Genomic DNA, 54,643 nt, shown 5'->3' on the forward strand with positions numbered 1-54,643 from the left:
AGTTGCCGGTGCGCTCGGCGATCGTGTCGAAGTCGAACTCCCGGCTCGAGCGGACCGACATCAGGAAGCAGACCAGGGTCGAGACCGCGTACGCGACGAGGGAACCGCTGAGCACCGTGTACTCGTGCAGGGTCCCGAAGGCGAACGGCGCCGCGACGACGGCCGCCGCCGTGCCGGCGATCTTCGCCACCCGGCCGCCGAAGAACCCGAACGCCATCAGCCCGATGACCACGCCGATTCCGACGATGGAGACGACGTCGACCAGGTACCCGGTCGCGCCTCCCATCGGAACCAGTTCGAAGCGCACCGGCAGGAACGCGGCCAGGGCCGCGAGGGTGCCGACCGTGAACGCCGCGTTGGTGACCTTCTTCCAGTAGAAGGACGCGATGACGGGGAACACGAGGCAGCCCCAGAGCGCGCCGACGAACACGAGCAGGTCGAGGATGTCGAACTGCCCCGTCGCGAAGAAGAGTGCGGACCCGGTGGCGAGCACCATGGTGATGCGGCCGATGAGCAGCATCTTCCTGGGGTCGGCCTTCCCCTTGCCCTTGGACTGCCCGTAGATGTCGGCCATGACGATCGACGACAGCGCCGACAGGTCCGAGTCGGCCGTGGAGGCCAGCGCGCCGACGATCATGACGACGAACAGGCCGAGCAGGACCGGGCCCAGGTAGGTGCCCGCCATCTGCGGGATCAGGTTGTTGGTGTCCCCGTTCAGCGGATCCATGCCCAGGTAGAGGGCCATGACGCCGAGCATGCCGATCCCGATCACGGTGGCCCCGTAGCCGATGGTGGCGGTGATGAACGTCGGCTTGATCAGGTCCTCGCGCACGGCGAAGAGTCGCTGGGCGATGGTCTGGTTGCCGATCGCGTAGGCCAGCACGGCCGCGATGTAGGGGGCGCCCTGGTTCATGAACGCGTCGGAGGAGAAGAAGTCGCCCTGCTGCGGGGTCAGGTTCGCGGCGCCCTGGGAGAACATGTCGGGGCCGCCTGCAGCGAAGAACACCACGGGGATGATGACGACGACGGCGCCGAGCATGGCCAGCACCTGGGCGAAGTCGGTCATCACGGAGGCCCGGAATCCGGACCACAGGGTGTACAGGAGCACGCCCGCGGCCATCACGAGGGTCCCCTGCTGGAACGTGAACGGCGAGAGCAGGGATACCAGGGCGCCGCCGGCGATCAGGTTGGAGGTCAGGCTGATCAGGCTGCCGAGCACGTTGGAGCCGGCCAGCATGAGCTGCGACGAGCGGCCGTGGCGGACGTACATGACCTCGGCGAGCGTGTGCGCTCTGGGCGCGACCTTGCGGATGCGGCGCCCGAACGGGTAGATGAAGAGGATCATCAGGGCGCCCCACAGCCCGTAGTGCACGGGGCCGGAGATGCCGTAGTTGTAGCCCGAGGTCGCCGACGCGTACATCGACGAGGCCCAGATCCAGGTCGCGGTCATGGACGCGGCGGAGATGCCGAACCCGACCTTGTTGCCGGCGGTCATGTACCCGTCGGCGTTCTCCTTCTTCTTGCCGATCACGACGGACATCGCGAACGTTCCGCCGAAGAACAGGACGAGCAGTCCGATCATCAGCCAGCCGCTCATCAGCGCTGGCCCGTCACCTAGCACAGGTGGCATGCGTTTCCTCCTCGGTCTGAGGCGCGCCATCGGCAGTGCACCTCGATACCTGGCGCGCCGGCCCGCGGAGGGCTCTACTGCGTGGGGCCCGGTGGGGCCGCCGTGTCCGATGAGGACGAATTCGAAGGCGCGCGTTCCACGCGTCCGGGTGCCGGCGCTCGCGCTCGGCCACCTCGGGGACCTCCGCTTTCGTGCGGACCCGTCCCGTGCTCAGTCGGCCCCTGCGGGCCTGTCGTGGAACCGGTGTCCACCCTGCACGATCCGGAACAGTGCTCGACGAATCATTGCCTGGGGCAACACCACCTCCCCACCATAGCAAGAACAGGGCGCCGGGCTCGCAGCGGCGCCCCCACTGTGACCTCCGGCCGGCCGGACCGGTCAGACGGCGCGGATGCCGACCGGGTCGGCCCCGGTGCCCGCCGCGAGGATCCGGGCCAGGTTCTCCCGCGTCGTCGTGTTCTCCCCGAGCCGGTTGGGCTTGCCGGTGCCGTGGTAGTCGCTCGAGCCGGTGGTGATCAGGCCGTGCTCGGCGGCCATCCGGCGCAGCTCGTCGCGGCCGTGCCCGGGGTTGTCGCGGTGCTCGATCTCGAGCCCCATCAGCCCGGCCGCGATCATCTCGTCGAACACCTCGTCGCCGACCACCCGGCCGCGCGCGGCGGCCACGGGGTGCGCGAAGACGGGCACTCCCCCGGCCGCGCGGACGAGCCGCACCGCGTGCGCCGGTTCCAGCGCGTAGTGCCCCACGTAGTAGCGCGAGCGCGGGGTCAGAACCGATTCGAACGCCTCGGTCCGCGTCGACACCACCCCTGCGGCCACGAGCGCGTCGGCGATGTGCGGCCGCCCGATCGTCGCGCCGTGCGCGGTGTGCTCCTGGACGAGGTCCCACGAGATCGGGAAGTCCTCGCCGAGCAGCTCGACCATGCGCTGGGCGCGCAGCACCCGCGAGTCGCGCGCCCGGTCGACCTCGGCCAGCAGGCCGGGGTCGTCGGCGTCGTGCAGGTAGCTGAGCAGGTGCACACTGATCCCCGTCGAGGTCTTGCAGGAGATCTCCATCCCCGGCACGAAGCCGACGCCGTAGTCGTCTGCCGCCTCGGCCGCCTCGGCCCACCCCGCCGTCTGGTCGTGGTCGGTCAGCGCGACGACGTCGAGCCCGGCCTGCGCTGCCGAGCGCACCAGTGCGCGGGGCGACTCGGTGCCGTCGGAGACTCTCGAGTGGGTGTGCAGGTCGATCAGCATGTCACCACCTTAGTCCGACCGGCGGCGGTCCGGCCGGTGGACCGCCGGCGGTCGGTCGCGCCGCCGGTATTGGTGCCTCGGCGAACTGTTTGAGACACTGGGTCGGTGATGACTGAAGAGAACAACACCTCGTCGAACCAGACGCCGAACACGGCGACCGACCAGCCGCTCGAGGACCGCGTGAACAACCGTTCGCAGCGGCCGTCGTCGGACGCATTCAAAGAATTCATGGCCAGCCAGTGGGCGCCGGCGGACACGTCGCTTCCGCCCGAGGACGCCGTCGCGCCATACGCGGCGAAGCGCCGCCTCGGCCTGTCGCGGCGGTTCGCGGGCGAGCGCCTGGTGGTCCCGGCCGGGCCGCTGAAGGTCCGATCCAACGACACCGACTACCGCTTCCGCCCGCACTCGGGCTTCGCCCACATGACGGGCCTGGGCCTGGACCACGAGCCCGACGCGGTGCTCGTGTTCGATCCGGTCGAGGAAGGCTCCGGCGATGACGGCGGAAACCACCGGGCGACCCTGTACTTCCGCCCGATGGCCGGCCGCGACACCGAGGAGTTCTACTCCAGCTCGCGCAGCGGCGAGTTCTGGATCGGCAAGCGCCCGACCCTGCCGGAGCTGCAGGCCCGCCTGGGCATCCCGACCGCGCACATGGACGAGGCGCTCGAGGACGCGATCACCGAGAACGCCGGCAACGCCGCCCTCGGCGGCCTGCGCATCCGCCTGCTGCGCGACGTCGACCTGAACTGCGACGCCCTCGTCGACACGTCCCGCATCAACACCGGCGTGGACCTGGAGGAGTCGGACAAGCTCGACGCCGAGCTCGCCGAGGCCCTCTCCGAGCTCCGCCTCGTCAAGGACGCGTGGGAGGTCGAGCAGATGCGTGCCGCGGTCGACGCCACCATGAACGGCTTCCACCAGGTGGCCGCGGCCCTGCCGCGCGCGGTCGAGCACAAGCGCGGCGAGCGCGTCGTCGAGGGGGCGTTCTTCGCCCGCGCCCGCGAGGAGGGCAACGACCTCGGCTACGACACCATCGCCGCCTCCGGCAACAACGCCACGGTGCTGCACTGGATGCGCAACTCCGGCCAGGTGAACTCCGGCGACCTGATCCTGGTCGACGCCGGCGTGGAGGCGGATTCGCTCTACACCGCCGACATCACCCGCACCATGCCCGTCAACGGCAAGTACACGGAGATCCAGCGCAAGATCTACCAGGCGATCGTCGACGCCCAGGACGCCGCGTTCGCCGTCGCCAAGCCGGGCACCCGGTTCCGCGACCTGCACACGGCCGCGATCACGGTCCTGGCCGAGCGCCTCGACGCCTGGGGTCTGCTGCCGGTCTCGCTGGAGGAGGCGCTGTCCGACGCCGGCCAGCAGCACCGCCGCTGGATGCCGCACGGCACCAGCCACCACCTGGGCCTGGACGTGCACGACTGCGCGCAGGCCAGGCGCGACATGTACCTCGACGGGATCCTGGAGCCGGGCATGGTCTTCACGATCGAGCCGGGCCTCTACTTCAAGGACGAGGACCTGGCCGTGCCCGAGGAGTACCGCGGCATCGGCGTGCGCCTCGAGGACGACGTGCTCGTCACCGAGGACGGCTGCGTGAACCTCTCGGCCGACCTGCCGCGCACCCCGGACCAGATCGAGGCCTGGATGGCCAAGGTCCAGGCCGGCTAGCCACGGTCCCGCCGGGTACGACGACGCCCGGCACCTGGCGCGGTTTCCGCGTCGGGTGCCGGGCGTCGTCGTCTCTGGTGGTTCAGTCGCGCTTGTCGCCGTCGGCGTCCTGGGCCGGCTCGGTCCGCTCGGAGTCCTGGGCGCCCTCCGAGGGAGCGGCCTCAGATTCCGCGCCGTCCTGCACGGGCGCCGCGACGCGCACGCCGAACTGCGGGCGCCCGTCCGGCAGGTCGCCGTAGCCGGGACGACCGCCAGTGTCCTCGGCCGGCTTCTCCGGCTTCTCCGGGTCCTGCTGCTTCGGCGCCGGCGCGGCTGCGGGGGCCGCGGAACCGGCCGATCCCGCGGACGGGCCCTGCCCCTGGCGTGGCGGCGCCCACGCCGGGGTGACGTTGCCGGCCTGCACCTGGCTCATCGGCAGGCTCGAGGCGAGCCGGCGGGCCTCGGGCGCCTGCTCGAAGGCGACGACGACGTCGTAGTAGCCGGCCAGGAACTGGTTCGAGGAGGAGAAGTCCCGCTTGCCGCGGCGGAACGAGTAGCCGACGACGCCCACGATCATCCAGATGGCCATGCCGAGGGCGACGGAGGACAGGATCTGCCCGAGCGGGTTGCCCTCGTTGAAGAGGCTCAGCAGCAGGCCGACGAAGATGCCGAACATGGCGCCCTGCGCCGCGCCGGACATCGCCACGCGCGGGTAGGAGAGCTTGGCGGTCACGCGCTCGACGCTCTTGAGGTCGCAGCCGATGATGCTGACGTTGGAGACCGGGAAGTCGTGGTCCGCGAGATAGTCCACGACCTTCTGCGCGTCGAGGTAGGACTCGTAGCGGCCGAGGACCTCGCCGCGGGGAAGCGAGAGCAGGTCGTTGTTGGACTTGGGAGCACCGAACGGAGTGGACATGACTCCATTCTGCCGTGTTTTCCTGACCATGACATGAAAAGGCTCCCGGTATCGCTGCCGGTGAACCGGAAGCACCGTTTCGCGCGTGACGCCACGCTTCCCGGGCCCCCTTCCGGAGGCCTCCGAGGCAGTAGCCTTGGGGGATGAGCAGCAACCTCGCCACCAAGGCCTTCGTCGCCCGACTGCTCGGTCTCGACGTCTTCGACCCGCTGGGAGACCGCCTCGGGCGCCTGCGCGACGTCGTCGTGATCAACCGCGGCGTCTCGAGACCCGCGCAGGCCGTGGGCCTGCTCGTCGAGGTCCCGGGGAAGCGCCGCGTCTTCGTCCCCATGACGCGCGTGCAGGCCATCGAGGCCGGGCAGATCATCTGCTCCGGGCTCGTCAACCTGCGCCGCTTCCAGCAGCGCGGCGCCGAGCACCTGGCGGTCGGCGAGCTCTTCGACCAGAAGGTCACGTTCAAGGACGGCTCGGGCGCCGGGATCATCGAGGACATCGGGCTGGACCAGCAGCGCAACGGCGACTGGCACGTCTCCGCGTACTACGTGCGCCGCGGCGGCCGCGACACGGGCTTCCGCCCCTTCCGGCGGCTGGCGCGCGGCGAGCGGATCGTCGTCGACTGGAACGAGATCCTGCACATCAACGACTCCGAGCCGCAGGCGGCCACCCAGTTCGTCGCGGCCCACGACGAGCTCAAGCCCGCCGACTTCGCCGAGGCGCTGCACGAGATGCCGGACAAGCGCCGCCTCGAGGTCGCGGCCGAGCTCCAGGACGACCGCCTGGCGGTCGTCCTGCAGGAGCTGCCCAACGAGGAGCAGGTGCAGATCCTCTCCGCCCTCGACATGGAGCGCGCCGCCGACGTCCTCGAGGAGATGGACCCGGACGACGCCGCCGACCTCCTCAACGAGCTGACGGACGAGGCGCAGGAGGCCCTCCTGCAGCTCATGGAACCGGACGACGCCGAGGACGTGCGCCGGCTTCTCGAGTACGAGGAGGACACGGCCGGCTCGCTCATGACCCCCGTGCCGGTCATCCTTCCGCCGGAGGCGACCGTGGCCGAGGCCCTCGCCTACGTCCGCCAGGAGGAGCTCAGCCCGGCGACGGCCAGCGCCGTCTACGTGTGCCGCCCGCCGCTGGAGACGCCCACGGGCCGCTATCTCGGCGTCGTGCACCTGCAGGCGCTGTTGCGCACTCCCCCGCCGGAGTCGCTCGGCAGCATCATCGACACGGACCTCGAGCCGCTCAACGACATGTCGCCGGTCGCCGAGGTCGCCCGGACGCTGGCCACGTACAATCTCACGAGTGCGGCGGTCGTCAACGAGCAGGGCCGGCTCGTCGGCTCGGTCACGGTCGACGACGTCCTCGACCACCTGCTCCCCGACGACTGGCGCACGCACGACGACGACCCGAAGGCGGTGTGACCATGCCCGAAAACCCCAGGCTCCGGCGAGCCCTCGACACCCCGATGGCCGCCCGGGCGCGCATGTTCCCCCGCATGCGGCCCGACCCGGACGCGTTCGGCCGCGCCACGGAGGGCTTCGCCCGCTTCATGGGCACCCCGCAGTTCCTCGTCTACATGACCGTCTTCTGCGCCATCTGGCTGGTCTGGAACACGGTGGCCCCGCAGGCCTGGCGGTTCGATTCGGCGGCGCTCGGCTTCACCGCCCTGACCCTCATGCTCTCGCTGCAGGCCTCCTACGCTGCGCCGCTGCTCCTGCTGGCGCAGAACCGCCAGGACGACCGCGACAAGGTCTCGCTCACCGAGGACCGGAAGCGGAGCGAACGGAACCTGCACGACACCGAGTACCTCACCCGCGAACTCGCCGCCCTGCGCATCGCCCTGCGCGACGTCGCCACCCGCGACTTCGTCCGCTCGGAGCTGCGCAGCGTCCTCGAGGAGCTGGCCGAGTCCCAGGACGGCGAGGAGATCCGGCTGCGCCGCGGCACCAGGAAGCGGAAGAAGAAGGAGACCCTCTCCGAGGCGACCACCCAGTTGCCCGCCGTCTCGCCCGGCCGCAACGACACCGACAACGGAGAACCCCACCAGACGTGACTTCCCCCGCGAACCCCGATCTGACCCGGCGGCTGAACGCCGCACTCGCGCACGTGCAGGACCCCGAGCTGCGACGGCCGATCACTGATCTCGGCATGGTGGCGGATGCCACCGCGTACGACGACGGCACGGCCGCCGTCGACGTGCTGCTCACGATCGCCGGCTGCCCGCTGCGCAACACGATCGTCGACGATGTGACGCGCGCGGCCACCGCCGTCGACGGCATCGACTCCGTGGACGTGACGCTCGACGTGATGACGCCGGAGCAGCGCAAAGCGCTCAAGGACCAGTTGACGTCGCGCACGGTCCCGTTCACCCAGCCGAATTCGCTCACGCGGATCATCGGCGTCGCCAGCGGCAAGGGCGGCGTCGGCAAGTCGAGCCTGACCGTGAACCTGGCCTGCTCGATGGCAGCCGAGGGGCTCCGCGTCGGGATCGTCGATGCCGACGTCCACGGGTTCTCGGTCCCCTCCCTGATGGGCATCACGCAGGCGCCGACCCGCGTCGACGAGATGATCCTGCCCCCGGTGGCCCACGGGGTGAAGGTCATCTCGATCGGCATGTTCGTCGAGGGCAACCAGCCGGTCGTCTGGCGCGGCCCGATGCTCCACCGGGCGCTCGAGCAGTTCCTGACGGACGTGCACTTCGGGGACCTGGACGTCCTGCTGCTGGACCTGCCGCCCGGAACGGGCGACATCGCCATCTCGGTCTCCCAGCTCCTGCCGGAGTCGGGCCTGCTGGTCGTGACGACCCCGCAGTCCGCGGCCGCCGAGGTCGCCGAGCGCGCCGGAGCAGTCGCCTCGACCACGGGTCAGAAGGTCGTCGGCGTCGTGGAGAACATGTCGTGGCTCGAGCTGCCGGACGGATCCCGGATGGAGCCGTTCGGCTCCGGGGGCGGCGCGCTGCTGGCCGGCCGTCTCTCCGAGGGCCTCGATGCCGACGTCCCGCTCCTGGGCTCGGTCCCGATGGAGCCGCGCCTGCGCGAGGGCGGGGACGCCGGCACACCGCTGGTGGTCTCGGACCCGGAGTCGGCGGCGGCGCAGGAGATCGCCGCCATCGCCCGCCGGCTCACGCACACCCCGCGGGGCCTGGCGGGGATGCCGCTGAACGTCACGCCGTCCTGAACCGTCGCCGGTGCGGCGACGGGAGGTCCTGCGGGGCCATGCATCGCCGGCTGCCGGTCAGGTGGCCTCGAGGTCGAAAGGCGCCTGTTCGCCGTCGGCCAGGCGCGGCAGGGCCGCTGCCGTCCCGGCGATTCCCGCGGCCGCGACGCCGGCGGCGCCGGTTGCCGCCGCGGAGCCGCCCAGGGCCGGGCTCGGCGCCACGGCCGGCGTGGAGGCGGGGATGGACTTGCGGGTGGAGGGTGCCTGCGGGGTCTCCCGGGCGGCGCGGGCCGCGTCCTCGAAGTCGTCGAGGAGGGCCTCTTTGATGATCCGGCGCGGGTCGTACTGGCGCGGGTCGAGCTTGCGCCACTCGATCTCGGTGATCTCCTCGCCGACCTCGTCACGCAGCTGGTCTTTGGCGCCCTGGGCCATCCTGCGCACGTTCTTGACGAGCTCCGCCAGCTGCTGGGCATAGCCCGGGAGCTTGTCTGGCCCGAGGATGAGGACAGCCAGAACCGCAAGGATGACGAACTCGCTGCCGTTGATACCGAACACGTACTAGAGACTACCTGTTCCGGGCCAGGGATTCGTAGTCGAACACGTCAGTCGACCACTTCGAGGACGCCCATGCGCGCCAGCCCCTTGCCCAGACGCGCGAGGGCGCTGTCCGGCTGGGCGGGCGCGTGCTCGAGCTGGGAGTTCTCGGTGAGCATGATCCGGTTGACGACGACGTCGCGGCCCGCCTCGTCCGCGGGGAAGGTCACCTCGTAGACGGCGTTCGCGGTGTCGACCAGCGACGTGTTCGACGAGTCTGCGCCGACGCTCGCCGACAGGGCGCCCGCCGGGGCCGGGCCGCCCGGGGAACCCGGTGTCGTGGCGGCGCCGTCCTCCCCGGCTGCGCCGTTCGGCACCTGTGCCGACGCGCTGCCGAGGACCGGCGCCAGCTTGCGCTGCTCGCTGACCACCACGTCGCCAGCGGGGCCGGCGTAGGTGAGGGTGACGCGCGGGACGCCGTCCACGGTGGATCCGACGGCGGAACCGAGCTGGTAGCCGACCATGTTCAGGCTCGGCAGGTTCCATCCGGCGCGACGCAGGTCCGTGACGGTCTGGGTGGAGAGCTCGCGCCCGGTCTCGTCCCACTCCGCGGTGACCGGGGCCGCGGAGCGGCTGCTCGCGTTCCCGCCGCCGAGAGCCCACGCGGTGGACAGGAAAACGGCCAGGAGGCCGCACACTGCCAGGACGGCGATCACGGGAACCGCCTCCCGCCAGAAGCTCCTGCCCTCGGGCGTCCACGCGGCGCGCGGAGTCCCGCTGACGGTGTCGTTCGGCCCCGTATCGGCACCGACGGCGACGGCGTAGGCGGATCCGGGCTGGCCGGCCCGGCGCTCACCCGGGCGGGCGGAGACCACCGGCAGGGCCGAGGTGTACCGGGCCGCGCGGGTGGCGCGGCGTCGATGCTGCTCGAGCTCCACACGGCAGTCGGCGCACCGCGCCACGTGGGATTCGAACCGCTCGGCCTGCCTCTCGCTCAGTTCCCCGAGCACGTAGGCATCAAGCCATCGACGCATTGTGTGCATAGACCGACCGCTACGACACCGCGCGCGTCACGCGTGGCAGAGACATCGTCGGGGTCTTCGGGCGCGCCGGGTTCCGGTGTGCCAGGCGCACCCGCAGCATCGCGCGGCCGCGGTGGATGCGGGACCTGACCGTGCCGAGCTTGATGCCCAGCGACGCGGAGACCTCTTCGTAGGAGAGCCCCTCGAGGTCGCAGAGGACGACGGCGGCGCGGAAGTCGGCCGGGAGCGTGTCCAGCGCCTGCTGCACGTCGATGTCCAGGTTGTTGTGCTCGAAGACCCGCTCCGGGCCCGGCTCGCGGCCGGCCAGGCGGGACTCGGCGTCGTCCGCGAGGGCGTCGAACCTGATGCGGGATTTGCGGCGGGCCTGGTCCAGGAAGAGATTGGTGGTGATGCGGTGGAGCCACCCGCCGAGCGTCCCGGGGGTGAAGGTGTCCAGCGAGCGGAAGACGCGGACGAAGGTCTCCTGGGTGAGGTCCTCGGCGTCGTAGGCGTTTCCGGTCAGGCGGTAGGCCAGCCGGTAGACCTTCGACGAGTGATCCTCAACGATGGACTCCCAGCTGGGGACAGATTCCGAGGACTCGGCGGCCTGCTGGGCCGCGGGTTCGGACGGGGCTGGTGATCGTTTCACGACTTCAATGGTGGCAGAACTGCCTGTGAAATCGCTGTACAGCACACCGCAAGCCCCTGAAGATCCGGCGCTAGACTGGGTGGGTTCGCACCACCCGCCCACCGAAGGAAAATCGCCACCAGATGAGCACCGACAAGCACAGCAGCTGGTCCTACGCCGAGGCCCTGCCACTGGAGGACGACGTGCTCGCACGCGCCCGCGAGCGCGGACACGAGCTCGGCGTCACCCCGGTCGGCACGGGGGCGGCCGCCCTGCTGACGGTCCTCGCAGCGAACTCAGGCGCGCGCACCGCCGTCGAGATCGGCGCCGGTGTGGGCGTCTCCGGGGTCAGCCTGCTGCGCGGCTTCTCGGCCCAGACCGTCTTCACGACGATCGACGTCGACGTGGACCACCTCTCCGCGGCGCGTCAGGCCTACGTGGAGCTCGGCGTCCCCGCCAGCCGCACGCGCACCATCTCCGGGCGCGCCCGCGACGTGCTGCCGCGCCTGACGACGTCCGCGTACGACTTCGTGTTCATCGACGCCGACAAGCCGTCCGTCGTGGACTACGTGGAGCACGGCCTGCGTCTGCTGCGCCCGGGCGGGATGCTCGTGCTGCACGACGCGCTCGACGCGGACAAGGTCCCGCTGCCGGCCGTGCGCCAGTCCTCCACCGTCGCGGCCCGCCAGGCCGGCCGCCTGCTCCGCGAGAACGACGACGTCGTCAGCGCCCTGGTGCCCACCGGCACGGGGCTGTTCCTCGCCGTCAAACGCTAGCCGCACCGGCGTCGCCGAAAGCGGCGGCCGGGCCGGGAATCCCGACCCGGCCGCCGCCGTCGTTAAGAGAAAATGTGGTGTGGATCAGTCGGTGACGCCGACGAGGCAGGCCTTCAACTCCGCCGCTTCCGCGGCGTTCAGCTCCACCACGAGGCGTCCGCCCCCATCGATCGGGACCCGCATGATCAGGCTCCGGCCCTCTTTGGTCACTTCCATGGGTCCGTCGCCCGTACGCGGTTTCATCGCAGCCATTGGTGCTGTCATCCTTCCTCGACAAACGGAACCCCTGCGGCCCCGCCAAGCGGTGCGGCCGGCAGCACCGGCCCCGAGGGCGTCCGATGCTTTCAACCTGCGTTTCATATTATTCCCAAGATCGCCCCGTGGCGCTAATCACAGCGCGACACGACACGCCCGGAAGCCCTGCTCAGAGCCCCGGACCGCGTTCGCCGATCCCCGGATCCCGCACCCGGTCAAGTTCTCCGCGCAGCCTCTCGATCTCGCCGGCGAGCGAATCCACCACCTCGTCGACCTGGTCGCAGCGGTACCCGCGCAGTCCCAGGGAGAAACGGACATCGCGCACGTCGGCCGCGCGCGGCTGCTCCGGGAGCAGCACGGGCGGCAGCGACGTCGTCGCCTCCCCCAGGCCCTGGGTCGGCAGCCGCGCGCCGCCGCGGCCCACGACCAGGAACACCGTCGCCCCCAGGACGGCGATCGCGAGGAACAGCAGGACGTACTCCACGGCGGTCCTACGCCTCCCCGGGCCCGGTCGGGACCTCGGGGCGGTAGGCGGTCGCCCACTTCACCGCCTCCTCGGGGTCGTCGGTGAGGTGGAAGAGGTCGATGTCGCTGCTGGACACGGTGCCCTGGGCGATCAGGGTGTTCCTGATCCAGTCCACCAGGGGACCCCAGAACGTCGTGCCGAAGAGGACGATCGGGAAGTTGGTGACCTTCTGGGTCTGGACCAGCGTGAGCGCCTCGAACAGCTCGTCCAGCGTCCCGAATCCGCCGGGCAGGACGATGAAGCCCTGCGAGTACTTGAGGAACATGGTCTTGCGGGCGAAGAAGTACCGGAAGTTGATGCCCAGGTCGACCCATTCGTTCAGGCCGGTCTCGAAGGGCAGCTCGATGCCCAGGCCCACGGACGTGCCGCCGGCTTCCACCGCTCCCTTGTTGGCCGCCTCCATGGCGCCCGGCCCGCCGCCGGTCATCACCGCGTAGCCCTGCTCGACGAGGAGCCGGGCGATGTACTCCGCCTGCCCGTACTCCTCGCTGCCGCGGTGGGTGCGCGCGGAGCCGAAGACGCAGATGGTGGGGCCCAGCTCGGCCAGCGTCCCGAAGCCCTCGATGAACTCGCTCTGGATCCGCAGCACGCGCCACGGGTCCGAATGCACGAACTTCGTATCGCGCGGCGCCTCGAAGAGGAACTCGTCGGCCTGCCGGATCTTCGCCTGCTCGCGGCGCAGAACCACGGAGCCCTTGCGCCTCGCGGGGTCCGGCAGCGCATCGAAGCTGGTCGAAGAAATGTGGTCGCTTCCCATGCCTCCAGCCTATGCCCCTTCGTTCCTACGGGGTCGTATTGCGTTGCGAACCGATTAAATTTTCCCCATTTATAGCCGATCGCCCCTTGTGACGCGGGCAACATCAAGTAATGTCGTTTGCATGAAAGAAACCCAGTCCGGTTCCGGGTCCGGCGAGACGCCAGTTGTCCGCATGGACAAGGTCAACAAGCACTACGGTGCGCTGCACGTGCTCCAGGACATCGAGCTCGAAGTCACGCGCGGGGAGGTCGTCGTGGTCCTGGGGCCCTCCGGCTCCGGCAAGTCGACGCTGTGCCGCACGATCAACCGGCTCGAGACGATCGACGACGGCGACATCTACATCGACGGCACCCGGCTCCCCGCGGAGGGCAAGCCGCTCGCGCAGCTGCGCGCCGACGTCGGAATGGTGTTCCAGTCCTTCAACCTCTTCGCCCACAAATCGATCCTCGAGAACGTCACGCTCGGCCCGATCAAGGTCAAGGGGATGAAGAAGGCCGAGGCCGACAAACTGGCGATGAAGCTGCTCACGCGCGTGGGCGTCGCCAACCAGAAGGACAAGCTGCCGGCGCAGCTCTCGGGCGGCCAGCAGCAGCGCGTCGCCATCGCACGGGCCCTGGCGATGAAGCCGAAGGTCATGCTGTTCGACGAGCCGACGTCGGCCCTCGATCCGGAGATGATCCAGGAGGTCCTCGACACCATGGTGGAGCTCGCCGAGGAGGGCATGACGATGATCGTCGTGACCCACGAGATGGGCTTCGCCCGCAAGGCCGCCCACCGGGTGGTCTTCATGTCCGATGGCGCGATCGTCGAGGAGGCCAAGCCCGAGGACTTCTTCACGAACCCGCAGTCGGACCGCGCCAAGGACTTCCTCGGCAAGCTGATCACCAACTGACCACCCCATCATCGACATCTCAGCCAGCTACTGGCACCCGAATCAAGGAGAAGAACATGCGTAAGAGAAGCGTCGCGATGGCCGGCATGGCCGCCGTCGCAGCACTGGCACTGTCCGCCTGCGGTGGTTCCACCGAGGAGGGTGGCGGCGGCTCCGAGGGCGAAGGCGGAGGCGAGGGTGTGAAGATCGGCATCAAGTTCGATCAGCCCGGTCTCGGTTTCAAGGAGGGCGACTCCTACACGGGCTTCGACGTCGACGTCGCAAAGTACGTGGCCGGCGAGCTCGGCTACTCCGAAGACCAGATCGAATGGGTCTCCGCTCCGTCCGCCAACCGCGAGACGCTGCTCGAGACCAACGGCGTGGACATGATCTTCGCGACCTACTCGATCACCGACGAGCGCGCCGAGCGCGTCGCCTTCGCGGGCCCGTACTTCATCGCCGGCCAGGATCTGCTCGTCCGCGAGGACGAGAGCGAGATCTCCGGCCCCGAGGATCTCGAGGGCAAGAACCTCTGTTCCGTCACCGGGTCCACCTCGGCCACCAAGCTCAAGGAGCTGCACCCCGGCATCAACCTCGTCGAGCAGGGCGGCTACGCCGACTGCCTCGGCCTGATGGAGACCGGGAACATCGACGCGGTGACCACGGATGACATCATTCTGGCCGGCCTGGCCGCCACGGAGGCCAACCAGGGCAAGTTCAAGGTCGTCGGCAACACGTTCTCCGAGGAGCGCTACGGCGTCGGCCTCAACAAGGAGAGCGAGAACTGCGAGGCCATCAACGAGGCCATCACCAAGATGATCGACGATGGCGCTTGGGAAGAGGCGCTGAAGTCCAACACCGACGGCACCGGCTACGAGCCGAACTCCGAGGTCAACCCGCCGGAACCGGACGCCTGCGCATAGTCTTCGGCAGGTGATCGCGAACCGGCGGCCGGGCGACAGCCGGGCCGCCGGTTCGCGTCACACCACCACCGCAAAGGAGCTAGGCCGTGGATGCCTACCTTTCCCTCTGGGAAACCTACGGCGGACAGATGTTGTCCACCTTCTGGACCAACATGCAGTTGACCTTCTGGGCGGCCATCGCAGCTTTCGCCCTCGGCACGCTGCTGGCCGTCATGCGGATCTCCCCGGTCCCCAGCCTCCGCTGGGTCGGGACCGCCTACGTCAACATCTTCCGCAACACCCCGCTGACCATCATCCTGACCTTCGGCGTCCTGGTCCTCTTCGGCGTCTTCCAGGTCAGCCTGGCCTCGGACTTCAACCTGAACTTCTTCCGGATCGCGATCGTCGGCCTGACGATCTACCACGCGGCGTTCTTCTGCGAGGCGATCCGCTCCGGAGTCAACACGGTCCCCCTGGGGCAGGCGGAGGCGGCACGCGCCATCGGCCTCAGCTTCCTGCCCGCGGCGAAGATCGTCATCCTGCCTCAGGCGTTCCGTGGCTCTATCGCCCCCATCGGCAACGTGCTGATCGCGCTGATCAAGAACTCGACCGTTGCAACGGCCGGTTCCGTGGCTGAGATCTCCGGCCTGATGAAGACGATGATCGAGTTCCGACCCGACGTCGGCATCCTGGTCTTCCTGACCGTCGCCGTCTTCTTCGTGATCGTCGTCATCCCCGTCGGCCTCCTCACGACCTGGGCTTCCAAGAAACTGGCGGTGTCACGATGAGCGGATCAGTACTGTTCGACGCGCCCGGCCCCAAGGCCCGGCGGCGCATCACCATCCTCAACATCGTGGCGGCCCTGGCCTTCATCGGTTTCTTGGTCTGGGTGGTCAAGGTCCTCGGGGACTACGGCCAGCTGGACGCGGCCAAGTGGGTCTCCTTCACACAGTCTGGAACGTGGGCGAACTACATCCTGCCCGGCCTGCTCAACACCCTGAAGGCGGCCGCGATCGCGATTGCCACGTCCATGGTGTTCGGCTTCGTCTTCGGCATGGGGCGACTGGCCCACAACAAGGTCGTCAATGTGCTCAGTTCCATCGTGGTGGAGTTCTTCCGCTCCGTCCCGGTGCTGCTGATGATGATCTTCTTCTGGATCTTCTTCGGTCGCATGGGCATCGTCCCGTCGGGCGACGCCCCCTTCGTGGCCGTCGTCCTGGCCCTGACCCTCTACAACGGCTCGGTCGTCGCGGAGCTCATCCGCTCCGGCGTGCACGGGCTGCCCAAGGGCCAGCGCGAGGCCGGCATCGCGATCGGCCTGACCCGCGGCCAGTCGTTGCGCTTCATCGAAGTGCCCCAGGCCCTCGTGGCGATGATGCCGGCCCTGCTCGGCCAGTTCGTGGTCATCCTCAAGGACTCGGCGCTGGGCTACATCATCAACTACAACGAGCTGCTCTTCAACGGCAGGCTCCTGGGCACGGGCAACGCCAACGTGTTCCAGGCGCTCCTCGTCGTCGCCGTGATCTTCATCGTGATCAACTTCGCGCTGACATCGCTGGCGCAGTGGGTCTCGACGCGGGTCGCCCGCCGACGGGCCAAAGCCGACGCGACCGAGGACGAGGACGCCGGCGATACCGGGCTGATGATGCCCGAGGCACCTGGAATCACAGGGCCGAACAAGTAGTCCCTTACTGCCCCCTAGGGCGATGCCCGCGCGATCGGACGGCAGACCGCGCGGGCATCGCCCTCTCGTGCATGCGCAGCCAGGTCACTGCTGAGCAGTCAACCATTCGTAGAGGGAGCCGTAGCAGGCCCGGATCGCGTTGGCGGAGACGTGCTCGTCGTCCGAGTGGGCCAGCAAGGCGTCGCCCGGACCGAAGTTGACGGCGGGCACGCCGGCAGCCGAGAAGCGCGCGACGTCGGTCCACCCGTACTTCGGCTTCGGCACCTGGCCGACCGTCTCCACGAAGGCCGCGGCGGCCGGGTGGTTCAGTCCGGGACGTGCGCCGGCGGCGGCGTCGGTGCGCTCCAGCTCGTAGCCCGGCAGCAGGGCGCGGATGTACTCTTCGGCGCCGTCCGGGTCCTTGTCGGGGGCGAAGCGGTAGTTGATCTCCGCCTCGCAGTGGTCCGGGATGACGTTGCCGGCGATGCCGCCGCTGACCTTCACCGCGTTGAGCGACTCCCGGAAAGCCAGCCCGTCGACATTCACCGTCACCGGCCGGTACACGGCCAGGCGGGTCAGGACGTCGGCCATGCCGTGGATCGCGTTCTCCCCCATCCACGCGCGGGCCGAGTGCGCGGCTTTGCCCCGGGTGGTCACGCGGAAACGGATGGTGCCGTTGCAGCCTCCCTCGACCGTCCCGTCGGTCGGTTCCAGCAGGATCGCGAAGTCGCCGCCGAGCAGCTCGGGGTTGTTGCGGTACAGCCGACCCAGGCCGGACTTGTGCCCCTCGACCTCCTCGTGGTCGTAGAACACGTAGGTCACATCGCGGTTCGGCTCCGTCAGCGCGGCGGCCAGCGCGAGCTGCACGGCCACGCCGCCCTTCATGTCGGTCGTCCCGCGGCCGTAGAGCACGTCCTCGCCGTCCTCGCCCTTCTCCCAGGTCGCCGGGACGGTGCCACGGGAGCCGGGCGTCGTCGGCAACGGCACCGTGTCGAGGTGCCCGGCGAGGATGATCCGCTCGCTGCGCCCGAGCCCGGTCCGCGCGATGATCGAGTCGCCGTCCCGGTGCACGCTCAGGTGCGGCAGACGCGTCAGCGCCGCCTCGACGGCGTCCGCGATCGGGGTCTCGAAATCGGAGACCGATTCGATGTTGATCAGCTGTTCGGTCAGTGCCACCACGTCGTGCCCCAGGTCCAGGGCCGCGGGCAGCGCTGCGACGTCGTCGGTTGCCTCTTTATCGTTAGTCACCTGACCAGCCTATCGCCGGTCGTCGCCGCTACGATGGTCAAATGACTTCTGCTACCACTCAGCCCTCCTCTGCCCGAAAGACCGACGTACGCGTGGCCGCCGGCTACGGTCTGGCCACGCTCGCGGCCGACGGCTCCGTTCTCGACGCCTGGTTCCCCGCCCCCGCGCTGGGCGCCCTCGACGACGCACAGGACATCAGCGCCGACCTGACCGCCGCCGCGGCCGAAGACGCCGACCGGGGAACCCGCCAGGAGGTCGTCGCCGTCGAGGCCGATCTCGATTCGGCGCCGACGTCCACGGCCGACGCCTGGCTGCGCCTGCACCTGCTCTCCTCCCGCCTGGCCGCTCCGAACACGATCAACCTCGACGGCGTGTTCGGTCTGCTGACCAACGTCGTCTGGACGAACTTCGGCCCCTGCCAGGTCGAGGGCTTCGAGCTGACCCGGCTCAAGCTGCGCCGCCGCGGAACCGTCACGGTGTTCGGCATCGACAAGTTCCCGCGCATGGTCGACTACGTCGTGCCCTCCGGCGTGCGCATCGGCGACGCCGGCCGCGTCCGCCTCGGCGCCCACCTCGCCGAGGGCACCACGGTCATGCACGAGGGCTTCGTGAACTTCAACGCCGGCACGCTCGGCAACTCCATGGTCGAGGGCCGCATCTCCGCATCCGTCGTCGTGGGCAACGGGTCCGACGTCGGCGGCGGCGCCTCCATCATGGGCACCCTCTCCGGCGGCGGCAAGGAGAAGATCGTCATCGGCGAGCGGGTCCTCCTCGGTGCCAACGCCGGCGTCGGCATCTCGGTCGGCGACGACTGCGTGGTCGAGGCCGGCCTCTACGTCACCGCGGGCACGCGCGTCACCCTCGGCGACAAGGTCGTCAAGGCCCTCGACCTCTCGGGGGTCCCGAACCTGCTCTTCCGCCGCAACTCCACGTCCGGCGCCGTCGAAGCCCTGCCGCGCGAGGGCCAGACGGTCGAGCTCAACTCCGCGCTGCACGCCAACTAGTCCATGGCAGCACGACGACAGCGGCGGCGTTTCAGGACCTTCGCCACCTTGGCCCTGAGCGTCGCCGTCGTCGCGGCCGGCATCTACGGCGTCTCCCGCGTGGTCGACGACTCCCAGTTCCTGGTCCGCGAGCAGTGCACCGCCTTCATCGATTCCGAGCGGCAGACGCTCGCGCCCGATCAGGCGGCGAATGCGGCGCTGATCGCCGCCGTCTCCGTCGAGCGCGGCCTCCGCGCCCGGGCAGCCACGATCGGCATCGCCACCTCGATGCAGGAGTCCAAGCTGCGCAACATCGACTACGGAGACGACGCCGGCCCGGATTCCCGCGGCCTGTTCCAGCAGCGCCCCTCGCAGGGCTGGGGCACCGAGGAACAGGTCATGGATCCCCTCTACGCGGCCAACCGGTTCTACGCCGAGCTCGAGACGTTCGACTACGCGTCGATGCGCATCACCGAGGCGGCGCAGAAGGTCCAGCGCAGTGCCTTCCCCGAGGCGTACGGCAAGCACGAGCCGACGGCGCGCGCCTTCGCCTCGGCGCTGACGGGCTACTCGCCGGCCTCGCTCAACTGCACTCTGCGCCGCGCCGAGGAGGCCGGCGACCCCGAGACCGTCCGCTCCCAGCTGGCCGAGCAGCACAGCCCGCTGCTCGCCGCCCAGGCGAGCGTGGAGGGGCGTCGGATCAGCATCCCGACGCACGCGTCGTCCGGCCTCGTCGAGTCGAACGAGCTCACGCAGCGCACCGGCTGGTCCATCGCCCAGTGGGCGGTGGCCCGGGCGGGAAGCGAGAACATCGAGTCCGTGGCCTTCGCAGGCTTGATCTGGAACCGTGCCGAGAACAGCTGGGTCCAGGGCAGCACCACCGACGGCCATGTCGTGGTCACCGTCGCCTCCGCCCCGCAGTCCTAGCCGATGAAGCGGATCATCGGCTCGAGGTAGCTGCGCAGCAGGCGCTCGTCGTGCACGAGCTCCTGGCTGAGGATCACGGTCCGCTCCCCCACGAGCCACGCCCGCCGCTCGGCCAGCGGCAGTTCGATCATGTTCAGGGTGATCTCGCTCGTCGGCCCGGTCTCCATCGAGCGTTCCTCCACCAGCGACTCCACGACCTGGCGGCGGCCCGCCGCGACGTGTTCGCGGCTCAACGAGTTGTACTCGCGCCGCCTCTCATGCGCCCAGTCCGTCGCCGCGCCGTAGTGGGCGCGGATCAACCGCTGCAGCGAGGGCGAGGAACTGTAGGCGCTGAAGTGCGGCTGCCCGAGCAGCCCCGGCTCGGGCGACTCCGACTCGGCGGGCGACCCGTCGAGGTCGTACCTGGTGACGATGCGCCGCCACCACTGGTGCCACTCCTGGCACAGCTCCGCGAACTCGGCGCGGGAGATCTCGTCGGCCGCACGCGGCTTCACGGGCGGGTTCAGCGGGCTGAGCAACGGGGTCTGCGGCGTGTCGTAGAGCGCGGGCGTGGCATTGCGGATCCCGGCGAGATCGCGGATGTACAGGGCGATCAGCATGCTCATGTGACTGCGGGCGGATACCTGCCAGCCCGGACCGGAGCGTTCGAACACTGCAACCGCCCATCACTCGTGCGCATCGGCTATCTGTGAGACCAACCGTAGCGCTGACGTGGGCCCCACACCACCAGTTTAAACCCTGAACGGCGACGGCGGGTACTCATGTACCCTCCGTCGCCGTTCGTGCCGGTGGCCTCCGCCGGCCTCTACAGGCCCGGGTAGGTCCGTTCCGCGTGGCCCACGTAGAGCTGGCGCGGGCGGCCGATCTTCAGTTTGGGGTCCGTCATCATCTCGCGCCACTGGGCGATCCAGCCCGGCAGGCGGCCGATGGCGAACAGGACCGTGAACATCTGCTCCGGGAAGCCCATCGCCTTGTAGATGAGGCCGGTGTAGAAGTCGACGTTCGGGTAGAGCTTGCGCTCGATGAAGTAGTCGTCGGCCAGGGCCTTCTCTTCGAGGCGCATCGCGATGTCGAGCAGTTCGTCGTTGCCCCCGAGCTTGCCGAGGATCTCGTGGGCGGTCTCCTTGATCAGCTTCGCGCGCGGGTCGTAGTTCTTGTACACGCGGTGGCCGAAGCCCATCAGGCGGACGCCGTCCTCCTTGCGCTTGACCTTCTCCATGTACTCCTCGGGCGAGATGCCCTCGGACTGGATGTGGCGCAGCATCTTGAGCACGGCCTCGTTGGCACCGCCGTGCGCCGGGCCGAAGAGGGCGTTGATGCCCGCGGAGACGGATGCGAACATGTTGGCGTTCGAGGAGCCCACGAGTCGCACAGTCGCCGTGGAGCAGTTCTGCTCGTGGTCGGCGTGCAGGATGAGCAGCAGGTCCAGCGCCTTGACCAGGTCCGGATCCATGTCGTACGGCTCGGCGGCGATGCCGAAGGTGAGCCGCATGAAGTTCTCGACCAGGTTGTGCGAGTTGTCCGGGTAGAGCAGCGCCTGGCCCACGGACTTCTTGTGCGCGTAGGCGGCGATGACCGGCATCTTGGCGAGGAGGCGGATGGTCGACAGCTCGACCTGCTCCTCGTCGAACGGATCCAGCGAGTCCTGGTACCAGGTGGACAGCGCGGACACGGCCGAGGACAGCACCGGCATCGGGTGGGCCTCGCGCGGGAAGCCGCCGAAGAAGCCCTTGAGCTCCTCGTGCAGCAGCGTGTGGCGGCGGATCTTCTCGTCGAACGCCTCCAGCTCTGCAGTCGTCGGCAGCTCGCCGTAGATGAGCAGGTAGCTGGTCTCGAGGAAGCTCGACTTCTGCGCCAGCTGCTCGATCGGATAGCCGCGGTAGCGCAGGATGCCCGCGTCGCCGTCGATGTACGTGATCTCGGACTTGGTGGCCGCGGTGTTCATGAAGCCGGGGTCGTAGGTGACGTTGCCCGTGGTCTTGAGCATCGGTGCGATGTCGAAGCCCGCGTTGCCCTCGACGGCCGGTACGACCGGCAGCTCCAGGTCGGCGCCGTCGAATGACAGGCGCGCAGAATTCTGTTCCGTCATAACCTCTCCTTGGTTCGGAGTGAAGGTGGATCGAGCGTCAACGCGATTGCGCCTCAGCGATAATCAGGCAACACGGTACCGGCACGGCCCACAACATATCTAATCGAGGCTCGGCTTTATGACCCCTTGACAGCTTCGACGAGCCGTGCAGTGGCGGCGTCGACGCGCTCGTCCGGGGCCGTCAAGGCGACCCGCACGTAGCCCTCGCCGGCCTCGCCGTAGAAGCTCCCGGGGCCGACGACGATACCGAGCTCCGCGAGCCGCCCGACCGTCGCCCACGTGTCCTCGCCCGCCGTGCACCAGAGGTAGAGACCCGCCTGCGAGTGGTCGATGCGCAGACCGAAGGCCTCGAGCGCGGGGATCAGGCGTTCGCGGCGTCCGCGGTACAGGTCCTTCTGGACCTGCACGTGCGCCTCGTCGGCGAGCCCGACGCGCATGGCCTCCTGGACCGGGTAGGGGACGATCATGCCCGCGTGCTTGCGGTTGTTGACCAGGCTCGGCAGCAGGTTGGGCGCGCCGGCGACGAAGGCGGCGCGGTAGCCGGCCACGTTCGACTGCTTGGACATCGAGTACACGGCCAACAGGTCCGTGTGGTCGCCGCCGCTGACCGCGTCCTCCAGCAGACCGGGCACGCCGTCCTCCCACTGCCCCCACCCGAGTTCCGAGTAGCACTCGTCGGACGCCACGACGGCGCCGATCGCGCGGGCGTCGGCGACGGTCTCCGCCAGCGACTCGGCGGAGCGGACGATGCCGGTCGGGTTGCCCGGCGAGTTCACCCAGACGAGCTTCACGCGCGCGCGGACGTCGTCGTCCAGATCCCGCAGGGAGTCGGCAGCGACCGACGTCGCGCCGGTGAGCTGCGCGCCGATGTCGTAGGTCGGGTAGGCGACCACGGGGCGCACTACGACGTCGCCCTCCCCCAGGCCGAGCAGGAGCGGCAGCCACGCGACGAGCTCCTTGGAGCCGACCGTGGGCATGACGAACGCGGGGTCCAGGTCCGGCACCCGGCGGCGTCGCGCGAACCAGTCCACGACGGCCTCGCGCAGCGCCTCCGTGCCGTGCGTCGTCGGATACCCGGGGGCGTCGGCGGCGGACCTCAGGGCCTCCTGGATGACGTCCGGCGTCGGGTCGACGGGCGTGCCGATGGACAGGTCCACCGTCCCGCCCGGGTGCCGCGCGGCCTGCTCGCGGTAGGGGCGCAGCGCCTCCCAGGGGTAGTCCGGCAGGGTCAGCACGCGGTCAGTCCTGGTTCTGCGGCGGAAGCGAGGAGATGATGGGGTGGTCCGTTCCGGTGTTGCCCATCTTCGCCGCACCTCCCGGGGACCCGATCTCGTCGAAGAACTCGACGTTGGCCTTGTAGTAGTCGGACCACTCGTCGGGGACGTCGTCCTCGTAGTAGATGGCCTCGACCGGGCAGACGGGCTCGCAGGCGCCGCAGTCGACGCACTCGTCCGGATGGATGTACAGCGAACGGTCGCCCTCGTAGATGCAGTCGACGGGGCATTCGTCGATGCAGGCCTTGTCTTTCACGTCCACGCACGGCTGGGCGATGATGTAGGTCACTGAACCCGCTGCCTTCCTACTGGTCTGTGTTCTCGAAGCTGGCGCCGCCGCCCCGCGGTTCGATGCCGGGCGCGAACGACTAGGTACCAGCTTAGTCCCTGAGTACCGGTGCGGTATTCGGTCTCCTGGTGTGACGGTAGGCTACCTAATGTGACCATCCGCTCGTTTGACGACCTGCCCGAAGGCGAACGAATCGTCGTCCGCTACCGGCTCCCCGCGTCCGGCTCCGACTCCGGACCGAAACTCTCGGACGCCCTGGGCACCTTCACGGGGCTGCACCAGGACGGCGACGGGGCCGGGATCGCGACGATCGAGACCCGTTCCGGACCCGTGCAGGTCCCGCTGGCGGACATCACCCACGCGAAGCGCGTTCCGCCGCCACCCGCTCGGCGGCGCCCCAGGCCGTGACGACCGCTTCATCTGCGGTTTGAAAACACCAATCACTCCCCCGTTGTCCCGTATGCTTGACGGCATGTCATCCGCCAACGCCGCAACAGACGAGGAACTCCAGGCCCGCGCACGCGCCCTGAGTTCGCCGCTGCGACTGCGCATCCTCAGGCTCTGCCTGCACAAGGCGCGCACCAACAAGGAGATCGCCGACCTGCTCGAGATCAACCCGGCCACCAGCCTGCACCACGTGCGCACGCTGCTGACCAACGGGTTCCTGGAGGCCGGTGAGACGCGCCGCGGCAACCGCGGCGCCAAGGAGGTCCCCTACCGGGCCACGCGCATGTCCTGGGGCACGAAGATCCCGGATGCCGCCCCGGTCCTCGTGGACACGTTCCTGCAGGAGATCGACGGGCTCGCACCCGACGAGATCCAGGTGATGCGCATCGGTCTCAAACTCACCGAGGAGGACCAGCGCGAGCTTCTCGAGCGGATCAAGGGCCTGCTCTCCGAGTACGCGATGCGCCCGGCCGACGACGACGGCGTGGCCACGTCGCTCTTCCTGGCCCACCACCTCGACCAGACCGCCAACTGACCGGCTAGCGACTCCGGCGCAGGACCCCTGCGGAGACGAACAGGGCGACGACCGTCGCGGCGACCAGCCCGAAGGTCCACACCGAGCCCGCGAGGGCCGGCCCGAACATGAACTCGCGGCCGCTCCACGGGACGATCAGCCAGTTCTCGGAGTCGAACGAGACCAGCGCCACGACGCCGTAGGCCAGCGTTCCGGCCAGCGCCGCCGCCCAGATCTTCTCCGAGTAGGTCGCGGCCAGCGTGAAGAAGCCGGTGGCCAGCACGAGTGCCGCCACGGCGCCCCACGTCACGGGCGTGTCGCCCACGTAGAGGATCTGCCCGTGCAGTACCGTCCCGATCAGCGCGGTGAGGAGGCCGGCGACGACGGCGGAGATGCCGCCGACGACGGTTCCGTACTGTGCGCTGGAGGGCTTGCTGGTCTGCTGCTGCGACATGGGTCCTTCCGGTGGCTGTGAGAGGGCTGGAGCCAGTCTACGCGGCCCCGAGAGGGCTCGGCCGACGTCCGCGGGCACGACGACGCCCCGCCGCCGTCGGGGTGAACCGAGGGCGACGGGGCGTCGTCGTAGTGCGCGGGCGCTCAGGAGCGGGCGCGGGCGCGATTCGCCTTGGTGCGCTCGTTGGCCTGCAGCAGCACCTTGCGGATGCGGATGGCCTCCGGCGTGACCTCGACGCACTCGTCCTCGCGGGCGAACTCGAGGGACTCCTCGAGGGTCAGGATCTTCGGCGGGGTCAGGTTCTCGAAGGTGTCCGCAGCGGCAGAGCGCATGTTGGTCAGCTTCTTCTCCTTGGTGATGTTGACGTCCATGTCGTCGGCGCGCGAGTTCTCGCCGACGATCATGCCCTCGTACACCTCGGAGGTCGGCTTCACGAAGAACGAGCCGCGCTCCTGCAGGTTGATCATCGCGAACGGGGTCACGACGCCGGCGCGGTCGGCGACCATGGAGCCGTTGGTCCGGTACTCGATCGGACCGGCCCACGCCTCGTAGCCCTCTGCTATCGAGGCGGCGATGCCCGCGCCTCGGGTCTCGGTCAGGAACCTGGTGCGGAAGCCGATCAGGCCGCGCGCCGGAACCACGAACTCCATCCGGACCCAGCCGGTGCCGTGGTTCGTCATGGACTCCATGCGGCCCTTGCGGGAGGCCATCAGCTGCGTGACCGCGCCGAGGAACTCCTCCGGGACGTCGATGGTCATGCGCTCCATCGGCTCGTGGACCTTGCCGTCGACCTCGCGGGTGACGACCTGCGGCTTGCCGACGGTCAGCTCGAAGCCCTCGCGGCGCATCTGCTCGACGAGGATGGCCAGCGCCAGCTCGCCGCGGCCCTGCACCTCCCACGCATCCGGGCGCTCGGTCGGCAGGACCTTGATCGAGACGTTGCCGATGAGTTCCTTGTCGAGGCGGTCCTTGACCTGGCGCGCCGTGACCTTGGCGCCCTTGACCTTGCCGGCCAGCGGGGAGGTGTTGATGCCGACGGTCATCGAGATGGCCGGGTCGTCGACGGTGATGAGCGGCAGCGGCTTCGGGTTCTCGGCGTCGGTGAGGGTCTCGCCGATCATGATGTCCTCGATGCCGGCGACGGCGACGATCTCGCCCGGCCCGGCCGATTCGGCGGGGACGCGGTTGAGGCCCTTGGTCGCCAGAAGCTCGGTGATCTTCACGTTCTTCAGCTGGCCGTCCTGGCGGGCCCAGGCGACCTGCTGGCCCTTCTTCAGGGTGCCGTTGAAGATGCGCAGCAGCGCCAGACGGCCGAGGAACGGCGAGGCGTCGAGGTTGGTGACGTGCGCCTGCAGGACCTCGCTCTCGTCGTAGGCGGGGGCCGGGACGTGCTTGAGGATGGTCTCGAACAGCGGCTCGAGGTCCTCGCTGTCCGGCAGCTCGCCGTCGCCCGGCTGGTTGGTCGAGGCGCGGCCGGCCTTGCCGGAGGCGAAGACGACCGGCAGGTCCAGCACGGAGTCCAGGTCCAGGTCCGGAACCTCTTCCGAGAGATCCGAGGCCAGGCCCAGCAGGAGGTCCATCGAGTCGGCGACGACGCCGTCGATGCGGGCATCCGGGCGGTCGGTCTTGTTCACGACGAGGATCACCGGCAGCTTGGCGGCCAGCGCCTTGCGCAGCACGAAGCGGGTCTGCGGCAGCGGACCCTCGGAGGCGTCGACGAGCAGGACGACACCGTCGACCATGGACAGGCCGCGCTCGACCTCTCCGCCGAAGTCGGCGTGGCCGGGTGTGTCGATGACGTTGATGAGGAGGTTCTCGCCCTTGGCCGCGGGGCCGGAGTAGAACACCGTGGTGTTCTTGGCGAGGATCGTGATGCCCTTCTCGCGCTCCAACTCGCCCGAGTCCATCACGCGATCTTCCGTCTCGCCGTGAGAGGAGAAGGCGCCCGTCTGCGCCAGCATCGCGTCAACGAGTGTGGTTTTGCCGTGGTCAACGTGCGCAACGATAGCGACGTTGCGCAGGTCTTCGCGTCGGGTGATGGTTTCTGACATGCGTAAATTACTCGCTTCAAGTAGAGGGAGCGGGCGCGCAAAGGCCCAGACACCACCAGTCTAACTGGTGAAGACGCCGACGGCGCACCGCGCTTCGAAATCGAAGCCCGATGCGCCGTCGGCGAGGCCGGTCAGTCGATGCGCAGACCCTGCTCGCGCAGCAGCTTGCGGCGGGCCTCCCGGCGGTCGCGCTGCTCGCCCGGGTGCGGCACGGGTGCCGCCGCGAGCAGCCGCTTCGTGTAGTCCTCCTGCGGCGCGTGCAGCACGGTCGACGTCGGCCCCTGCTCGACCGTGCGCCCGTCCTTCATGACGACCACGTGGTGCGCCAGCAGGTCGACGACGGCGAGATCGTGGCTGACGAACAGGCAGGCGAACTCGTACTCGGCCTGGAGCTCGGCGATCATCTCCAGCACCGAGGCCTGGACCGAGACGTCGAGCGCCGACGTCGGCTCGTCCGCGATCAGGAGTTCGGGCTTGAGCGTCAGCGCGCGGGCGATGGAGATGCGTTGGCGCTGTCCCCCGGAGAGCTCGTGCGGGTAGCGGTTCAGGACGGTGCGCGGCAGCCGGACAGCGTCCAACAGCTCGGCTGCGCGGTCCAGCCGCTCCTTGCGGGTGCCGACCCGGTGGATGACCATGGGCTCGGTGATGCAGTCGCCGATCGGGAAGCGCGGGTTCAACGACGCGGCCGGATCCTGGAAAACCACGCCGATCCGCCGGCGCACGGCCTTGGCCTTCTTCGGCGGCAGCGTGACGAGGTCCTCGCCCTGAACGGACAGCGTCCCGCTGGCAACGGGCAGCAGCCCGAGAACGGCCTTCGCGATGGTCGACTTGCCCGACCCGGATTCGCCGACGATGCCGAGGATCTCATTGCTGGCCACGTCGAAGGACACGTCCTCGACCGCCCGGAACTTGTGCCCGCGCATGTCGTACTCGAGCACGAGGTTCTTCGCCTCGAGCACGAGCCGTCGATCCGCCTCGGCCGCCCCGCTCCTGCCTGCGCTCGCCAGCGCCTCGTCGGCGTGCCGCAGCCGCGGTACCGCCTCGAGGAGCTTCTGAGTGTAGGGGTGCTGCGGCTTGGTCAGCACGTCTTCGACCGTTCCCGTCTCCACCAGGTCGCCCCGGAACATCACGGCAACGCGGTCGGCCATGTCGGCGACGACGCCCATGTTGTGCGTGATCAACAGGATTCCCGTTCCCAGATCGTCCTTCAGACGGCGGAGCAGGTCGAGGATCTCGGCCTGGACGGTCACGTCGAGGGCGGTCGTCGGCTCGTCGGCGATGATGATGTCGGGGTTGCACGAGATCGCCATCGCGATCACGATCCGCTGCCGCTGGCCGCCCGAGAACTGGTGCGGATACTGCTTGATGCGCCGCTTCGGATCCGGGATGCCCACCTGCTCGAGCAGCTCGACGGCCCGGTCGACGGCGTCCTGACCGTAGGCGAGGTCGTGCAGCTCCAGCGCCTCGGTCATCTGCCGTTCGACCGATAGCACGGGGTTCAGCGCCGTCATGGGCTCTTGGAAGACCATGGCGACATTGGTCGCCCGCAGGCGGCGGACCTGCTCTTCGGGCAGGCCGACGACGTTGCTCTCGCCCACGCTGGCCGCTCCGGTGATGTGCGCATTGTGGGGCAACAGGCCCATGGCGGCCGTCGAGGTGACGGACTTGCCGGAACCGGACTCGCCGACGAGGGCGACGACTTCGCCGGGCTTCACATCCAGGCTGAGCTTCTTGACGGCGTCGACATCCCCGAATTCGGTGTCGAAAGTGACACTGAGGTCGGCGAAGCTCAGGACCGGCGCCGCGGGGTTCTCGCTCGGTGTCTTCATGCGTTGGCCTTCGCTTTCCTCTTCTTGCTGCGCTTCTGCGTCTGCCGCGGGTCGAACGCGTCGCGGAGCCCGTCGCCGATGAAGTTCACGCTCAGGGCGATCGCGACGATGATGACGCCCGGCCACCAGAACAACCACGGGCGGTTCGTGAACGAGTTCTGGTACTCGCTGATGAGCAGCCCGAGCGATGACTCCGGCGCCACGACGCCGAAGCCGAGGTAGCTCAGTGACGTCTCAAGCAGGATGGCGCCCGCGATGGCGAAGGTCGCGTTCACGACGATGACGCCGATCGTGTTCGGCAGCAGGTGCTTGAAGATGATGCGTCCGGAGGAGGAACCCATCGACTGGGCCGCCGAGACGAACTCGCGTTCGCGCAGGGAGAGGATCTCGCCGCGGACGAGTCGTGCCAGCCCGGTCCAGGTCACCAGTCCCAGCACGAGGGCCAGATAGACGATCGAACTGCCCAGGTTGCCGGCGATCTGGCCGAGAACGGCGGCCAGGACCAGCAGCGGGATGACGATGAACAGGTCGGTCACGCGCATCAGGATCGAATCGACCCAGCCGCGGAAGTAGCCGGCCACGGCGCCGATGATGGCTCCGATGCAGGTCGCCACGGCTCCGACGATCACGGCGATGAGGATCGACTTCTGCGTTCCGCGCATCACGAGCGCAAAGTAGTCCTTGCCCGTGTTCTCCTGTCCGAAGGGGTATTCGCCCCAGCGGATCCCGTCGCCTCCGAGCCAGGTGGGGATGAGGCTCAGAGTCGGCCGGCCGCCGTCGATCACGGTCCCGGCGTCCAGGTACGTCTTGCCCCACCATCCCGGCAGCCCGGCGAATCCGATCGAGGAGAAGGCCATCACGGTGATGAAAACCAGGACGCCGACCGAGACCATGGCGGCCTTGTGGTGAAGGAACCGGCGTCGGATCAGCTGTCCTTGGGACAGGGACTCCGCGTCCTCCTTGATGAGCCGGGCGTCCTCGGCCTCGGCGAGCGAGTACACGTCCCCCGACGAGGGCGTTTTCTGGTCGTTCATGGTGCTCATACCCTGATCCTCGGGTCGATGATGGCATAGAAGATGTCCGCCAGCAGGTTGAACAGGATGGCCGCCGTGCCGGTGATGAGGAAGAAGGCCATCACCGGGTTCGGGTCGACTTCCCTCAGTCCGGTCTGGAACAGCTCGCCCATCCCCTTCCAGCCGAAGACCTGTTCCGTGATGACCGCGCCGCCGATCAGAGCAGCGAAGTCGAAAGCGGCGATCGTGGCGATCGGGATGAGCGCGTTGCGGAACGCGTGGCGGAAGATGACCGTCCGCTCCGGCAGGCCCTTCGAGCGGGCCGTCCGGATGTAGTCCTGGCTGGAGACCTCCAGCATGGATGCACGCGTGTAGCGGCTGTAGCTGGCGAGGGAGATGATCGTCAGCAGGATGGTCGGCAGCAGGAGCTGCGTTCCCTGGTCCAGCATGGTCTGCCAGAAGTCGCCACCGAAGTTCGGGGTCTGCGACCCGATCGTGGCGATGGGACGCGGCTTCATGCCGAGGAACCCCGGCCAGGCGCGGAACACGTGGTCGACGACGGTCAGGCCGGCGCCGATGACGCCGGTGGCGACGCTGACACCTGCGGCGATCCCCTTGTAGCGGCCGCCCATCGACCGTCCGATGAACCACGGGATGGCCGCGGCCAGCGCGAGTCCTCCGATCATGATGAACCAGTTCATGTAGTAGACGAAGACGTTGTACAGAGCGACTTGGACCACGGAGACGAGCGCTGCCGTGATGAGTGCGGGGTAGAGGACCTTCCGGTTCTTGACCCCGACGGCCATCGCCGTGGCGCTGAGGGCCACCGCGAAGGTCAGGACGGCCACGCCGATGTAGCCGAGCTGCGGATTCCGGAAGTACTCGAGCGCGGTGAGGCTCGGCAGTGCCGCGGCGAAGAACCCTGCCGTCACGGCGAACGTGATGATCCGCCGCCGCATGCTGCCGGCGAGGAAGACCTGCATCAGGAATCCGGCGATGACTGCTATGACGATGATCTGGACCGGGCCGAAATCCGGCTCCCTCACCCAGTCGTTGTAGCCGATGGCCATGTACTCCTTCAGGAGCACCGCCGCCCAGAAGACCGGCAGCGAGAAGAACAGGAACGTCGCGAACGTCACGCCGTAGTCCAACCCCGAGTACTGGCGGACGGCGGTCAGGATACCGATGGAGATGCCGAAGACTAGCGCCAGCAGAGTCGCCAGGAGGACCAGCCGGAGCGTCGAGGAGGCGGCCAGCTCGAGCAGACTGTTGATGGACACGCCCGATCGGTTCGTGCCGAGATCGCACTGGAGGGCGAAGCACTTGCCGACGCCGGTGAGCCACGACCAGTACCGCTGGTACCACGGCAGATCGAGATTCATGTTGTCGATCCGCTGCTGCATCAAGTACTCGCGGTTGTCCGCGTTGCTCTCCCGCAGGTCACTGAGCGGGTCGCCGGAGTTGATGACGAGGACGTAGAGCAGGACGGAGGCGCCGAAGAGAATCACGAGCGCGGCGCCGAGCCTGCGAAGGATGAATTTAAGCACTGCTTATGGTTCCTTTCGAACCCGTCGCCGCCCCCAAGCGGGCGGCCGGGCAGGGGGCGGGGCCCGGCGCTCTGCGCGCCGGGCCCCGTTCCTGTCGGACGGCTACCTAGCTGTTACTCGGCGCGGTGCCAGGTTTCGGCGTTCCAGACGATGCCGTCCTGGGTCGCTGTGCCTTCGACGTTCTCGATGTCGGCAGCAGAGGCATCGAGTCCCGGGTGGGCGAACACCGGGATGCCGAACAGGTCATCCCAGAGCAGCTTCTCGATGTTCTTCGTCTCCTCCATGTGGACCGACTCGTCGAGCGACGTGGCCAGGTTGGACCAGGCCTCGTCGACCTCCGGGTTCGAGTACTCGCCGTAGTTCTGCGGCTTGCCCGTGGCGTAGATGTTCTCGCCGGAGGTGATCTGGCCGGATCCGGCCCAGGCGAAGAGCGCCACCTCGTAGTCGCCGCGCTCCTGCGTGCCGCCCGGCTGGAAGAAGTCGGCGTTGCCGGCGTCGGTGATCTCGAACCCTGCTTCATCGCAGGAGGACTTGATCATGGCGACCTGGTCGGCGCGGCGGGGGTTCGGTGCCGAGTAGCCGATGCGGACCTCGGTGCCCTCGGCCCCTTCCGCCGCGATGATCTCCTTGGCGCCCTCGATGTCGACCTCGTCGTACTGCCCGTCGTACGACGCGGAGACGACCTCCTCGTAGTTCTCCTGGAAGGGGAACACCTCGCGTGCGTTGAGGACCTGGGCCTCCGGGTTGATCGGCTGGATGAGGTTCTCGACGATCTGCTGGCGCGGAACGCACATCGCGAACGCCTTGCGGAGCTCGAGGTTGTCAGCGAACAGGGCGCCGTCGACGAAGTTGAAGTCGAGGTGCTCCCACGTCATGGTGTCGCGCTGGTGGATGGTCACGGCGTCGCCGAGACCCTCGAGCTGGCTCAGGGTATCGACGGTCGGCTGCGGGGCGATGACGTCGAGGTCCGCGTTGTCGAGGGCCTGCACCATGGCGCCCTGGTCGACGAAGCGGAAGACGAGTTCGTCGTTCTGGGCGGGCTCGCCGTAGTAGTTCTCGTTGGGCACGAGGGTCAAGGACTGGCCCGCCTCCCATGACCCGAACTTGTAGGGGCCGCTGACCGGGACCTGCGCCTCGTCCGGGAGCATGCCCGGGTCCGTGTGCCACCCGGTGTTCCAGAACTCCGCGGCGTCGGCGAGCGCGTCGGCATCGCCGTCGCGTGCGGCCTGGACGAACTCCTCGGTGGTCAGCCCGCCCTGCTCCGCGACGACGTGCGCCGGGTGCAGCATCCACGTCTGGATCTCCCAGTCGGGGTTCGGTGCGGCGAATTCGACCGTGAACGACTTCCCGCTCGGATCACCTTGCGGCCCCTCGGGCACCTCGTCGCCGAGATCGGCGGAGACGGAGTTGAAGAGCGCTTCGTCGTCGACCGCGAGATTCGGGTTCTGGACCGCCCATGCGAGGACCGCGTCGGCGACCGTGATGGGCGTCCCGTCGGACCAGACGGCGTCGTCGGAGATGGTGTACTCGACGACCATCGGGTCCTCGCTCACCAGCTCGTAGGAGCCGAGGTCCTCGTTGGGGATGATCTCGCCCTCGGTGCCGAAGCTGGCGAAGCCGGCCTGCGTCCGATCGACGATGGACGAGTTGTACGTGCTGTAGGACTCCGGTGTGAAGCCGTTGTAGCTGATGAACTCGTTCGGTCCCACCGACACCGAAATGGACTGGCTGACCCCGGAGTCCCCGCCTCCGTTACCGTCACCGTTCGACGCCCCCTCGGGTGCGCACGCGCTCAGGGCCAGCCCCAGGATCGCTCCTGCGGCAACCGCCTTGGAAATACGCTTCAGACGCATTCCGCCTCCTTGTGTCTGCATGTGAATCACATGTCGTTTGTACGAGTCGTTCCGGCTTGCGCCGGTCCAACCACTGCGCCCCGCACCCGACGTGCGTGGCGTACCTCACACGAGAAAGAGTAGTCCGTGAAACGTTTCTTGAATATAAACTTTCGAACCGCCGATCCGAACGTTACCGACTCGCAACATTTAGTTACGTTCGTCACTTCCGGCCCCTGAATCCGGGCATGCGCGTGCATCCGCGAGAAATCAAGGATGTGCTTCAGGTTGGCTAAACCCAATCACTCCCCCGCGCCACTACTGGGATCCGCGAGAGGAGACAGAGAATTTTCAATCGGTCGGCGCGTCGCCGGGTTCCGATCCCCGACCAGCTGCCTCCAGCGCGCCGTGCGCGCGGGTGGGAGCGGACGCGCAGATCGGCTTTGACTTCCTCCGCCCTGTGGCCTAGACGGCCTGCAGTCTCCCCGTCTGGAGGCCGATCGCCCGGCGGTCTCCTGGCACACCCGCCGTCGCAACCGCCCCAATCGGCACGGGCACGACGACGGCGGGTGGCCCGGCGGCGCTTTCGCGTCGCCGGGCCACCCGCCGTTCATGACGGCCGGAACGTCCCGGCCGTGGACTGGAGCGTCAGCTCGAGTGCAGACCACCCGTGTTGCCGCCGGTCGTCGGCCCGCCCGGCGCGGTGCCGCCCGGCACGGTGCCGCCTGGAACCGTTCCGCCCGGGGTGGCGCCCGGGGTGTCCGTTTCCAGATCGACCTTGCTCAGCGTCCTGGCGGCTGCGTCGCGACCGCCGAGGCCGAAGGCCAGGGCCGCGGCCAGGGCACCGCCGATGACGACCGCGCCGAAGGCGAGGTTGATGATGGAGTCGGCGAGGCCCATGTAGCGCAGGCCCATCGCGACGAACAGCGCGATGGCCGAGTAGCGCAGCACCTTGGACGCCAGGTCGTTCGTGACGAACTTCCCGATCAGCTTCGCGATCAGGAAGCCGGCCGCGATGATGACGCCGCCGAAGAGGACGTTGCCGCCCAGCTCCAGGATCTCGTTGAGGATGTTCGTGATCGCCGGGAAGCCCAGCAGCTGGGTGGCCATGATCGCGAAGAAGATCACGATCGCGACCTGGACGATCTTGCTGATCACGCCGGAGACGCTAGTGCCCGCCGGGACGACGCCGAGACCGCCGATGGCGCGGTCCGTGCCGACTCCGCGCAGCAGCTCCTCGAGCAGCTTGCCGAGGAACGAGGCGATGACGACGCCGATGGTCAGTAGGATGCCGGCGGCGATGATGGCCGGGATGGCCTCGAGGAACATCGAGAGCATCTGCTCGGCCGGTTGCGAGATGGCTGCGATGCCCAGGACCTGCAGAGCCGCGATGGCGACCACGATGATGATGATGCCGAAGAGGAGGTTGCCCACGAGCGAGGAGACCTTGGCGTTGGCCTCCTGGGGGTCGACGGGCTCGGCATCCTTCGACTTGAACTTGCTCGTCAGCTTGGTGAGATCGACCGTGCCGAGCGCCGTCTGTACCAGCTGGCGCACGATCTTGGCGATGACGAAGCCGATGAAGAAGATGAATGCGGCGCCGATGAGGTTCGGCAGGAACCCGAAGATCCCGCCGAGCAGACCCTGCAGCGGCGAGAGGACCTGGTCGAGGTTGAAGAGCTGCAGGATGGCGATCAGTCCGAACAGCCACACCAGGAGCGATGCGATCTGACCGATGGACTCACCGACCTGCTGCCCGTCGTTTCCCTGCTTCTGCAGCGCGGGAATCTTGCCAACCGCCTTGCTGATGGCCCACTTGACGGCCTTCGCGATAATCCACGTGACGATCAGGATGACGATCGCGAAGACGACCTTCAGGAGCATCGACCCCCAATCGATGTCACCCAGGAAGTTTGATTCCATGACTTTTCTCCTCCCACCTCAGGCGAACCGGCCGGGAGCCGAGTCGCTATGTTCCCTTTGAGCCTAAGAAGTAATTGGACGCACCACAAGGGTTTTCACACGTCAGAATGAAGTCGCGTGTTTTTCTTGAGCAACTCTTCGATCGCCGCCCGGGAGGGACGCGCGAGGATCGGCGACGCAGCGAAACCACTAGTCACTGCTCCGAGCTGCCGAGCACGGGTCGTCTCCCGGCCGACCACGCCATGCGGAACGGCCAATTCCGGGAAATCAAATACGCGGTTAAGAACAGGCGAACCGATGGCGCCGCTTCCCATCATCACCACCACTCGATAAACGCCGCGGTCGGAGAATTACTTTTACTTTCAACCGCGATCCAGGGGGAGTTCTCGGAGATCACCGGGCCGCGTGGTCTGCACTGCCCCACAGCGAGACGCCGGCCTCCGACTGGACCGTGAAGGTCATGACCCACGCCTCGGACACCGGGTCCCACTGGCGGGCGAAGCGGCCGTCGTAGGCCTCGCCGCCCACGGTCAGCATCGCGCGGTTCCGGTCGTAGAGCCGCCAGCGGCCCTCGACCGCCCCGGTGACGGTGCCGTTGCGGTTCAGACTCACGTCGCGTGCCTGTGCGGCCTCGGCCGTGATCGCCTTGCCGTGGTCGATCATCCGGTACCGGCCGACGGCCTCGCCCCGGCGCACGTGCTCCAGCTCGCCGCCGGCGAACCGGTAGGGCGCGACGACCGGCCAGCCCGCGGAGTTGAAGAACATCTGGTTCACGCGCACGTTGTGGCGCTCGCCCTGCCCGGGGAACCGCGAGTGGAAGATCAGCAGCATCCGACCTGTCTCGGGGTCCACGTAGGTCGTGTTGTGCCCCGGCGAGACGTAGCCGTCCCCGGGACCGGCGCCCGGATCCCCGTCCTGGCGCTGGAAGAGGTAGCTTCCCATCAGTTTGGTGCCGTAGGGCTCGATCGACGCGTCGTCGAAGAGGGGCAGGCTGGCGTCCGAGCGCGCCTCGCGCATGTCGTTGCCCGCGGCGTCGTAGTAGGGGCCCTCCGGGCTCCCGGAGCGGGCGACCCGCATGTTGTAGCCGCCGTCCGCGTCCAGTCCGCCGAAGGAGAGGAACATGTAGTAGTCGCCGGATGCGGCGTCCGGCATGATCGAAGCCCCCTCGATCCGGCTGTGGTTCCCGCCGGTCAGGTGGGTGCCGTAGCCCTGGTCCGGCAGCGGCATCCCGGTCTCCGGGTCCAACTCGAGGCTGAAGATGCCCCCGGAATAGGAGCCGTAGGTCATCCAGAGGTCGCCCTCGTGGTCGTAGAAGACGTCCGGGTCGACGGCGTTGGGGTGGACGCGCCCGTCGTAGGCCGTGCCGTCGGCACTCATGCCCTCGCCGTCGCGGTGGCCGGAGCGCAGGATGATGCCGAGGTCCCGGTAGGGCCCGTCGACATCGTCCGCGACGGCGACGCCCATGGCCGAGCGCGGAGAATCGCCCCGGCACGCGTTGTAATACATGTAGTAGCGGCCGTCGGCGAGCTGGATGACGTCCGGCGCCCAGAGCGTGTCCGTCTCCGCCCACTCGAAGGTCTCCGCCAGTTCGGTCGTGACGTCGTCGAAGAGCGGGTTCTCCGGCGTGACGTGGTTGGCCCGCTGCTCCCACTCCATGAAGTCCCCGGTGCTGGCGGCCGCGAGGTGGGAACCGAAGACCCAGTGCTCGCCGTCGGCCTCCACATAGGACGGGTCGTGGACCTCGACGTCGGTGAGCGCGGGCGCCGCGGGTGGCGCGGGCTGCGGGGGCGCGGCCGTCGCGGCAGGGGACGCGACGGAGAGAGTCAGGGCCGCCACGGCGGCCGCTGCGAGGTGGATGCGATGTCTCACGGGTACTCCTCCTCGTCCGCGCCGGTGGCGGCACCACCAAGTACAACGTTGTATATTCTGGACGCGGACAATGGGTTCCAACGTTGTATGTTGTGAGTAGCATCACGGATCCATCCGCGTCCGTCAAGTGTTCCCGCCGCCGGTGGATCCGCCTAGGATGAGGCCATGGAACTGCATCTGGGCGGCGAAGAGGCCGCACTCGTGGGCATGCTGGAGCTCCAGCGGGAGGCGATCGACGGCCTGCTCGAGGACCTTTCCGACGACGAGGCCCGCCTGCGCCTGGTCCCCTCCCTGACGACGCCCCTGGGACTGGTCAAGCACGCGGCCTTCGTCGAGCGCGTCTGGTTCGCCCACCGCGTCGGCGGCGGCGACCGGCGCGCGCTCGGCCTGCCCGACGCCGTCGACGACACCTTCCGGCTGGGCCCCGACGACACGATCGGCTCCGTGCGCGCCGACTTCGCCGCCGCGTGCGCCCGCTCCCGGGACATCGCCGCCGAGCACGACCTCGACGAGCGCTTCACCTGGCGGGAGAAGACCGTCACGCTGCGGTTCGTCTACCTGCACATGATCCGCGAATTCGCCCGGCACGCCGGCCACGGGGACATCCTGGCCGAGCAGATCCGGGCCCGCCGGCCCTGACCGGACCTGTCCCGCCCGCGGCGGACGCAACCGCCCGCCGCGGGGCCCGGGGTCATGTCAGCGCGTGGCGTCGATGAGGATCTTCCCGTTCGCTCCGGCCTGGTTCGCCTCCAGCGCGGCGGCCGACTCGGCCAGCGCGAAGGTCCGGTCGATGTCGACGCGGAGCGCACCGGCCTCGACCTTCTGCAGCAGCTCCTGCAGGCGCGCTCCATCCGGGCGGACCCAGACCCAGTGCCCGCCGTCCTGCTCCACCGACGGGTCGGCGATCGAGACGTGCCGGCCGCCCTCGGCGAGGACCGCGAGGGTCTCCGGGAGCACTCCCCCGACGAAGTCGGCGACGGCCGTGACGCCCTCGGGCGCCGCCTCGCGGACGCGGTCGGCCAGGCCCTCGCCGTAGGCCACCGGTACGACGCCGATCTCCCGCAGCTTCTCGTGGTTCCGCTCGGACGCGGTGCCGATCACCGTGGCGCCGATCTCGGCCGCCAGCTGGGCGGCCAGGAAGCCGACGCCGCCGGAGGCGGCGTGGATCAGCAGCGTGTCGTCGCTGGTCAGCTCGAGCGTCTCCAGGGAGCGCTGGGCGGTGAGGCCCGCGAGCGGCAGGCCGGCCGCGTCGTCGTACGAGACCCCGCGCGGCACGCGCGCCACCGACGTCGCCGGCAGGGCGACGTACTCGGCGTACGTGCCGCCGGAGACGACGTCCTTGCGGCCGTAGGAGGCCACCCGGTCGCCCGGGGCGAACTCCGGGACGTCGGGGCCGACCTGTTCGACGACGCCGGACACGTCCCAGCCCGGGACGACCGGGAAGACCGCGTCGAGCATGCCGTCGAGGCCTCCGGACATGAGCTTCCAGTCGACCGGGTTCACCGCGGCGCGTTCGACGCGGATCAGCACGGCACCGGGGCCGACGCGGGGCGTCGGGACATCGGAGAGTTGCAGGGTTTCGGGCGTTCCGTAGTTGCTGTAGGTCATAGCTCGCATGTCCGGCACAACCTCGCGTCCGGCGCGCGCATTCCCGCCCGGACCTGTGAGTTCCCCGGGTGCCGGTGTCGCGCCCGCCCCGCGGGGACGATTCAGCCGGCCTGCCGCTCGAGTTCCTCGAGGGAGACGGTGCCGGTGCGCAGGGCGCGGAGGATGCGGCGGGTGCGGACCATGCGCGGCAGAGTGATGATGAGGAGTCCGCCGAGCATGTTGAACGGGATGACGATTGCGAACCAGGTGAGGAAGTCGGTGACGGAGATGTCCGCGCCCGCCAGCATGGCCGCGAAGACGACGATCGCGTTGAGCGCACCGTGGAGCATCCCGAACCCGATGACCAGCAGGCCGGAGATCATGCAGGTCAGTGCGGTGACGACGTCGTTGGAAGTGCCCTGCTGCATCCGCGTGGAAAGGGTGATGGTGGCGCCGGCCAGCAACGCGAGCGCGATCATGACCAGGAGCGAGGGCTGGTCGAGGTAGCCGACCGCGGTGTCGATGATGGTGCGGTGGTAGTCGGGCAGCCCCAGCACGATCAGCCAGCCGAACCCGAGACCGCCGAGCAGATTGGTGACGAGGCTGACCGACCAGAGCCGCAGGAGCTGCAGCCAGGTGCCCTGGCCGGCGATGACCGCGTTGAGCGGGAGCAGGAACTCCTCCGTGAAGAGCTCGGAATGGGCGAGCTTGAGCGCGAGCAGGCCGACTCCGAAGGCCATGCCGGCGAGAATGTCCGAGCCCGTCGCCTGCTTGACGAGGATCATCGCCAGGATGCCCAGTCCGACGTCGACACCGCCGAAGAACCCGGTGACGATGAGCTCGGGCCACCTGCGGTTCAGCCGCGCCGACCCCTCGGCGACGGTCGTGACGGCCTCGTCCAGCAGCGCGTCCTCGATGTCCAGATCGTTGTGGCCGAGCCGCTCGCGTTGCGCTTTCTCATTCATTCGGACAGCTTACGGGTGCCGCGTGCCTGCGGGAGTGGCGGTCCGGGTGCGCGCCGCCCGGCGCCCCGATCCGGCCGGCCGGCTACCCGAGCAGGTGTGAGCGGAGCGTGCGCCCCTCGTAGGCCCGGCGGAACCGGCCGCGCTCCTGCAGGACCGGGACCACGAGGTCCACGAAGTCGTCGATGCCCTCCGGCAACGACGGCGGCATCAGGTTGAAGCCGTCGGCTCCCCCGCCGTCGACCCACCGCTCGATCTCGTCCGCGATCTGCTCCGGGGTGCCGATGAACGTGGCGTGCCCGCCGCCGGCGGCCAGGTAGCCGAGGAGCTCGCGCACGGTCGGCCGCGTGCTCTCGATGATGCGCAGCACCGTGGCGTAGCGGCCCTGCGGGCCCCTGAACTCCTCCAGCGGCGGCAGGTCCGGAACCGGGGCGTCGAGCTCCCAGCCCGAGGTGTCGGCGCCGACGAAGAACGCCAGCTGGCGCAGCGAGTCCTCGACCGGCAGCAGCTCGTTGAGCCCGCGCTGGATCTCCTTCGCCTCCTGCTCGGAGGACGCGACGTAGGTGACGAGGCCGGGCATGACCGCCACGCCGTCGGGGTCGCGGCCATGCTCGGCCACCCGGGACCGGATGTCCCGGCGGTACGCGCGCGCCGACTCCAGATCCCAGGCGACCGCGTAGATGCCCTCGGCGCACCGGGCCGCGAGGTCGCGCCCGGGCTCCGAGGCGCCCGCCTGGAACACCACCGGGCGGCCCTGGGGCGGCTGCGGGACGTTGAGCGGCCCGGCGACGTCGAAGTACCGGCCGCGGTGGTCGATCGGGTTCAGCTGCCCGGCGTCGGTGTAGGTTCCGGAGCGGTCGGCGACGATCGACTCCGCCGGCCACGAGTCCCAGAGGCCGGAGAGGACGGTGACGAACTCCGCCGCCCGGGCGTACCGCTCCTCGTGGCCGGGGAGCCCGGCCATGGAGTGGTTGTGCGCCTCCGCGTCGGTCATCGAGGTCACCACGTTCACTCCGGCCCGCCCCGCGGAGATGTGGTCGAGGCTCGCGAGCTGCCGGGCCGCATTGAAGGGGTTCCAGAACGTGCTGGAGACCGTGGTGACCAGGCCGATCCGCTCCGTCGCCCGGGCCAGCGCGGTGAGGGTCGTGATCGGTTCGAGGAACCACCGCGGTCCGCGGTCGATCCCGTCGAGTCCCGCCGACTGCCCGTCGGCGAGGAAGATCGCGTCGAAGAGCCCCCGTTCAGCCGTCCGCGCGAGCTGCTCCCAGTAGCCGATGTCCCCCAGGCGGTCCACGCTCGACGCCGGCGCGCGCCAGGCCGCGGCGTGGTGTCCGCACCCGTGCGCGAACAGGTTCAGGTGCACCTGCCGGGCCCCGCCGTCGTTCCCTGGGGCCATCAGTTCTTCACCAGCCCGCCGTCGATCACGAGGTTCTGGCCCGTGGCCGCCCGCGCCCAGGGCGAGGCGAAGAAGAGGACGGCGTCGGCGAACTCCGCCGGCGTCGTCACCGACCGCAGCGGCGTGGACTCGGCGATCGCGTCGAAGACCGGCTCGGGCGTGGCCGCGCTGGCGTCGGTCGTGCGCAGGAGCCCGCCGCTGACCATGTTCACGCGGATGCCGCGCGGCCCCAGGTCGTCGGCGAACGTGCGCGTGAGCGACAGCAGGGCCGCCTTGGCCGCCGTGTAGTCGTGGTACGGGACCACGGGGTGCTGGAAGAGGTTCGTCCCGACGTTGATCACGCGGCCGGACCCGAGCTGTTCGAAGCCGGGCAGAGCGGCCTGGACGACGTTCACCGCCCCCTGGATGGTTCCCGCGAACTGGTCCGCGAACTCCCCGTAGCCGATCTCGTGCGCGTGGGACCGGGCGTCGCCGTTGAAGGAGAAGCCGACGAGGGCGTTGTTGACCACCGTCGACACGGGAGAGCCGAACGCCTCGTTGGCGCGGGCGACGAGCGCATCGACCTGGGCCCGGTCGCGGACGTCCGCCCGGGCGGCGACGACGCGGCCCGGATGATCGGCGGCGAGCTGCTCGGCCGCCTCGCGGCTCTCGTGGTAGCCGACGGCGACCTTCGCCCCCTGGCGGAGGAAGGCCTCGGTGATGGTGCGGCCCAGGCCGCGCGCGCCGCCGGTGACGAGGACCGTCTGGTCCGCGAGGGCCGGCGCCTGCCGGCCGGTGGTGGTTTCGATGGTGCTCATGTGCGCGCCCTTCTGCTGGTGGCGAGGGCACGTCGGGAGGCATCGCCGCGGCCCGGCCGGATGGTCGGAACCACCGGCCGATGCGCGGAAGCCGCATCGGACATTCCCTTCGCCAGTACTAACTGGATCAGGTTCGACGGGTCTCATCTCAGCCACCGGCGGTGGCGCCCCGAGTCATTGCACTAGGACGCTACCACGACGCCGCGTCGCCAGCACGGGCGCATCCAGCAGGACGGGGCCGCCCTGCTCGAGGGGCCGCGGCATCCACTGGACCGCCACCGACGCACGCTGCGCCCCGGGTTGTCCACAATCGCGGCCGCCCGGCCCACGGCCGATGGCATGTGCACCAGCATGGTGCCCATGGGAATCAGATACTACGCATACACATGGCCTGCCGAAGACATCGACCAGGTCCTCCGGAATCCCGGAGCCGCGCTGTCAGTCGATCCGTTCGCCGATGCATGGCTCACCCCGCCGGATGAACAGCCCGACATGCTGTACCTGGACAAGATGTGGCCCGATTTCCAGCAACTGACCGCCTCTGATGGGCGCGAGCACCCGCGCCCGTGCCACCGCATGTTCGAGGGAGAGGTCAGCTACTGCGCCGATGAGGGCTGGTCCTGCTGGCACCCATGGATCAGGGCCATCGCCCCGGACGAGACCGGCGTCATCGCACGCGACCTCGCAGCACTCACGGACGCCGAGATCACCGCGCGGTTCGGCACGGGGAACACATCCGAGTCCCGGTTCAGGAACACCCGATCGACGCTGTGCACCTACCTCGACACCGCCAGGAAATTCACCGAACGCGCCGCCGGGCAGGGGCGGGGCCTCGTGTACCTGATCGGATGAATCCCCCGAGCTCACTCCTCCGTGAGCTGCCGCATGAGCGCCGCGTCGTCGCGAACGCCCCAGAACTCGCGCAGCAGACCGTCCTCGAAGCGCATGAACCGGGCGTAGCTGATGGCGACCTCGCGGCCGGTCGCGGGGACGCCGTTGAGCTCGCCGCTGTGCGTGCCGTGGAACGTGCAGTTGAGCGGCACCATTTCGCCGTCCGCAACAAGATGGTGGATCTCCCAGCGCATGTCGGGGAAGACCCCCAGGAGCCACTTCATGACCCAGCGCCATCCCTCCGGGGCCGTGGCCTCCCGCGGGCTCATAGTCCTTCTCCCCTCCTTGAAACCGGAGTTTCCTCTGCGATCTGCCGGGGGTCAAGGGGCCGTCGTCGTTCAGATGAGCAGGTTCACCGCGCCGAGTGCGGTCAGGACCAGCACGGCGACCTCGAATACCTTCTGCGGGATCCGCGAAGCGAGCCAGCGGCCGGCGAAGGCCCCGGCGACGACGAGCGGGACGAGCGAGACGGCGATGGCGAAGATGTGCGCATCTAGCAGGCCGAGGCCGATCTGGAACGGCAGCTTCGCCAGGTTCACGACGAAGAAGAAGTAGGCGGCGGTGCCGAGGAAGGCCTTCACGGGCAAGCGCATCGAGAGCAGGTACAGGCTCATGACGGGTCCGCCGGCGTTGGCGACCATGGTCGTGAACCCGCCGAGCGTCCCGTAGCCGTAACCGGCGGCGCGCGACGGCGAGGGGACAGCATCGGCGCGCGCCCTCTCCCGGCGCTGCCAGAGAGCGAAGCCCAGCAGCGCGAGCAGGATCGCCCCGATGACGCGGCGCACGACGTCGTCCGTGGAGGCGCCCAGGAACACCGCGCCGACGACCATGCCGGCCAGCACGCCAGGGACCAGCCTGCGCAGGGTGCGCCAGTCGACGTCGTTCCGGTACATCCACACGGCGAAGAGGTCGCCGACGATCAGGAGCACGAGCAGCGCGCCTGTGGACTCGCGGGCCGGCAGGACGGCGGCGAAGAGCGCGACGCAGAGGGTCCCGGCTCCGGGCAGGGCGGTCTTCGCGAAGCCCGCGAGCAGGGCACCGAAGCCGAGGACCACCCAGCCGAGGACATCGAGTTCGATCACCGGCCAACCTTATGCGAGAGCCGGCTCCACGGGCGGGATCGTGAAGCCGCGTGCGCCTTTGCTGATCGCAAGGGTGGCAGCCGGGCGCGCGAGGATCGCAGATGACGGTGGCGCGCGTGCCTCAGAGCTCGGTGACGATGCCCTCCTCGACCCGCCAGTGGCGGTCGGTCTTCACGGTCGCGAGCATCCGCCGGTCGTGGGTGACGAGCAGCAGCGTCCCCTCGTAGGATTCGAGCGCCTGTTCCAGCTGCTCGATGGCGGGCAGGTCGAGATGGTTGGTGGGCTCGTCGAGGACCAGGACGTTGACGCCCTGCGCCTGCAGGAGAGCCATGCCGGCGCGCGTTCGCTCCCCCGGCGACAGCTCGTCGACGGGCCGGTTCACGTGCTCGGCCTTGAGCCCGAACTTGGCCAGCAGGGTGCGCACCTCCGCCGGGGCCATCTCCGGGACGACGTCCTCGACAGCCGTGACGAGATTCCCGGCCCCGGCCAGCTGGGAACGCGCCTGGTCGATCTCGCCGATCTGGACGCTCGCGCCGAGGCTGGCGGTCCCCTCATCCGGCGTCTGGTGTCCCAGCAGCGCCCGCAGCAGCGTCGACTTCCCGGCGCCGTTGGGCCCGGTGATGCCGATCCGCTCCCCCGCGTTGACCTGTAGGGACACCGGGCCGAGCGTGAACGCCCCCTGCTTCAAGACGGCCCGGCTCAGCGTCGAGACCACCGAGCTGGAGCGGGGAGCGGAGCCGATGGTGAAGGCGAGCTGCCACTCCTTGCGGGGCTCCTCGACCTCCTCGAGCCGGGCGATCCGGCTCTCCATCTGGCGCACCTTCTGCGCCTGCTTCTCGCTCGATTCGCTCGCGGCCTTGCGCTTGATCTTGTCGTTGTCGGGGGACTTCTTCATCGCGTTGCGCACGCCCTGGCTCGACCACTCCCGCTGGGTGCGGGCGCGGGAGACGAGATCGGCCTTCTTGCCCGCGAACTCGTCGTACTTCTCGCGCTGGTGGCGGCGGACCGTCGCCCGCTCCTCCAGGTAGGCGTCGTAGCCGCCGCCGTACACGCGGTTCGCGCCCTGCGCCAGGTCGAGCTCCAGTACGCGCGTGACGCACCGCGAGAGGAATTCGCGGTCGTGGCTGACCAGCACCACTCCCCCGCGCAGGCCGCGGACGAAGCCCTCGAGCCGTTCGAGCCCGTCCAGGTCCAGGTCGTTGGTGGGCTCGTCCAGCAGGACGACGTCGAAGCGCGAGAGGAGGAGCGCGGCCAGTCCGACGCGGGCGGCCTGCCCGCCGGAGAGCGACGTCATCAGGGTCTGTTCGGCCCGCACGCCGTCGAGGTCGAGGCCCAGATCGGCGAGAACCAGCGGGAGCCGTTCGTCGAGATCGGCCGCCCCGCTGGCCAGCCAGCGGTCGAGAGCCGCCGAATAGACGTCCGCGGGGTCGCCGCCTCCCATTGCCTGGGCCGCCGGGTCGCCGAGCGCCTCCGCCGCGGTCTCCATGTTCCGTGCCGCCTCGTCGCACCCCGTGCGGCGGCCGATGTAGGCGGCGACGGTCTCGCCGGGGACCCGCTCGTGCTCCTGCGGCAGCCAGCCGACGAACGCGTCGGAGGGGGCCAGCGTGACGGATCCGTCCTGGGGCGCGTCGACGCCGGCGAGCAGCTTGAGCAGCGTGGACTTGCCGGCGCCGTTGGCGCCGACGACCCCGACGACGTCGCCCGGGGCGACCGTGAGATCAAGAGAATCGAAGAGCGTGCGGTGGCCGTACCCGCCGGCCAGGCCGTGGGCGACGAGTGTTGCGGTCATCGAACGATTCTCCCACGCGCACGTCGGCGCCGGTGCCGGGTCAGCGGCCGCACAGGTCCGGGCTCGACCAGGGCCAGTCGGCGATGATCCACGCGCGCACGTCCTCCGCCAGCGGCCCGTCGAGCTCGGCGCGGTCGGCGCGCACCCAGGACTGGACCGTCACGTCGTTGCCGGCGGAGGCCGACGGGTACAGATAGACGCAGCCGATCACCTGGCCCCCGGCGGGGTCCAGGACGGTGAAGGTGAAGCCCTTCCCGGCCGCGAAGTCGGCGGCGTGGCGCTGCAGGTCCACCAGGTTCCGCTCGGGGGTCATCCCCTCTTCGGGCGGCCAGGAGCCGTCCGGGTAGCCCGGCGTGGCGCGGATGTGCTCGATGCTCGACGTCCACGCAGCGAGGTCGGAGGCGTTGTGCTGCGGGCCGAGGGGCTCCAGGTGGAAGCGGTCGGTGTCCAGCGACGTCGGCGCCGCGAACCCCTCCGGCACGAATGGATGCTGGCTCATCTGCTGATGATACCGGCCGACCGGCGGGCTCCGACATGCGCGGGACCGCGGGAGTGGGGCACACTCGTGGCATGGACGATCTTCGAGTGCCCCCGGGCCCCGGTGCGCCCCACGGCCTCCGTGTGCCCGCGGCAGAGCTCTTCGAGCAGTTCGCCCGGGCCTCCGGGCCCGGCGGACAGGGCGTCAACACGACCGACTCGCGGGTCCAGCTCAGTCTGGATCTGGGCACGACGACGGCGCTGGACGAGGTGCAGCGCGAACGGGTCCTGGCCCGGCTCGCCGACCGGCTGACGGGCACGGTGATCACCATCGACGCCTCGGAGCACCGCTCGCAGTGGCGGAACCGGACCGCGGCGCGGCAACGGCTGGCCGCCCTCCTGCGCGACGCCGTCGTTCCGGCACTGGTCCGGCGGCCGACACGGCCGACGCGCGGTTCGCAGCGGCGCCGGCTGGACGCGAAGCGGCAGCGCGCGGACGTCAAACGTCACCGCCGGAGGCCGGGAGCCGACTGACCGCCCGGCGCCCGGCGCCTGCCGGTCAGCTGCCGGCGACCCACCTCGAGAGCTTCTCCGCCGACACCTCGGCCAGCCACATCTGCCACTGCGGCCCGAAGGTGAAGCGGCGGGCGCCGAGCGCGGTGAGAGCGGCCAGGTCGCCGGCGGCGTGGCCGTTGACGGGGTGCACCGTCAGGTTGACGGGTACGCTGACCGCCTCGACGAGACGGGTCACGTCGTCGGCCGATGACAGCCCCACGGGGTAGACAGCGCGGGCGCCGGCCTGTTCCATCAGCTTCGCCCGCTCCACCGCTTCGGCGAGCGGGTCGGCGAACACCTCCGGTCCGAACTTGAGGGCGTCGGTCCGCCCGTTGATGACGAATTCGACACCCGCCGCGTCGGCGGCCTGCCGGGCGGCGGCGATGTAGTCCGCGTGCTCGTTGCGGTCGCGGACGCGTCCACCCTCGGAGCGGACGACGTCCTCGATGTTGGCCCCGACCGCGCCGGCCTCGAGCACCCGTTCGATGAGCTCGGCGGGAGCCAGTCCGTAGCCGGACTCGACGTCCGCGCTCACGGGGACGTCGACCGCGCCGGTGATCCGCTTGACCACCGCGAGGTGGTCGGCGAAGTCCATGTTCTCGCCGTCGGAGCTTCCGCTGGCGTCGGCGATGGGGTGGCTACCGGTCGTGATCCCCTCGAAGCCCGCGTCCACAGCGGTGCGCGCGCTCCAGACGTCCCACACCGTGGGAAGGACGACCGCGCGGCCGGACTCGTGGGCTGCGGCCAGTGTGCTGGCAAGTTCTTTGACGTTCGGCATGAAGATCTCCTCGGCTGTGTGCTCTCGCGATCGGGCATGGATGTCCGTCAGTGTCAGACTAGGTGCATTCTCCGCTCATGTCAGGTGGTCGAATGGCGGAATCGGGTGCTGTTCGATCTGGATGGTTCCCGAGGGGCACAGGTACTCGGCCTCGCGGACCGCCTCCCACTCGCTCTCCGGCGGTTCGGGCTCCAGCAGTTCCACGAAACCGCGATTCTCGTCGCGGTTGCGGAAGACCCGGGGAGCGACGAGCCCGCAGTTGCCCGAGGCCACGCACATTGAACCGTGAACGGTGACTTTCATCGGCTTCTCTCCTCTCCTGGTGCCGTGCACGGCACCCGTTGTCCTCGTCCTCTCGTCGGCCGGCTCGTCATCCTCGGTACCTCTGCACCAAGGGGCAGGCGAACGGATCCCGGTTCTTCAACCCGACCTGGTTGAGGTAGGAGACCACGGTGACGGAGGCGCCGGCCAGCGTCTCCTGCGCATAGGGGATGCCGACCCGGCTGCAGTGCTCCCGCACGATCGCCTGCAGTGCCGGAAGGCTGGGCCGGGGCACGGCGGGAAACAGGTGGTGCTCGACCTGGAACTGGAGGCCGCCCAGCAGCAACCGGGCCAGGGGCCCGTCCACGACATTGCGCGACATCCGCACCTGCCGGCGCAGGAAATCGAGGTGGACGCCGGCGGGGACGATCGGCATGCCGATGTGGTTGAGCGCGAACGCCCCGCCCAGCAGGAGGCCGAAGGTGCCGATCTGGACCCCGACGAATGCGAAGGCCATGCCCATCGGCAGCACGGCGAACAGCAGCGTCAGGTACGCCGCGTGTCGAACAATGATGAGCGCGAGCTCGGTGGCCCGATGCGGCACCGACCCGGCGCTGCAGAGCATCCTCAGGGAGGCGACGTGGAGGTTCAGGCCCTCCAGGAGCAGCAGCGGGACGAAGAAGTATCCCTGGCGGCGGGCGAGCCAGGCGCTCAGACCCTCGCGGCGATCGGTGGCCGCGGGGGTGAGGGCCAGCAGGTTGGACTCGATGTCCGGGTCAGTCCCTTCGCGGTTCGGATGCGCGTGATGGGTGTTGTGCTTGGCCATCCACCAGCTGAAGCTGAGGCCCATGAGCAGCCCGGAGATGATGCGCGAGGTCCATTCGTTCCACGACCGCGAAGCGAACACCTGACGGTGCGCGGCCTCGTGCGAGAGGAAGCCCAGCTGCGCCATCACGGCGCCGAAGAGCGCGGCGACGATCAGTTGGAGCCACGTCTCGCCCAGGAGTACGACGCCGGCCAGCACGGCCGCCAGCGCCAGCACCCACCCGCCGATCCGTGTCGCGTAGAACGCGTAGCGACGCCGCATCAGGCCGGCGTCGTGCACCGTCAGGCTCAGCTGGCGGTAGGACTCCACGTACTCTGCACGGGACAAGAGCGGCACCCATCCTTCTTGCGCGTGCCGTACTCGCACGGCACTGCCGGTCGGTCTGCGCCCGGCTGACTAGCTGCTGAGGGCTACATTAGACAGGAATGCCCACCCGTTCAATGCCCTGCCCGCGGCACGACGACGGCGGGGCGGGCCGGCCGGGCGCCTCTGCTAGCGTCAGCCGCATGCCCTGGACGTTCGCAGCCGAACTCGTCGAATGGCGCGGACCGGCCCCGTTCGTGTTCGCTCCGATGCCGACGGCGATGTCGGCCGAGCTGAAAGAGGCCGCGCGGCATCTCATGTACTGGGGTCAGATCCCGGTCTCCGCGACCATCGGCGACACCCGGTTCGATACCGCGGTGTGGCCCAAAGACGGGCGGTTCCTGGTCCCGATCAAGATGAACGTCCGGCGGGCGGAGAGCATCGACGTCGGCGACGTCGTCTCCATCGGTCTGGAGGTGCGCACGGGCCGGCTCAGGAGCTGACTTCGGCGGTTCCGGCGTTCCGCAGGACGGTGACGGCGAAGTCGGCGTCGTCGTGCCAGGCCTTGAGATCCCAGGTGGCGAACCGGTGCTCGACCCGCAGCCCGGCGTCCGCCACGTGGCGGTCGAAATCGGCGAGCGCCAGGTGCCGCGCCACGTGGAATCCGACGATGATGAAGCCCTCGGGGCTGACGCAGGCGGCGACCCGGCGCAGCACCTCGGTCTCCGTTCCGGGCGCGAGGAAGACCATCACGTTCCCGGCCAGGAGCGCCGCGTCGAACGGCTGGGACTGCCCGAGCGAGTCCAGCTCCAGCTCGGACAGGTCGACGACGGCGTACGTCGGGCCAGGGTGATCCTGCCGGGCCGCGGCGATCAGCTCGGGATCGGCATCTACCCCGACGACGTCGTGCCCGCGCGCGTGCAGCTCGCCGGCATGACGGCCCGGCCCGCAGCCGGCGTCGAGGATCCTGGCCCGGCGCGGAACCATGGCATCGACCAGCCGGGCCTCCCCGATCAGGTCCTCGCCCTCGGCGGCCATCTCGCGGAAGCGGCCGATGTACCACTGCGAGTGCCCGTCCTTGGTCTCTGTCACCCAACGCGTCGGTTCTGCCATGGACCCATCGTAGTCGCGGCCTCCACGCGCGGGCACCTCTGATCGCCGTCCCCCGTCCGCAGGGCGTGCGCGTACAATCGGCACAGGAGCTGCCTCTGGTTCCCCTATGACGGGAGTCCGGATGTCCGGCACCACTCACCCTTCCCCCTCTTCGACCAGCACGCTGCTCACGCTCGGGCTGCTGGCCGGCTCCTCGATGGAGAACGAGCGGCGGCTGCCGATCCACCCCCACCACCTCGACCGGATCGACCCGGATCTCCGCGCGCGGATGATCGTCGAGCGCGGCTACGGCGCCGACTTCCAGCTGGAGCCGGGCTACGTCGAGTCCCGGGTCGGCAGGGTCGCGGACCGCTCCGAGGTGATCGCAGCGGCCGACGTGCTGCTGCTGCCCAAACCGCAGGCGGCCGACGTCGCCGCGATCCCCGAGGGCCGCGTGCTGTGGGGATGGCCGCACTGCGTACAGGACGCCGGCATGACCCAGACGGCCATCGACCGCCGGCTCACGCTGATCGCGTTCGAGGCGATGAACCACTGGAGCAGCCGCGGCGACTTCAACCTGCACGTCTTCCACAAGAACAACGAGCTCGCCGGCTACTGCTCGGTGCTCGACGCCCTGCGCCTCACCGGAACCACGGGCGTGTACGGGCCGCGCCGCAGCGCCGTCGTCATCGGTTTCGGCGCGACGGCGCGCGGCGCCGTGACGGCCCTGAACACGCAGGGCTTCCACGACATCCAGGTCCTCACCCAGCGCGACGTCTCGGCGGTCGGCTCCCCGATCCACGGCGTCCACATCGCCCAGCTCAACACCGGCGGCGGCGAGGTCCACCTCAGCGAGGTCCTCACGCAGGACGGCAACGTCCTGCTCCCCGAGTTCCTGGCCTCGCACGACGTCGTCGTCAACTGCACGCTCCAGGACGTCGGAGCCCCGCTGACCTACCTGCGGAACGAGGACCTGAAGGCGTTCGCCACGGGCAGCCTGATCATCGACGTCTCCTGCGACGCGGGGATGGGGTTCGAGTGGGCGAAACCCACCGGGTTCGACGACCCGATGTTCACGGTCGGCGACGGCGTCGACTACTACGCGGTCGACCACAGCCCGTCGTACCTGTGGGACTCGGCCACGTGGGAGATCAGCGAGGCGCTGCTGCCGTTCCTGCGCACCGTCATGGAGGGCCCGGACGCGTGGGCGGAGAACCTCACCGTCTCCCGGGCGATCGAGATCCACGACGGCGTGATCGGCAACCCCAGCATCCTGGAGTTCCAGGGCCGCGAGGCGGCCTACCCGCACAGCCGCACTGCGTCGTCGTTCAGCCGGTAGTGCTCGGAAGTCCCGGCGCTGCTCCTCGATCGCCGCGAGGGGAACCCGGTTCCGATCCGCTACTGCGGGGAGCGACGCCAGGGATTGAGCGTCGGCGAAGACCACGCGGCGATCCTGGACGCCCGCAAACCCGAGGTGACCTCGGAAATCGACGGGCACACCTCGTTCGCCGTGGAGATGCAGCTCTTCGACAGCATCCCTTGGGACGAGGAAGAAGACGGTCTGCGCGACGATACGGGCGTGCTGCGGATGATCTCCGACGAGGAGATCTCCTGACTCCGCTGCCGGACGAGGTGTCCCCGCCTCGGTCTGGAAGATCGTTCGTCCCCGCGACGTCAGCGGACCCAGTCGCGGCGCAGCAGGCCGTACACCCACGAGTCGGACACGTCTCCGTCGACGATGCAGTCCTCGCGCAGCGTCCCCTCGAGTTGGAAGCCGAGCTTCTCGAGCACGCGGGCCGACGCCGCATTGCGAGTGTCCGCCTCCGCCTGAACCCGGTTGAGGTCGAGTGATTCGAAAGCCCACGTCAAGAGGGCACGTGCCGATTCCGTCGCATAGCCATGTCCCCAGGCCGCTCGACTGAAGCAGTAGCCCAGGGACGCGCTCCGGAAATCCGGATTCCAGTCGTTGAAGGTGCACCAGCCGAGGAAACTCGCGTCGGAAGCGCGCTCGACGACCACGCGCGTGCCGCTTCCGTCCTCCTCCATCGAGCGGTTCCGCTCCATGAAGCGCGCCACCGAGGTTCGATCGGTCCACGGCGGCGAATCCCAGTAGCGCAGCACATAGGGGTCGCTCTGCAAAGCGAAGAGCGCGTCGCCGTCATCATCGGCGAACGGACGCAATCGCAGTCGATCCGTCTCCAGGGTTGGCGTCGAGAGGGTCATCGAACCAGTCTCACACGAGTCTCCGAGCGAAGTCAGTGCCCGGCTTCAGCGAATGCGCAGGGCGCGACGCGGCGATCGCTAGGCGCCGCGTGTGAGAATCGGCGTATGACACTCAGCTATCAGAGCGGGGACGTTCCCGATCGGGGCGAGCTCACGGCCCTGTACGCATCCGTGGGATGGTCCGCCTACACCAAAGATCCCGCGCGGCTCGCGGCGGCCGTCGCCGCCTCACTGCATGTCGTGACGGCGCGGGATGGGGTCCGGCTGATCGGACTCGCGCGCGTGGTGGGTGACGGGCTGACCATCGTGTATCTGCAGGACATCCTGGTTGCTCCCGAACATCGGCGCGCCGGGATCGGCCGCGAACTCTTCCGCCGGGCTTTCGAACCGTTCGGCGACGTGCGCCAGAAGCTGCTCATGACCGACGACGAGCCCCGGCAGCTCGCGTTCTACGAATCGATGGGCTTCACCGAGATCCGAGACATGCCGCACCCGATCCGGGCCTTCGCGAAGTTCGGCTGAGGCCGTTTGCGCACGACGAACTCTCAGCCCTCGCGCTCGCCCAGGCTCGTGCCCAGCAGGAGAAGCTCGTCCAAAGACTCGGCGCAGAGCTCCATGCTCTCCTCATCCATGGCGCCCATGTCCACCTCGTAGATACGGCGGTCTTGGAGGTTCAGCAGGATCGCGGAACCGCCGCCGTCGTCACCGATCATGAAGAAGCCGGGCAGGCAGGTCTGCACCTCGTAGTCGGCGTTCCGCTGGACGACGCCCTCGACGCCGAGAATCGACAGGCTGCCGTCGGTGCACATCCCGTCCGAGACCCGCACAAGCTCCACGAAATCACCGGGCAGACGCCTGCCGTATTCGGCCTCTTCGCGCTCGATGGCGGCGGGCGATGCGGGAGGATTCAGCGTGAACGTCACGGCCAGCTCACTTCGCGACAGCATGGCTCAAAGCTCCCACACGATGAATGCGTCCCGAGCGAGGTAGTGCCGGAACGCGAGGAGCAGATCGGCCGTCGCCGGGTTCGCCCGCTGGGCTCTGGCGTTCGCGACGATGCTCTGCACGTCGTCGACGCTGAGGACGTAGTCGTAGCCGAGCGCGATGGCCTCCGCCGGCAGGTCCGTGGCGTCGTCGACGACGTCGTCCACGTCCCACACCAGCACCGGTGTGGACTCGTCGAATCCCCGGCGCTGCGCGGGAGCGTACAGGGCATGCGTCCACGGCAGCTTCTCGGCGGTCTTCAACACCTCGCCCAGCAGCATGTTCATGATGACCGGTACCGCTCATTCATGCCACGGCGCTCCCTCGATTGGCTGGCTACACGAGCGATCCTACCAACGCGCTGGGACCCGGAATCCGGGCCAGGAGCCTGCCCGGCACCAACGCCACGATCGCCGACGACGGTCCAATCGGCGGCCGACGGCCCCTTCCTCGCGTGGGTCGCTGAGGAGATTCGGGCAGTGATCCGCATGTCTCCTGAGGCCCCTACCGATTCGTCGCGCTGCCTCCGTCCACTATTTACGCGGCAACGCACTACTGGTAAACCGAGAATATGGCTCACTACATCATCTACTTCAACCAGCAGTGGGTCGGCGACCACACCGAGGAATGGCTCGCCAGCCGCGGCCCGCTCGCCCAGGCGGTCGTAGAGGAGATGAAAGAGGCCGGCGTCTACGTCTTCGCCGGCGGGATAGACGACATCAACACCGCCTTCAGCGCCGATGCGAGAAGTGGAACCATCGAGATCACCGACGAGCCGTTCGCGGGGACCAAGGAGTACCTCGGCGGACTCACCATCGTGGACGTCGAGAACGACGACGCCGCCCGGCTGTGGGCGGGAAGGGTCGCCGAGGCGTGCGGCTGGCCCCAGGAGGTCCGCCGGATCGGATGATGCCGCCTCCGCGGACGCGTTGGCATCCGGAATCAGCTGGAGCGCGGCCTCAGCGGCCAGCCCTCAACGGGAATCCGACCGCGCGGCACCGGCGCGATCCCGCCACAGCATGACGACCAGCGAGACGCCGAGACCGAGGAGGATGACGGTGAACGGCGCCGCCGCGATGACCGCCGCACCGCGAAGACTGTCCGGACCTCCGCTGAGGAGCAGGACAGCTGCGAAGGCGGCCGAGAACGACCACAGCAGCCGCACCGGGCGCGGCGGATTCATGCTGCCGCCCGTCGTCGTGCTGCCGAGCATGAACGACGCCGAGTCGGCGGAGGTGATGAACAGCAGGGCCAGCACCGGTACGAGCAGCAGGAGCGCGAGCCCGGTCAGCGGCAGGGTGTCGAACACGGCGAAGGTGGCGATGGACTTCGCCTCCCCGGCCACCCCGGACACCGACACGGCGCCGCTGAGTTCGCGCTCGAGCGCGGTGCCGCCGAAGACCGAGAACCACACGACGCTCACGAGGCTCGGTACCAGCAGGACGCCGGCGACGACGCCGCGGATCGTGCGGCCGCGCGAGATGCGCGCGATGAACGTCCCCACGAACGGCGCCCACGCGATCCACCACGCCCAGAAGAAGTAGACCCACTCCCCCGTCCACGCATCTCCTGCCGCCCCTTCCGTCGCGAGGCTCATCGGCACGAAGGCGGCCGCGTAGTCCGCTACGCCCGTGCCGAGCGTGGACAGGATCCATGCCGTGGGGCCGACGACGAACACGAGCGCGAGGAGGGTGCCGCAGAGGGCGGCGTTCGCGAGGCTGAGGGCACGGATCCCCCGGCCCAGCCCAGTCATCGACGAGATCGTCGCGAACGTCATCAGCGCCACGATGATCGCGATCTTCACCCCGTACGAATCGGCGATG

Annotated in this window: 59 protein-coding genes and 1 riboswitch (2 of these 60 only partly in view); of the genes, 21 read left to right on the forward strand and 38 right to left on the reverse strand. The window is 69.1% G+C overall.

Annotated elements, in window-relative coordinates; all coding sequences use genetic code 11:
- A protein-coding gene (locus tag IE069_RS05165; RefSeq protein ID WP_189349059.1) for a sodium:solute symporter family protein crosses the window boundary here: on the reverse strand, positions 1-1,630 show its 5' portion. 47 nt of this gene lie to the left of the window's left edge; the window shows 1,630 of its 1,677 coding nt (coding positions 1-1,630); its start codon is at positions 1,628-1,630; its stop codon lies off the left edge, out of view.
- A 378-nt stretch (positions 1,631-2,008) separates the two neighbouring features.
- Complete coding sequence (locus tag IE069_RS05170; protein ID WP_189349060.1) at positions 2,009-2,866, reverse strand: PHP domain-containing protein; 858 nt, start codon at positions 2,864-2,866, stop codon at positions 2,009-2,011.
- Positions 2,867-2,974: 108 nt separating this feature from the next.
- Between IE069_RS05170 and IE069_RS05175 the strand changes: the two genes are divergently transcribed.
- Positions 2,975-4,546 carry an aminopeptidase P family protein gene (locus IE069_RS05175; protein ID WP_189349256.1) on the forward strand — a complete coding sequence of 524 codons (1,572 nt, stop codon included), beginning with the start codon at positions 2,975-2,977 and terminating at the stop codon, positions 4,544-4,546.
- 82 nt (positions 4,547-4,628) lie between these two features.
- Here IE069_RS05175 and IE069_RS05180 read toward each other — a convergent pair whose 3' ends face one another.
- Positions 4,629-5,441: a YflT domain-containing protein gene (locus IE069_RS05180; protein ID WP_189349061.1), complete on the reverse strand. Its 813-nt coding sequence runs from the start codon at positions 5,439-5,441 to the stop codon at positions 4,629-4,631.
- Between the two features lie 143 nt (positions 5,442-5,584).
- Here IE069_RS05180 and IE069_RS05185 point away from each other — a divergent pair, with 143 nt between their 5' ends.
- Genes IE069_RS05185 through IE069_RS05195 form a run of 3 tightly spaced genes read left to right on the forward strand, consistent with a single transcriptional unit; the run spans position 5,585 to position 8,615 of the window.
- A complete protein-coding gene (locus IE069_RS05185; RefSeq protein ID WP_189349062.1) occupies positions 5,585-6,859 on the forward strand; it encodes a magnesium transporter MgtE N-terminal domain-containing protein in 1,275 nt (424 codons plus the stop codon).
- Positions 6,860-6,861: 2 nt separating this feature from the next.
- Positions 6,862-7,491 (forward strand): DUF1003 domain-containing protein, encoded by a 630-nt coding sequence (locus IE069_RS05190; protein WP_189349063.1) that lies wholly within the window; start codon positions 6,862-6,864, stop codon positions 7,489-7,491.
- Positions 7,488-8,615: an Mrp/NBP35 family ATP-binding protein gene (locus IE069_RS05195; RefSeq protein ID WP_189349064.1), complete on the forward strand. Its 1,128-nt coding sequence runs from the start codon at positions 7,488-7,490 to the stop codon at positions 8,613-8,615. The genes IE069_RS05190 and IE069_RS05195 overlap by 4 nt, the downstream gene beginning before the upstream one ends.
- A gap of 57 nt (positions 8,616-8,672) precedes the next feature.
- Here IE069_RS05195 and IE069_RS05200 read toward each other — a convergent pair whose 3' ends face one another.
- The 3 genes from IE069_RS05200 to sigE are packed head-to-tail and all read right to left on the reverse strand — an operon-like array spanning position 8,673 to position 10,799.
- Positions 8,673-9,149, reverse strand: a complete 477-nt coding sequence (locus tag IE069_RS05200; protein WP_189349065.1) for a twin-arginine translocase TatA/TatE family subunit — start codon at positions 9,147-9,149, stop codon at positions 8,673-8,675.
- A 47-nt stretch (positions 9,150-9,196) separates the two neighbouring features.
- Positions 9,197-10,162, reverse strand: a complete 966-nt coding sequence (locus IE069_RS05205) for a zf-HC2 domain-containing protein (RefSeq protein ID WP_189349066.1) — start codon at positions 10,160-10,162, stop codon at positions 9,197-9,199.
- 19 nt (positions 10,163-10,181) lie between these two features.
- Positions 10,182-10,799, reverse strand: coding sequence for an RNA polymerase sigma factor SigE (sigE, locus tag IE069_RS05210; RefSeq protein ID WP_189349067.1), 618 nt, complete (start codon positions 10,797-10,799; stop codon positions 10,182-10,184).
- Between the two features lie 122 nt (positions 10,800-10,921).
- Here sigE and IE069_RS05215 point away from each other — a divergent pair, with 122 nt between their 5' ends.
- Positions 10,922-11,554 (forward strand): O-methyltransferase, encoded by a 633-nt coding sequence (locus IE069_RS05215; RefSeq protein ID WP_189349068.1) that lies wholly within the window; start codon positions 10,922-10,924, stop codon positions 11,552-11,554.
- A gap of 84 nt (positions 11,555-11,638) precedes the next feature.
- On the opposite strand, the gene IE069_RS05220 is transcribed toward IE069_RS05215, so the two are convergent.
- The 3 genes from IE069_RS05220 to IE069_RS05230 all read right to left on the reverse strand — a co-directional run bounded on the left by IE069_RS05220 (position 11,639) and on the right by IE069_RS05230 (position 13,092).
- Positions 11,639-11,806: a DUF3117 domain-containing protein gene (locus tag IE069_RS05220; RefSeq protein WP_189349069.1), complete on the reverse strand. Its 168-nt coding sequence runs from the start codon at positions 11,804-11,806 to the stop codon at positions 11,639-11,641.
- 172 nt (positions 11,807-11,978) lie between these two features.
- Complete coding sequence (locus tag IE069_RS05225) at positions 11,979-12,293, reverse strand: DivIVA domain-containing protein (protein WP_189349070.1); 315 nt, start codon at positions 12,291-12,293, stop codon at positions 11,979-11,981.
- Positions 12,294-12,300: 7 nt separating this feature from the next.
- On the reverse strand, positions 12,301-13,092 hold the full coding sequence (locus IE069_RS05230) for an LOG family protein (RefSeq protein ID WP_189349071.1): 792 nt from the start codon (positions 13,090-13,092) through the stop codon (positions 12,301-12,303).
- Between the two features lie 172 nt (positions 13,093-13,264).
- Here IE069_RS05230 and IE069_RS05235 point away from each other — a divergent pair, with 172 nt between their 5' ends.
- The 4 genes from IE069_RS05235 to IE069_RS05250 all read left to right on the forward strand — a co-directional run bounded on the left by IE069_RS05235 (position 13,265) and on the right by IE069_RS05250 (position 16,549).
- Entirely contained in the window at positions 13,265-13,984 is a 720-nt protein-coding gene (locus tag IE069_RS05235; RefSeq protein ID WP_373287799.1) for an amino acid ABC transporter ATP-binding protein, read from the forward strand.
- 56 nt (positions 13,985-14,040) lie between these two features.
- Positions 14,041-14,886: a glutamate ABC transporter substrate-binding protein gene (locus tag IE069_RS05240; RefSeq protein ID WP_189349073.1), complete on the forward strand. Its 846-nt coding sequence runs from the start codon at positions 14,041-14,043 to the stop codon at positions 14,884-14,886.
- Between the two features lie 86 nt (positions 14,887-14,972).
- Entirely contained in the window at positions 14,973-15,653 is a 681-nt protein-coding gene (locus IE069_RS05245; protein WP_229790966.1) for an amino acid ABC transporter permease, read from the forward strand.
- Positions 15,650-16,549, forward strand: a complete 900-nt coding sequence (locus IE069_RS05250; RefSeq protein WP_189349074.1) for an amino acid ABC transporter permease — start codon at positions 15,650-15,652, stop codon at positions 16,547-16,549. The genes IE069_RS05245 and IE069_RS05250 overlap by 4 nt, the downstream gene beginning before the upstream one ends.
- A gap of 84 nt (positions 16,550-16,633) precedes the next feature.
- Here the strand turns inward: IE069_RS05250 and dapE are convergent, their stop codons facing one another.
- Positions 16,634-17,776: a succinyl-diaminopimelate desuccinylase gene (gene dapE / locus IE069_RS05255; RefSeq protein ID WP_229790967.1), complete on the reverse strand. Its 1,143-nt coding sequence runs from the start codon at positions 17,774-17,776 to the stop codon at positions 16,634-16,636.
- A 41-nt stretch (positions 17,777-17,817) separates the two neighbouring features.
- On the opposite strand from dapE, the gene dapD reads away from it, so the two are divergent.
- Together dapD and IE069_RS05265 are read left to right on the forward strand one after the other, a co-directional pair.
- Positions 17,818-18,780, forward strand: coding sequence for a 2,3,4,5-tetrahydropyridine-2,6-dicarboxylate N-succinyltransferase (dapD, locus tag IE069_RS05260; RefSeq protein ID WP_189349075.1), 963 nt, complete (start codon positions 17,818-17,820; stop codon positions 18,778-18,780).
- 3 nt (positions 18,781-18,783) lie between these two features.
- Entirely contained in the window at positions 18,784-19,686 is a 903-nt protein-coding gene (locus IE069_RS05265; RefSeq protein WP_189349076.1) for a hypothetical protein, read from the forward strand.
- Here the strand turns inward: IE069_RS05265 and IE069_RS05270 are convergent.
- From IE069_RS05270 to fdxA, 4 genes are all read right to left on the reverse strand, one after another.
- Positions 19,683-20,285 (reverse strand): hypothetical protein, encoded by a 603-nt coding sequence (locus tag IE069_RS05270; RefSeq protein WP_189349077.1) that lies wholly within the window; start codon positions 20,283-20,285, stop codon positions 19,683-19,685. The genes IE069_RS05265 and IE069_RS05270 overlap by 4 nt on opposite strands.
- A gap of 206 nt (positions 20,286-20,491) precedes the next feature.
- Positions 20,492-21,775, reverse strand: a complete 1,284-nt coding sequence (locus IE069_RS05275; RefSeq protein ID WP_189349078.1) for a citrate synthase — start codon at positions 21,773-21,775, stop codon at positions 20,492-20,494.
- Positions 21,776-21,891: 116 nt separating this feature from the next.
- Positions 21,892-23,010, reverse strand: a complete 1,119-nt coding sequence (dapC, locus tag IE069_RS05280; protein WP_189349079.1) for a succinyldiaminopimelate transaminase — start codon at positions 23,008-23,010, stop codon at positions 21,892-21,894.
- 4 nt (positions 23,011-23,014) lie between these two features.
- Complete coding sequence (fdxA, locus tag IE069_RS05285) at positions 23,015-23,338, reverse strand: ferredoxin (protein WP_189349080.1); 324 nt, start codon at positions 23,336-23,338, stop codon at positions 23,015-23,017.
- Positions 23,339-23,488: 150 nt separating this feature from the next.
- On the opposite strand from fdxA, the gene IE069_RS05290 reads away from it, so the two are divergent.
- Complete coding sequence (locus tag IE069_RS05290; RefSeq protein WP_189349081.1) at positions 23,489-23,746, forward strand: putative acetyltransferase; 258 nt, start codon at positions 23,489-23,491, stop codon at positions 23,744-23,746.
- 64 nt (positions 23,747-23,810) lie between these two features.
- Positions 23,811-24,320 (forward strand): helix-turn-helix domain-containing protein, encoded by a 510-nt coding sequence (locus tag IE069_RS05295; RefSeq protein WP_189349082.1) that lies wholly within the window; start codon positions 23,811-23,813, stop codon positions 24,318-24,320.
- Positions 24,321-24,324: 4 nt separating this feature from the next.
- On the opposite strand, the gene IE069_RS05300 is transcribed toward IE069_RS05295, so the two are convergent.
- The 8 genes from IE069_RS05300 to IE069_RS05335 form a co-directional block, all read right to left on the reverse strand.
- On the reverse strand, positions 24,325-24,753 hold the full coding sequence (locus IE069_RS05300) for a hypothetical protein (RefSeq protein WP_189349083.1): 429 nt from the start codon (positions 24,751-24,753) through the stop codon (positions 24,325-24,327).
- Positions 24,754-24,896: 143 nt separating this feature from the next.
- Complete coding sequence (gene typA / locus IE069_RS05305) at positions 24,897-26,804, reverse strand: translational GTPase TypA (RefSeq protein ID WP_189349084.1); 1,908 nt, start codon at positions 26,802-26,804, stop codon at positions 24,897-24,899.
- Positions 26,805-26,935: 131 nt separating this feature from the next.
- Positions 26,936-28,633 carry an ABC transporter ATP-binding protein gene (locus IE069_RS05310; RefSeq protein WP_189349085.1) on the reverse strand — a complete coding sequence of 566 codons (1,698 nt, stop codon included), beginning with the start codon at positions 28,631-28,633 and terminating at the stop codon, positions 26,936-26,938.
- Positions 28,630-29,676: an ABC transporter permease gene (locus IE069_RS05315; RefSeq protein ID WP_189349086.1), complete on the reverse strand. Its 1,047-nt coding sequence runs from the start codon at positions 29,674-29,676 to the stop codon at positions 28,630-28,632. Before IE069_RS05315 ends, IE069_RS05310 begins: the two co-directional genes overlap by 4 nt.
- Entirely contained in the window at positions 29,673-31,193 is a 1,521-nt protein-coding gene (locus IE069_RS05320) for an ABC transporter permease (protein ID WP_189349087.1), read from the reverse strand. Before IE069_RS05320 ends, IE069_RS05315 begins: the two co-directional genes overlap by 4 nt.
- A 113-nt stretch (positions 31,194-31,306) precedes the next feature.
- Positions 31,307-33,046 (reverse strand): ABC transporter substrate-binding protein, encoded by a 1,740-nt coding sequence (locus tag IE069_RS05325; protein WP_189349088.1) that lies wholly within the window; start codon positions 33,044-33,046, stop codon positions 31,307-31,309.
- 627 nt (positions 33,047-33,673) lie between these two features.
- A complete protein-coding gene (locus IE069_RS05330; RefSeq protein ID WP_229790968.1) occupies positions 33,674-34,948 on the reverse strand; it encodes a mechanosensitive ion channel in 1,275 nt (424 codons plus the stop codon).
- 393 nt (positions 34,949-35,341) lie between these two features.
- A complete protein-coding gene (locus tag IE069_RS05335) occupies positions 35,342-36,817 on the reverse strand; it encodes a glycoside hydrolase family 43 protein (protein WP_229790969.1) in 1,476 nt (491 codons plus the stop codon).
- 165 nt (positions 36,818-36,982) lie between these two features.
- On the opposite strand from IE069_RS05335, the gene IE069_RS05340 reads away from it, so the two are divergent.
- Positions 36,983-37,456: a DinB family protein gene (locus IE069_RS05340; RefSeq protein WP_189349089.1), complete on the forward strand. Its 474-nt coding sequence runs from the start codon at positions 36,983-36,985 to the stop codon at positions 37,454-37,456.
- A 57-nt stretch (positions 37,457-37,513) separates the two neighbouring features.
- Here IE069_RS05340 and IE069_RS05345 read toward each other — a convergent pair whose 3' ends face one another.
- The 4 genes from IE069_RS05345 to IE069_RS05360 form a co-directional block, all read right to left on the reverse strand.
- Entirely contained in the window at positions 37,514-38,434 is a 921-nt protein-coding gene (locus IE069_RS05345) for an NADP-dependent oxidoreductase (protein ID WP_189349090.1), read from the reverse strand.
- 92 nt (positions 38,435-38,526) lie between these two features.
- Positions 38,527-39,369 (reverse strand): formate/nitrite transporter family protein, encoded by an 843-nt coding sequence (locus IE069_RS05350; protein WP_189349091.1) that lies wholly within the window; start codon positions 39,367-39,369, stop codon positions 38,527-38,529.
- A gap of 82 nt (positions 39,370-39,451) precedes the next feature.
- Positions 39,452-40,762, reverse strand: a complete 1,311-nt coding sequence (locus IE069_RS05355) for an LLM class flavin-dependent oxidoreductase (protein WP_189349092.1) — start codon at positions 40,760-40,762, stop codon at positions 39,452-39,454.
- Positions 40,762-41,559, reverse strand: a complete 798-nt coding sequence (locus IE069_RS05360) for a 3-oxoacyl-ACP reductase (protein ID WP_189349093.1) — start codon at positions 41,557-41,559, stop codon at positions 40,762-40,764. The genes IE069_RS05355 and IE069_RS05360 overlap by 1 nt, the downstream gene beginning before the upstream one ends.
- Before the next feature lie 86 nt (positions 41,560-41,645).
- Positions 41,646-41,741, reverse strand: a riboswitch (TPP riboswitch).
- 178 nt (positions 41,742-41,919) lie between these two features.
- Here IE069_RS05360 and IE069_RS05365 point away from each other — a divergent pair.
- Positions 41,920-42,411: a DUF1877 domain-containing protein gene (locus IE069_RS05365; RefSeq protein ID WP_189349094.1), complete on the forward strand. Its 492-nt coding sequence runs from the start codon at positions 41,920-41,922 to the stop codon at positions 42,409-42,411.
- A gap of 11 nt (positions 42,412-42,422) precedes the next feature.
- On the opposite strand, the gene IE069_RS05370 is transcribed toward IE069_RS05365, so the two are convergent.
- The 4 genes from IE069_RS05370 to IE069_RS05385 form a co-directional block, all read right to left on the reverse strand.
- Positions 42,423-42,719 (reverse strand): ester cyclase, encoded by a 297-nt coding sequence (locus IE069_RS05370; RefSeq protein ID WP_189349095.1) that lies wholly within the window; start codon positions 42,717-42,719, stop codon positions 42,423-42,425.
- Positions 42,720-42,788: 69 nt separating this feature from the next.
- Positions 42,789-43,532 carry a sulfite exporter TauE/SafE family protein gene (locus IE069_RS05375; RefSeq protein WP_189349096.1) on the reverse strand — a complete coding sequence of 248 codons (744 nt, stop codon included), beginning with the start codon at positions 43,530-43,532 and terminating at the stop codon, positions 42,789-42,791.
- 121 nt (positions 43,533-43,653) lie between these two features.
- On the reverse strand, positions 43,654-45,321 hold the full coding sequence (locus IE069_RS05380) for an ABC-F family ATP-binding cassette domain-containing protein (protein ID WP_189349097.1): 1,668 nt from the start codon (positions 45,319-45,321) through the stop codon (positions 43,654-43,656).
- Positions 45,322-45,361: 40 nt separating this feature from the next.
- A complete protein-coding gene (locus IE069_RS05385; RefSeq protein ID WP_189349098.1) occupies positions 45,362-45,820 on the reverse strand; it encodes a GNAT family N-acetyltransferase in 459 nt (152 codons plus the stop codon).
- Positions 45,821-45,891: 71 nt separating this feature from the next.
- Between IE069_RS05385 and arfB the strand changes: the two genes are divergently transcribed.
- On the forward strand, positions 45,892-46,332 hold the full coding sequence (arfB, locus tag IE069_RS05390; RefSeq protein ID WP_189349099.1) for an alternative ribosome rescue aminoacyl-tRNA hydrolase ArfB: 441 nt from the start codon (positions 45,892-45,894) through the stop codon (positions 46,330-46,332).
- Between the two features lie 25 nt (positions 46,333-46,357).
- Here arfB and IE069_RS05395 read toward each other — a convergent pair whose 3' ends face one another.
- The 3 genes from IE069_RS05395 to IE069_RS05405 form a co-directional block, all read right to left on the reverse strand.
- Positions 46,358-47,131, reverse strand: coding sequence for an isocitrate lyase/PEP mutase family protein (locus IE069_RS05395; protein WP_189349100.1), 774 nt, complete (start codon positions 47,129-47,131; stop codon positions 46,358-46,360).
- Between the two features lie 75 nt (positions 47,132-47,206).
- The gene (locus IE069_RS05400; RefSeq protein WP_189349101.1) at positions 47,207-47,434 is read right to left on the reverse strand and encodes a ferredoxin; all 228 of its coding nucleotides are present in this window, start codon (positions 47,432-47,434) and stop codon (positions 47,207-47,209) included.
- A gap of 67 nt (positions 47,435-47,501) precedes the next feature.
- Positions 47,502-48,554, reverse strand: coding sequence for a fatty acid desaturase family protein (locus IE069_RS05405; protein ID WP_229790970.1), 1,053 nt, complete (start codon positions 48,552-48,554; stop codon positions 47,502-47,504).
- A 170-nt stretch (positions 48,555-48,724) separates the two neighbouring features.
- Here IE069_RS05405 and IE069_RS05410 point away from each other — a divergent pair, with 170 nt between their 5' ends.
- Complete coding sequence (locus tag IE069_RS05410) at positions 48,725-49,024, forward strand: DUF1905 domain-containing protein (RefSeq protein WP_189349102.1); 300 nt, start codon at positions 48,725-48,727, stop codon at positions 49,022-49,024.
- Here IE069_RS05410 and IE069_RS05415 read toward each other — a convergent pair.
- Positions 49,014-49,634, reverse strand: a complete 621-nt coding sequence (locus tag IE069_RS05415) for a class I SAM-dependent methyltransferase (protein WP_189349103.1) — start codon at positions 49,632-49,634, stop codon at positions 49,014-49,016. The two genes, IE069_RS05410 and IE069_RS05415, sit on opposite strands and share 11 nt — an antisense overlap.
- 121 nt (positions 49,635-49,755) lie before the next feature.
- Between IE069_RS05415 and IE069_RS05420 the strand changes: the two genes are divergently transcribed.
- Entirely contained in the window at positions 49,756-50,952 is a 1,197-nt protein-coding gene (locus IE069_RS05420) for a N(5)-(carboxyethyl)ornithine synthase (RefSeq protein WP_189349104.1), read from the forward strand.
- An 84-nt stretch (positions 50,953-51,036) separates the two neighbouring features.
- Positions 51,037-51,228 (forward strand): hypothetical protein, encoded by a 192-nt coding sequence (locus tag IE069_RS05425; protein WP_189349105.1) that lies wholly within the window; start codon positions 51,037-51,039, stop codon positions 51,226-51,228.
- A 59-nt stretch (positions 51,229-51,287) separates the two neighbouring features.
- Here IE069_RS05425 and IE069_RS05430 read toward each other — a convergent pair whose 3' ends face one another.
- Positions 51,288-51,836, reverse strand: coding sequence for a GNAT family N-acetyltransferase (locus tag IE069_RS05430; protein ID WP_189349106.1), 549 nt, complete (start codon positions 51,834-51,836; stop codon positions 51,288-51,290).
- A 105-nt stretch (positions 51,837-51,941) separates the two neighbouring features.
- Here IE069_RS05430 and IE069_RS05435 point away from each other — a divergent pair, with 105 nt between their 5' ends.
- Positions 51,942-52,358, forward strand: a complete 417-nt coding sequence (locus IE069_RS05435) for a GNAT family N-acetyltransferase (protein WP_189349107.1) — start codon at positions 51,942-51,944, stop codon at positions 52,356-52,358.
- Positions 52,359-52,381: 23 nt separating this feature from the next.
- Here IE069_RS05435 and IE069_RS05440 read toward each other — a convergent pair whose 3' ends face one another.
- Both IE069_RS05440 and IE069_RS05445 read right to left on the reverse strand, forming a co-directional pair.
- Positions 52,382-52,783: an SMI1/KNR4 family protein gene (locus tag IE069_RS05440; RefSeq protein WP_189349108.1), complete on the reverse strand. Its 402-nt coding sequence runs from the start codon at positions 52,781-52,783 to the stop codon at positions 52,382-52,384.
- A gap of 3 nt (positions 52,784-52,786) precedes the next feature.
- Positions 52,787-53,107, reverse strand: coding sequence for a DUF7716 domain-containing protein (locus IE069_RS05445; RefSeq protein ID WP_189349109.1), 321 nt, complete (start codon positions 53,105-53,107; stop codon positions 52,787-52,789).
- A 284-nt stretch (positions 53,108-53,391) separates the two neighbouring features.
- Here IE069_RS05445 and IE069_RS05450 point away from each other — a divergent pair, with 284 nt between their 5' ends.
- On the forward strand, positions 53,392-53,730 hold the full coding sequence (locus tag IE069_RS05450; protein ID WP_189349110.1) for a YciI family protein: 339 nt from the start codon (positions 53,392-53,394) through the stop codon (positions 53,728-53,730).
- Between the two features lie 63 nt (positions 53,731-53,793).
- On the opposite strand, the gene IE069_RS05455 is transcribed toward IE069_RS05450, so the two are convergent.
- On the reverse strand, positions 53,794-54,643 hold the 3' portion of the coding sequence (locus IE069_RS05455; protein WP_189349111.1) for a BCCT family transporter. 683 nt of this gene lie beyond the right edge of the window; only the last 850 of its 1,533 coding nucleotides appear in the window; its start codon lies beyond the right edge, outside the window; its stop codon occupies positions 53,794-53,796.

This window comes from Zhihengliuella salsuginis, from assembly GCF_014651715.1.
GTDB classification, from domain to species: domain Bacteria; phylum Actinomycetota; class Actinomycetes; order Actinomycetales; family Micrococcaceae; genus Zhihengliuella; species Zhihengliuella salsuginis.

Excerpts from the sequence above, each read along its gene's own strand:
- IE069_RS05170 (WP_189349060.1), bottom strand. The coding sequence starts at position 2,866 with ATGCTGATCGACCTGCACACCCACTCGAGAGTCTCCGACGGCACCGAG.
- IE069_RS05175 (WP_189349256.1), top strand. The coding sequence starts at position 2,975 with ATGACTGAAGAGAACAACACCTCGTCGAACCAGACGCCGAACACGGCG.
- IE069_RS05180 (WP_189349061.1), bottom strand. The coding sequence starts at position 5,441 with ATGTCCACTCCGTTCGGTGCTCCCAAGTCCAACAACGACCTGCTCTCG.
- IE069_RS05185 (WP_189349062.1), top strand. The coding sequence starts at position 5,585 with ATGAGCAGCAACCTCGCCACCAAGGCCTTCGTCGCCCGACTGCTCGGT.
- IE069_RS05190 (WP_189349063.1), top strand. The coding sequence starts at position 6,862 with ATGCCCGAAAACCCCAGGCTCCGGCGAGCCCTCGACACCCCGATGGCC.
- IE069_RS05205 (WP_189349066.1), bottom strand. The coding sequence starts at position 10,162 with ATGCGTCGATGGCTTGATGCCTACGTGCTCGGGGAACTGAGCGAGAGG.
- IE069_RS05215 (WP_189349068.1), top strand. The coding sequence starts at position 10,922 with ATGAGCACCGACAAGCACAGCAGCTGGTCCTACGCCGAGGCCCTGCCA.
- IE069_RS05220 (WP_189349069.1), bottom strand. The coding sequence starts at position 11,806 with ATGGCTGCGATGAAACCGCGTACGGGCGACGGACCCATGGAAGTGACC.
- IE069_RS05230 (WP_189349071.1), bottom strand. The coding sequence starts at position 13,092 with ATGGGAAGCGACCACATTTCTTCGACCAGCTTCGATGCGCTGCCGGAC.
- IE069_RS05235 (WP_373287799.1), top strand. The coding sequence starts at position 13,265 with ATGGACAAGGTCAACAAGCACTACGGTGCGCTGCACGTGCTCCAGGAC.
- IE069_RS05240 (WP_189349073.1), top strand. The coding sequence starts at position 14,041 with ATGCGTAAGAGAAGCGTCGCGATGGCCGGCATGGCCGCCGTCGCAGCA.
- IE069_RS05250 (WP_189349074.1), top strand. The coding sequence starts at position 15,650 with ATGAGCGGATCAGTACTGTTCGACGCGCCCGGCCCCAAGGCCCGGCGG.
- dapD (WP_189349075.1), top strand. The coding sequence starts at position 17,818 with ATGACTTCTGCTACCACTCAGCCCTCCTCTGCCCGAAAGACCGACGTA.
- IE069_RS05265 (WP_189349076.1), top strand. The coding sequence starts at position 18,784 with ATGGCAGCACGACGACAGCGGCGGCGTTTCAGGACCTTCGCCACCTTG.
- IE069_RS05270 (WP_189349077.1), bottom strand. The coding sequence starts at position 20,285 with ATGCTGATCGCCCTGTACATCCGCGATCTCGCCGGGATCCGCAATGCC.
- IE069_RS05275 (WP_189349078.1), bottom strand. The coding sequence starts at position 21,775 with ATGACGGAACAGAATTCTGCGCGCCTGTCATTCGACGGCGCCGACCTG.
- IE069_RS05295 (WP_189349082.1), top strand. The coding sequence starts at position 23,811 with ATGTCATCCGCCAACGCCGCAACAGACGAGGAACTCCAGGCCCGCGCA.
- IE069_RS05300 (WP_189349083.1), bottom strand. The coding sequence starts at position 24,753 with ATGTCGCAGCAGCAGACCAGCAAGCCCTCCAGCGCACAGTACGGAACC.
- typA (WP_189349084.1), bottom strand. The coding sequence starts at position 26,804 with ATGTCAGAAACCATCACCCGACGCGAAGACCTGCGCAACGTCGCTATC.
- IE069_RS05310 (WP_189349085.1), bottom strand. The coding sequence starts at position 28,633 with ATGAAGACACCGAGCGAGAACCCCGCGGCGCCGGTCCTGAGCTTCGCC.
- IE069_RS05315 (WP_189349086.1), bottom strand. The coding sequence starts at position 29,676 with ATGAGCACCATGAACGACCAGAAAACGCCCTCGTCGGGGGACGTGTAC.
- IE069_RS05325 (WP_189349088.1), bottom strand. The coding sequence starts at position 33,046 with ATGCGTCTGAAGCGTATTTCCAAGGCGGTTGCCGCAGGAGCGATCCTG.
- IE069_RS05330 (WP_229790968.1), bottom strand. The coding sequence starts at position 34,948 with ATGGAATCAAACTTCCTGGGTGACATCGATTGGGGGTCGATGCTCCTG.
- IE069_RS05340 (WP_189349089.1), top strand. The coding sequence starts at position 36,983 with ATGGAACTGCATCTGGGCGGCGAAGAGGCCGCACTCGTGGGCATGCTG.
- IE069_RS05345 (WP_189349090.1), bottom strand. The coding sequence starts at position 38,434 with ATGCGAGCTATGACCTACAGCAACTACGGAACGCCCGAAACCCTGCAA.
- IE069_RS05350 (WP_189349091.1), bottom strand. The coding sequence starts at position 39,369 with ATGAATGAGAAAGCGCAACGCGAGCGGCTCGGCCACAACGATCTGGAC.
- IE069_RS05355 (WP_189349092.1), bottom strand. The coding sequence starts at position 40,762 with ATGGCCCCAGGGAACGACGGCGGGGCCCGGCAGGTGCACCTGAACCTG.
- IE069_RS05360 (WP_189349093.1), bottom strand. The coding sequence starts at position 41,559 with ATGAGCACCATCGAAACCACCACCGGCCGGCAGGCGCCGGCCCTCGCG.
- IE069_RS05365 (WP_189349094.1), top strand. The coding sequence starts at position 41,920 with ATGGGAATCAGATACTACGCATACACATGGCCTGCCGAAGACATCGAC.
- IE069_RS05370 (WP_189349095.1), bottom strand. The coding sequence starts at position 42,719 with ATGAGCCCGCGGGAGGCCACGGCCCCGGAGGGATGGCGCTGGGTCATG.
- IE069_RS05380 (WP_189349097.1), bottom strand. The coding sequence starts at position 45,321 with ATGACCGCAACACTCGTCGCCCACGGCCTGGCCGGCGGGTACGGCCAC.
- IE069_RS05385 (WP_189349098.1), bottom strand. The coding sequence starts at position 45,820 with ATGAGCCAGCATCCATTCGTGCCGGAGGGGTTCGCGGCGCCGACGTCG.
- arfB (WP_189349099.1), top strand. The coding sequence starts at position 45,892 with ATGGACGATCTTCGAGTGCCCCCGGGCCCCGGTGCGCCCCACGGCCTC.
- IE069_RS05395 (WP_189349100.1), bottom strand. The coding sequence starts at position 47,131 with ATGCCGAACGTCAAAGAACTTGCCAGCACACTGGCCGCAGCCCACGAG.
- IE069_RS05400 (WP_189349101.1), bottom strand. The coding sequence starts at position 47,434 with ATGAAAGTCACCGTTCACGGTTCAATGTGCGTGGCCTCGGGCAACTGC.
- IE069_RS05410 (WP_189349102.1), top strand. The coding sequence starts at position 48,725 with ATGCCCTGGACGTTCGCAGCCGAACTCGTCGAATGGCGCGGACCGGCC.
- IE069_RS05415 (WP_189349103.1), bottom strand. The coding sequence starts at position 49,634 with ATGGCAGAACCGACGCGTTGGGTGACAGAGACCAAGGACGGGCACTCG.
- IE069_RS05420 (WP_189349104.1), top strand. The coding sequence starts at position 49,756 with ATGTCCGGCACCACTCACCCTTCCCCCTCTTCGACCAGCACGCTGCTC.
- IE069_RS05430 (WP_189349106.1), bottom strand. The coding sequence starts at position 51,836 with ATGACCCTCTCGACGCCAACCCTGGAGACGGATCGACTGCGATTGCGT.
- IE069_RS05435 (WP_189349107.1), top strand. The coding sequence starts at position 51,942 with ATGACACTCAGCTATCAGAGCGGGGACGTTCCCGATCGGGGCGAGCTC.
- IE069_RS05440 (WP_189349108.1), bottom strand. The coding sequence starts at position 52,783 with ATGCTGTCGCGAAGTGAGCTGGCCGTGACGTTCACGCTGAATCCTCCC.
- IE069_RS05445 (WP_189349109.1), bottom strand. The coding sequence starts at position 53,107 with ATGAACATGCTGCTGGGCGAGGTGTTGAAGACCGCCGAGAAGCTGCCG.
- IE069_RS05450 (WP_189349110.1), top strand. The coding sequence starts at position 53,392 with ATGGCTCACTACATCATCTACTTCAACCAGCAGTGGGTCGGCGACCAC.